Here is a 56,347-nt window from a genome sequence, read left to right on the forward strand (position 1 = left end):
ACTCTCTTTTATAAGTTTTCTTTAAGGATACTTTAATATGCTAGAGTAGAAAAGGAGGAACGTCTCATGCGAAAGAAATTCTTTCTGACTAGTGCTGCAGTTCTTTTAGCTGTTGCAACTTTGCAAAGCGCTCAGGCAGCTACTGATGTTCAAAAAGTCATTGATGAAACCTATGTTCAACCTGAGTATGTCTTGGGTTCATCATTAACGGAAGATCAAAAGAATCAAACACTTAAAAAACTTGGCTACGATGCCTCTAAAGATACAAAACAGTTGAAAACTATGACACCGGATGTCTACTCAAAAATTATGAATGTGGCAAATGATTCAAGTCTTCAACTTTATTCATCAGCAAAAATTCAAAAATTAGGAGAAAAATCACCACTTGAGGTCAAGATTGAGACACCTGAAAATATCACTAAAGTGACGCAAGATATGTACCGTAATGCGGCTGTTACCTTGGGTGTGGAGCACGCGCGTATCACCGTTGCAGCACCAATTCCAGTTACTGGTGAAAGTGCCCTAGCAGGTATTTACTATTCCCTTGAGTCTAATGGTGTTCAGTTACCTCAGGAAAATAAAAACTTGGCTCAGGAAGAGCTCAAGGCCTTGTCAGATATCAATGATGAAAACAAGGACAAATCTGGCTATGATGCCAATAAACTTAATGTAGCCCTTGCTGATATTAAGGCTGCTATTGCTAAAGCAAAAGAGTCTAAGGGTGAACTTACAGAAGATGATGTTCGTAAGATTGTCGAAGATACCTTGAAAAACTACAAACTGGATCAAGTAGTTACTGGCAACCAAGTCAATGTCATCATCAACTTTGCCTTTAATCTATCAAAGAGCGATATTCTTAACAACGAAGACTTTACTAAGACTCTAAAAGACTTGAAGCAAAGTATCGTTGCACAAGCAGGTGATAGTTTCAGCAATATCGACCTAAACTTTGATGCCAATAAAGCTATTCAAGACGGTGGAAACATCCTTAGCTCAATTTGGCAAGCTATCCTTGATTTCTTCAAGAGTTTTGGTGCTTAGGTCAATTCATGGTATAATAGATGGTAACAGGATTGTTGCCGTCTTTTTTTGTCGGATTATAGAAAGTGAAAATTATGTTCAAGAAAAATGATATTGTAGAAGTTGAGATTGTCGATTTGACTCATGAAGGAGCAGGTGTTGCCAAGATAGATGGCTTGGTCTTTTTTGTAGAGAATGCTCTACCGACTGAAAAAATCCTTATGCGAGTCCTTAAAGTCAACAAGAAGATTGGCTTTGGTAAAGTCGAGGAATACCTTACGCAATCTCCACATCGTAATCAAGACTTAGATTTGGCTTACTTGCGTTCAGGCATTGCCGACTTGGGACATCTAGCTTATCCAGAGCAACTCAAGTTTAAAACCAAGCAAGTAAAAGACAGCCTTTATAAGATTGCTGGAATCACGGATATAGAGGTCGCAGATACTCTTGGCATGGAAAATCCTTTCAAGTATCGAAACAAGGCTCAGGTTCCTGTTCGTCGCGTTAATGGTGTCCTAGAGACTGGTTTCTTCCGTAAGAATTCTCATGATCTGATGCCGCTTGAAGATTTTTATATTCAGAATCCAGTCATTGACCAAGTTATCCTTGCATTACGTGATTTACTTCGTCGTTATGACTTGAAGCCTTATGATGAAAAGGAACAGTCTGGCTTGATTCGTAACCTCGTTGTTCGTCGTGGTCATCATTCAGGTCAGATTATGGTTATTTTGGTGACAACTCGTCCTAAAATTTTCCGAGTTGAACAGTTGATTGAACAAGTCATCAAGCAGTTCCCAGAGATTGTGTCTGTCATGCAAAATATCAATGACCAGAATACAAATGCTATTTTTGGGAAAGAATGGCGAGTTCTCTATGGTCAAGATTACATTACGGACCAAATGTTGGGGAATGATTTCCAAATCTCTGGACCAGCATTTTACCAGGTCAATACAGAAATGGCTGAGAAGCTCTACCAGACAGCCATTGATTTTGCGGAGTTAAGTGAAGATGATGTGGTGATCGATGCCTACTCAGGAATCGGAACTATTGGATTATCTGTCGCTAAGCATGTTAAGGAAGTTTATGGTGTCGAGGTCACCCCAGAAGCAGTAGAAAATAGCCAGAAGAACGCAGAATTGAACGGTATTACCAATGCCCACTATGTCTGTGACACAGCTGAAAATGCCATGAAAAATTGGCTCAAGGAAGGGATCCAACCAACCGCCATCCTAGTCGACCCACCACGCAAGGGCTTGACCGAAAGCTTCATCAAAGCAAGTGCCCAAACAGGAGCTGATCGCATCGCCTATATCTCCTGTAATGTCGCAACAATGGCGCGTGATATCAAACTCTATCAAAAATTGGGATACGAATTGAAGAAAGTCCAGCCAGTGGACTTGTTTCCTCAAACGCACCATGTCGAGTGTGTGAGTTTATTGGTAAAACGCAGTTAAACATCTCGCTTTTACATTTCAAGGCGAGATGCTTCAAAGCTCCACTGGAGCTTTGAACTCCCACAGACGCATCATGTTGAGGCAGTACCACTGCTTGTAAAATATTAGAAACCTTTGAACGAAAGGGAGAATGAAAAGAGTGAAGGTAGCTTCTCTAATCGAATAGAGGGTAAGAATCAGAGTAATAGTTCAAGTTGGGCTTCTGGATACTATAGTATGACATGCTATCAATCTATTTCAGAAGCTGGACAAATTGTAGTAACTTTCCTTGAAGGAATTGAGGTAGATTTATAAGAGACTGTGACTGGGAAGTTGCAGTCTTTTTAGAGGTTTAATGGTATAATGAGATTATAAACGTGTATAATATTTAAATTCTCTGGAGGACGCATAATGTTGAATTTAGTAAAAGGTCACCAAGTTAGCTTGGTAGAAAACCTATTTGAATCATTTACAAAGTTAACTGAACATCATTTGACGGCAAATGTACACGCAGAAAAAATATTAGAGGTTTTTCAACACTTTATTGCGATTCATGACGAGCCCTTGTTTTTTATTTTGGAATTGCCTGTCAGTATTGATAGAGAAAAAGTGATAGCAAAGAATATTATCAAGGAATCCCATAAGGATGTTTATTATATTGATGGCTGTTCAAGAGAGGAATGCCTAGTACTGTTGATTAGATACGGTGATTTGCTTATTAATGATGGACTAAGTCAGTTTGGATTTGGTGGGCATAAAAGTCAGGATGAGATCATGCTTGATAGCTATAATGTTGTGACAATTTATAGTAAAGAACTATCGAAATTTAATGACTTTTTTGAACCTCATAATATTCAATTTGTAGAAGAACTAGTGACAGCTTGGAAAACTTTTTCTAAGACCTCACCAGGAATCTCTGAACTCTATGAGAGTAATGGAAAAACTGTTTATGATTTGCCTGAAGAATTAGCTGAATGGGGAATATATTTAGCTGAAACTCGAACAGAATAGGCATATCTATAGGATTAGGAAGAGAATATTTCAATTCTCTAATACCGTTGGGATATTTTGTTACCAAATATAAAAAATTCCCATTTTTTAAATAATATATTATAAAAACACAGTTGACACAAGTGTAACACCTGTGATAGAATTGACTTGAGGTGAAGAAAATGGCAACTGATAAAAATAGAATAATGATTAGCTTGGATGATAAAAATTTAGAGAAACTTGAAAATTTAGTCGAAGATGCAAGAGATAGAAGAGGAATGCGACTAACAAAGTCCCAGGTTATAGAATTGCTCCTAAATACTGTTGATTATTTCGATGATATTATGGGAGCTATTTACTCAAAAAAATAACAGCAAAAATGCTATTATTTTTTTACTAACAGGTGCAACACTAGTGATGTAGGAGTGATAAAATGGTTGTTTATATTAGACAAAGCAAACTACCAAGTGAAGTTTCAATTAATAAATACAATGCTCAAGTAGGTGCCTACTTACAAGGAGAAGAAGTTATTTTATATCAATCTTTTTCTGAAATAAAACAGTTAACAAGTGAAGATATAGTTGTAGATTATATAACGGAGACTAGAGCATTACTAAAAATGATGGGGTTAAACGTTCCGGTTTATGACTATCCTATTGAGCTTAAAGAGTTTTATGGTCGAAAGATTTATGAAGGTGTTTTGGGAGAGATTGTAAATATACCTGATAATTGGGGAAAATTTATTAAGCCTAAAGCTGGTTCAAAAGTCTTTACTGGAAGAGTTGTTAACGGAACCCGTGATTTGATAGGTATTGGTTTACCTTTTGACTATCCTATATGGATTAGTGAGGTCGTAGAATTCATAGCAGAATGGCGTTGTTTTGTTTTAGATGGTAGCGTATTAGATGTTCGACCCTATACAGGTGATTATCATGCACAATTTGATCCTAGTGTAATTGATGAAGCCATATCATGTTGGAAAGATGCTCCAATAGCTTATGGACTAGATATCGGTGTTACTCGAGATGGCAGAACACTTGTTGTTGAAGTAAATGATGGTTATGCATTGGGAAATTATGGCCTATCTCCTTTAAACTCAATCAATTTTCATAAAGCTAGATGGAAAGAAATGGTAAAGCCTTATTTTGAAAAAAACGATATTTTTACTATGCCTGAAAATGAAAATATAAGTTTCTAAAAGGAACAGAAGTAAATCTGTGTTTGACTGCAACTAGTAAGTTGCAGTTTTTTATTTTGAATAATGATATAATAGGATAAGAAAACAATGAAAACGCTATATATTTGAAAGTTGATTAGGAAAGTAGGAAGCATGAAAACAATTGATATGATTATTAAATCATCAACTGAGTTTTATAACGATTTGAAAGCTGATGAACATGATAGATATCGTTCATGGGAGCATTGTTATTCACATTTTATGACAGCTCGAAAAGAGAATGATGTGAATCTTGATTACCTGAGTTTACAACTTGCATTTTATTTAGCAAGTTGGGGGATGTATCGAGGTTCTTCATTCTTATTACAAAAGGATTATAGAGTACATATACCTGTAGTAAGAGAAATCTTAAGCAATAAATATGATTCTCTAACAGGAATAGAGTGTAAAGATTTTAAAAATGAAACTAACCAAAAATTGCTAAAGGAAATAAATGCATTTATTGCTAATTATTATGATGTAATCAGGCATGAAGTGAGAGGTTCAGCCCTAAAAAATAACTTATCAGAAACATTAATCACAAAGATACTGATGGGCACACTTGGTTGTGTTCCGGCATATGATAGATATTTTGTTACTGGAATAAGATCACAAAAGATTGCAAGTGGAACCTATAACATTAAATCTATTTTACAACTAGTAGATTTTTATGAAAAAAACATGGAACAGTTAGATTCAGTTCAAAAAAATTTTAATGTTGCTGATATGCTATATCCTCAAATGAAAATACTTGATATGGGATTTTGGCAGATTGGTTTTGACTTAGATAATAAATAACTATTTACATCTTAATCTGGAGCTAATTAATAGACTTACTTTTAAAAGGTGTGTTTTACCTTAAGAAACAGAAAAAAATAATAGTGAAATAGAGTTTAATATGTAAGCTGGAACTTGTGGTCAACCTTTCTTAGAATTATGGTGATTACCTTCAGATACAGTGTATTACATTATATAAAGAATTGACAGATTTAAATCTCTGAAGTATACTAAAGTAGTCCAGTGGAAACATTGGATAGGGCAACAATATACCCACCTATATATATTCTTGGCTTTTAAGCCTGAAAGGAGGTGTGTGCTATGAACTTAACTGTCTTAATTGACTGGAAGTTCGTTGTTGCCCTTGGCACAGCTGCGGTTGCAACCATTTTCGCATTGAATATGGATTCTTCAGCAGCTGAGCGTGTTTCAATCCATGCGATTGAAGCTACTAAGGAGTTTGCAGTTGCTACTAAAAGCAACTGTTAACTCCTATATACTTGGAGAAGCACATAATCTTAGGATTTGATGCTTTTTTTATTTTATAAAAATATTCAAGGTTAGAAAAATAATGAAAAAAATTGACTGCTCATATATCTATAAAGAAGAAATTGATAAAAATATAAATATGCTAAAGCATTTTATAGAATCGTGGGTGAAATTCCACTCTATTCGTAATGAAGAACTTTTTCAATTTGCTGATGATGATTTCTATTTTTATCGTTTCGCAGTAGAAAGACAGGAAAAAGCTGCTAAAATATTACTAACTAACATCCTTTGGCGGGTACTGAAGGAGTATAATATACCTGTAGAATATTCACATGATGCTCCATTTATTTTTATAATTAAAGAAAATCATGAACGAATAGGATATAGGTTAGCAGATTTCCTTGAAGATGAAGATATCAATAGTATTCTTAAATCTAATCATGTCGATAAAGCGTTTATCATTAGAACTTCAAAAGGTAAGCAAACAAATAAATTAATTGAGCTAGAGAATCAACAATATAAAGATACAAATGTAAATATAAGAGCATTATCTATTCAAGAATTTTATTTAAAACAATTTGGTGAAGAAGAATATAAAGCGTTTAGTGATTCTATTGATGATTATTTAAATGTTACAAAGGAAATCACAGGTTATAAGTCTGTTAAATTTCTTTCTAATATGAATCTTGCTTCAATAAAAATTTTTGAACAGAAAAAACTTAAAGATTGGGATTATTTGAACTACAGATATCAGATTATTAACACAAGCGACAAGAAAGTCCAGAACTATTTATATCTCACTCAAAAAGATATTATTTTTGAAAATCTGGATAATATGCATAAATCGTATATTTTCGATAAATTACATGAAACAATGTTAAGTTCGAACGAATATGCTACAAGTTTTATCACGTCGGAATGGCTTTATTATTCCTTTAAGGGTAAGAAGAACTTTGATTATACCTCTGTCGTTAGTGGATACTTAAAATCTATTGAACAGTTATTGTATAAGATTGTTATGCTCAATATTGATAACGATTGTAAAATAGCAATGAAACGAGATATGTTGAAAAAAGCTTTCAGACAGAATATCCCAGTTTTTGAGCTGATAGATAACAAATTTAATAAAGTTCCCGGAAATAAGCAGAGAAACAATTATAGGTTCACAAACTATCCATATATCGAATTTACGGAACATCATAAAGAATTCATGGATAGTTCTATTGGAACTTTTGAATATTTTTTAAGATGTAATAAGCATATTTTTTCAAATCCGGATAATGCAAAAACAGTTACTGACATGATTAGTTGTTTTAGAATTGAATGTCGAAACGGTTTCTTTCATACTCATAATTTAAATGATTGGGATTTGGTTGAAAAAATACGTAGAAATGCAATCTACCTTTATTTCGTTTTATTGGGATCATGTATTATTACAGAAGAGAGGAAACATGAGTTAAATCTTATTCACCATGACCAATTTGATGAACTTTGTAAAAAGATCCGAGAATTCAATAGGTATAATCTATATTTTGTATTTGAATATGACGATGGCATAAAACAAAATCTAGTATATGATATTCATAATAACACTATTGAATTTAATGATGATGGTGTAGAACATTATGATGGTCTTTTATTCTATAAAGTAGACGAATTCCAAGATTCCCTTAAAAAGATTGATAAAGGTGAGTTAGAAGATAAAAAACTTTATTTAACTAGAGATAATTTACCGAAAAAGATTTTGGGAATTCATAGAAAACATCGTAACTTTGAATTTGAAGAGATTGTTTTTGATTAACAATAAATTTTAATTGAATAGATAATTAGCTTTCAGAGTATTGTGTGCCACATATTAATTTTATTATTAGGGAAAGCGACTAGATAGCAGCCCATCAAGATATTTTAGATTAGATGATATTGCATTTGGAATTATAACAAAGGAGTACTAACATGCCGAAATATACCGACGAAGATATTAGAAAATTAAATAAAATCACATTAAAAATTGCTGGTGATTATTTAGGTATAAGTTCACAGGCAGTTGCTATAGGTCTAAGAAATAATCTTCTTCCAATTGGTTTTGCTATTCATAACGAAGAAAGAGATAGACGTTTCACTGAGAGTTGGTCATATCATATTATCGCTGAAAGAATGATTTCATACAATCACGGTAAGCTATCAGAGATTCGTGTTGAAAATATTGAAACTAGTTTAGATAAAATCATAGAGGAATTTAACGGTTTAAAACAAGATTTACTTTTTATATTAAGCGAAAATGCAGAAGTGAAGAATTAGAAGTTTTTGAATTTGCATTTTCGCTTGGTAAATATAAAAACGGTGATGTAAAGTATAAAGGTAAAGGTGTTTCAAATGAGGATGATAAAGACCTTCTCTAGAGAAGAACTCTATGAAGAAATCTGGGAGATAAGTGCAAAACAAGTTTCATTGAAATATGATTTAAGCTATTCAGACTTACTCAAGAAATGCAAAGAATTTGAAATCCCAATTCCAAAGGGTAGTTATTGGTATCGTAAGAATACTGGACAAGATTTAAGTGAACTTATTGTTCCATTACCACAAAATGACGTAAATGAAGTTAATATTGATAGAAAAAGCCTAAAGAACAGTAGAATAAAACCTAGTATACATAAAGAGGAGAGTTCGGAAGATAAAGACAAAGATACTGTTAAACTTGATACAACTAGTATAAGAAGTTCATTATCTTTTTTAGAGGACGATAAAATAGAGCTTATTATAGAAGCCGTTTCAAACCTAAATCAGTCTCCAAATAAGAGACTACATAAATCTGTAGCTAATCTAAGAGATAAAATCGCAGATTGGAATAAGAGGGAAAAAGCCGCTTCCTATCCTTACTTTGATTCTAGACACAGATATAATGATTTAAAAGAACCTAAATTTGTAAAAAATGTTTCACTAAATTCTCTTCCACGCTTATATCGCTTTTTAGATACACTGGTTACTGTTATTGAAAAAATCGGTGATAATGTAACTCCAAATTGGGATATTCAAATTGAAAAGGATATTGTTCGTTTTGAAGTTATAGAATCAACAGACAAAGTAATTCATGAATTAACAAAAGAAGAAGCTAAAGAACTAGCAGAGTACAATGATAGCGTTAAGTTTAATAGATATGCTTTTAAACCAAGAATAAAGAAGTATGACTATATTCCAAATGGAAAGTTTCGATTTAAGATAATAGATGGTAAATATATTAAAGATACTAAAGAATTCACACTTGAACAATCAATCCCAGAAATAATCGTTTTAATTTACCAAGAGTATTATAAAGTTAAGAACTTACGACTTGAACGTGAAGAGAGAGCAAGACAATACGAAGAGGAGCAGGAGCGAAAAAGAAAATTACAAAATAGAATCGAAGAAGAGAAGAAGCGGACGATGTCTCTTCTGAATATGCTAGAAGATTTTCAAACAGCAAATGATTTAAGACTGATGGCTGATAAACTGGAGATAGTAGGGAAACTTAGTAAAGAGGAAATTGATTGGATTAGATCCAAAGCTGACTGGATTGACCCAATAGTTTCTTCAACAGACGAATTACTAGGAATTAGAAATCATGAAAATTCTAGAGAACAAAAAGAAAAATATCTGAGTGAGAAAAGGTACTACTGGTAAATTTATTTTTCATATATTTATTAAAGAAAGTTGTAAATAATGGAGTTATAATTATGACAAATAGTTCAACAATTAATGAGTTTATAAAGGAAACAAAAAAAGCTTTAGCTATATCTGAGCATGATTCAAGACTAGGAGTTAGAGGCTTTGAATTTGATAACTCAACATCTGAAAAAGATTGTGTTTTGGTTATTGGTCTAAATCCTGCAGGAAATAAAGATGATGCAAACAATGAGACAACGAACAGGACATATCTATATAGTTTAAAAAAGTCTATTAAAAGTAAATATGTTTATAATAAATACTATAAACCTATATATGAACTAATGAATGATATCTTTGATAATGATGCTAAATGGCATTGGTGTAATAAATCATGGGATATTTTAAGTAAAGAAATAGAACATTCTGAGAACAAAGATTTTTTAGATGAGATACATGAAGAGTATTTAAATCACCAAAATAGTAAAGTAACAATCTATATTGGAGATATGTTCTACTATCATCAAACAAGTTCTAAAAAACTTCCACTAATAAAATCAAAATCTTACCCTTTACACTGCAAAAGAATGTTGGAACTTCACATTGAGTCTCTTATAGAAGCTGGTAAAAGTATAAAATTTGTATACATAAATAATTCACAAGTTTCTCAATGGTTGTGTGATGGTGATATAAAGACATTTACAGTTTTCGGAGATAGGAAAATTCCTGTTTTCTTTGGTGGAATGCTTTCAGGTGGTAGAATGGATTTATTTTCAAAGAAAAGATTAGTTCATGAGATAAAAGATTATTTAAATAAACTTGAATCAAAAATAGAAAAATAATTAAAATTCAGTGACAGGGTCAAGTTACATGAAAGAATATATTTTAAATTTAGAAAGAGAATTCTCTTTAATAGAAAATGGATTTAAAGAAGAAGAGAAAAGAGCTCTTGCTGACTACCAATCAAACGATAATGCGTATACTAAAGAATTAGCATTTTTAGCCTTTAAATCCAATGTATATCAAGTTAGAATGTACAGTGTATTTCTCTTTGGATATTTGTCATCGTATGAAGAAATTTTGGTCTTCATGAGGGATGAGGTTTCAAAGGATGACAATTGGAGAGTTCAAGAAGTATTAGCAAAAGCATTTGATGAATTTTGTAAGCAAACAGGTTATGAAAAATCTCTTCCGGTTATTGACGAATGGTTACAAAACAGTAATCCAAATGTTAGAAGAGCTGTTACAGAAGGTTTGAGAATATGGACGAGTAGACCATATTTCAAAGATAATCCAGATGAAGCTATTAAACGAATCGCAACATTAAAAGAAGATTCTAGTGAATATGTTAGAAAATCAGTTGGTAATGCTTTGAGGGATATTAGCAAAAAATTTCCAGAGTTGATTAAAGAAGAACTTGGTAGTTGGGACGTTAAAAGTAAAGAGATTCAACAAGCTTACAAGCTAGCAAGTAAATTTATTAAATGATAATTCTAAACTATAAAGTTAAAAAATGGTAACTATAAAATAGTTTCATTCTAAAATTTAATTTTAATCTCTTTCGTTCTATAATATAGAAGTTTGCTAACACCACATATTGAGGCAGTATCACTGCTTGTACGAGCTGAGGCATCAGCGAAGTAGAAGCAGATGTTCTGCCCATGGGATAGCTGTCGTAGAGTAAGGAGTTTACGACGAAACGATACGGTTACAGCGAACCGCCGAGTGTGTAGCTTTGCTCGTTAAAGCCTAGAAATCTTGTAACGAAAGGGATAATCAAAAGCCTTGATTGTAAGGCTTTTTTTGCATTTTTGTGATAAAATATAGGTAGTTTTAATCGAGAGCAACTAAGAAGCAGTAGCAAATATTACATATAAAATAATCAAAATAAGGAAGATAAAATGACAGAAATTGACAAAAATAATTTAAAAAATTATCTTTATTGTACATTTGGAATTACTTATATAGCTTGGGGGATTCTTGCCATCTTTACTCAATCTCATATTTTGGGATTAGAAACATTTATAGGGAGAATGTTACATATAGTAGGTGCACTTGGTCCAGCTATTGCAAGTGGCTTTTATTTGAAAAGGAATAATATAAAATTTAAACATTTTTTATTTAGTAAGAAAGAAAATAGTAGTATTTATTTCATTATTCATTTGTTAGCAATTTTGATACTATTTTCTGTATCTTCCTTAGAATTAAATGAAGTATCAATTTATCTGATGCCATTATTCTTTATACAACTAATTTTTTTTGGTGGTGGACATGAAGAATTAGGATGGAGAGGAATATTACAGCCGTTACTTGATAGAAAATATACTTATTGGCAATCTAATTTGATTGTAGGATCAATTTGGGGAATATGGCATCTGCCTTTATGGTTTATAGTTGGAGAAAGTCATCAAGGATTTCCTTTTATTTTATTTTTTATATATACATTGTTTTTAAGCTTTGTTTTAGGGCTTCTTTATCGTCAAACGAAATCTGTGGGATACTGTCTATTATTCCATACGTTCGCAAATTTGTTAAATCTCTATTTTGTGTTGAAGATTAATCTTATTTTTATTATCATTTTTATTGGTTATTTGATTTATACGATATTGGCGAGTAATAGAATTAGTAAGGAAAAGAATTTATATCCAAAATAACAGGATATACTCTAGAAAATGAAGATGATTTTGTTCAAGGTAATAAAGAAGAAATAACGAAGATTTATATGAAAGGTTTAAAGTAAACATGAGTCTCTTATTTGAAGAATTTAAAACCATTTGTTTCCATTTAAATCGAGTCGGAATTACACCGACACTGATGGGGTCTTTGGGATTGGAGTTTAGAACAAAAGAAAATTGGGGGGCGTCTGACATTGACATTCATGTACCTGGTGACCCTAGAGGTTGGGAAGCACCTGACCATCTCAGAATTTATGACTGGGACAAGATAATGAAAGTGATGAAAGACTTAGGCTACGTCTTAATAGATATTCATGAGCATGAACTCAAAAACGATCGAGTGAGTGTTGAATTTGGAAGTATCGATTCCTTACCTGATTTTGCAGGAGTTTCGGAATCGGATATAGAGCTTATTCACATTGAAGGCATCACTTTTCGTCTTCCAAGTCTGGAGCAGTATCTAAGTATTTACAAAGCTTCTTCTCAAGACTCCTATCGAAATGAACAAAATAACAATAAGGATTTTAAAAAGATCGAGTGGCTGGAAAAACATTTGTAAATTATCATATGAAAAGTAGTAAGTTGTAAGACTGGCTGCTATGTTATTTTTATTATCATTTTTATTGGTTATTTGATTTATACTATATTGGGGAGTAATAGAATTAGTAAGGAAACAACATTTTAAAATTTAGAAAAGGAAGTATTATCATGGGAATATTCGATGATTTTGAGTACAAAGAAAAATGCCAAAATGAAGAAAAAGTAATTGAAGTACTTAAAAAGATTTTAAGAGCAATTCATCTAAATAATTATAGAGATATTATGGATTGTGTTGATGGTTTAGAAGTTGATGATGTAAGAGAGTTACTAGAATATATTTACGATTCATTACAATTAAATGATTTTGATAAAATTGATGAATATGGTGTAGAATGTAATTTCCATCCGAATTATGAGTATTCTCAACTACAAGTTTATGAATTTAATGATCAAACTGGCTTTGCTGTTGAATATCAGATGACCTCCGATTCTGAATTAGTAGATTTAACCCTACAATTAGAATTTTTATATAATGAGGATGGTTACAAAATAACTTCTATAGATGTAGATCCTGGATAAACTATAGTTATTTATCTTTCTTATTTAATACATGTGAATACTTAGGATAGATAATTAGGTTGTAAGTTGCTTAAATCTCGGTTGGTTTTTCAAATATTGGAAGGATTAATGATGTATATATTGGAATTGTATCAAGGCGATTATCAAAAGGATTTAGTCGTATTTGAGTCTTTAGAAGAAGGACGAGAATTTGTAGCTCAAATCCCTGGATATACTTTAGAAAAAGAAGATGGGTTTGTAGTTGAGTATTTTAATCCAAAAAATCTACCGGATTATATTGAGATTGTCTTCAATGGAAATATTGTCCCTTTATCTAGATTCTCGTTTGAACCTGAAAAAAATGTGGACATTATTTGGAAAGAAATTTCGAATTTATCCCTTAAAAACGATAAAGTAATCGAAGGTGCTACAAAAGTAGATGCTTATGTCGTGAATAACGATGAAGTGAAAGCCTATGTCGAAGCCAGAGAATCAAACTTCCGTAAGGCAAAAGTATTCATAGAAAGCCGTGGCTATGAAGTCGACAGAAGCTTTTTTGGAAGTGAAGATGGCGAAGCAATTCTCTACAGAAAACGCGAAACCGAAGAATGGCACTTCTTATGTCACCTAGATCCTTCTTTTATAGAGATTGAAGATGTAGAGGAATATGTGAAAGAGGCGCTTTAAGAGGCCTTTTAAGGAGAACGAGATGGTTGAATGTAAAGTAAGTATCATAGAAGTGTTTGATCTTGATCAGTTTCCAGGTTGGTGCAAGGTGATTCTGACAGATGCGAACGGAGTAGATCATGCTTTCGATGACAAACTTTCAGTGTTTGGATTGGAAGAGGTGGAAGTTAGAAAACTTCCTTTAGAAAAATGTATCACTGTTGAAGTAGTCCGTGATTTAGGGAATTCCGTTGAAATTGATACGTCAGTACCGCATGGGCTTGAAGCAGAGGACGGAAACAGTCGCTTTGTGGTCAGGAAAAAGTCAGTTAGGGGACTATAAAAGAAATAGAAATCAGAAGCGGGCGAAGTAAAATTTGCCTGTTTTTCTTCTAGCAAAAAGGCTAAACAAGCCACCGAAAATGGTGGCTTATATGGTATAATTTTAACTGTAGAAAAGTGAAGACGGTGGCTCCTTATACCGAAAGAGAGGTGATGCCTATGGGTAAATCATCGAAATCTGGCGGAAAGGAGGAGCGTGTTTGAGTTCATTTGAAGTTGTGCAGACAATCTTTGGCTTTGGAACCTTTACCATTGCTTTGATTGGTTTGTGCTATAAAATCTTCAAAAATGACGACAAAAAGAAATAACCCGTCCCCACTTTTGACCGAGTTGTTGGACGAGTTATAGTCTAATAATAGCGAGTCACCGTCTTTTTAACGGTTCTACATGGAGCTGAGTTGGCGCTCAGCTCTTTTTCTGTATTCATTATAACATAAATTGCCATTAAATTTCAAATTATATCCCTAAAGAGATTGTCAAACATAAAACTATTTGAATCGTTCTAGCATTAATGATATGATGGAATTATGATTAAAAAAATAGAAAGGTTTTTGAAATGATAAAAGAATCAGAGAAAAAAGCTTTGAGCCTAAAGCTCTTATCTCTTCCAAAAGATGATTACCAAGCTAGTACAGAATTTAGCGAGAATACAAGTTATGAACTTTCTACAATTGCTCTACATGGTCTAAAATATCAAGTTGTTCTTAAATTTCCATTCTGTCATTTTTATCAAATTATAGCTAGAGATTTATTTAATGCTTTTCATCAGATCCCTCAATTTCAAGACCTTGAATCCCCTATTTGTAAGCTAGAGACTAGTAGCCTGATTACAGAAGTGATTCATAGGGCAGGTGGAGTTTTTGCTGAAGAAGACTTGGTTCATTTTCGAATTTGTGCCAAGAATCTAGTTATTGACTTAGTTTTCTATAAAAATGAAGAGAGTGATATAAGGATAGAAGAGGTTGGTCAAGCATGAAGTGGGTTAATATTGGTGAGGAAATCAAGTATGATTGGTATGAATTAAGATGTCAACTTTCTCAAGAAAATCACCTACAAATTTTTCTTCAAGGCTTAAAGAATCAAAAGCTAAAATACTGTATAGATTTTGGTAAGATTCTTTTCTGCAGATCTATCGATGAGGGGTGGGACCTGAATTTGCTCGAAGAAGATTTACTTAGTGGACCAGAATTTCCTCATTTATCAGATGGGATTTTACTTGAAATGATAGATAGTCACCTCAAAAAAAGAGTTCAAAAAATTTACTCTGTTCCAATCTATCACTACCAAGTACAGGGAATTAATTTTGGGATAGACGTCCTTACAGAGCTTTATCCGATTATCAAAAAGATCTAGACTGAAACTAGGGTTAAAGCCATCTGGTTCGGTCTTTTTTTCTGTTTATGTAGTATAATATAAGATGTAGGTATTTTATTTTTAAAAATTTTTTCCAAGAACGAAAAATCATCTAGAAAGAGAAAAAACATGAAACAATCACTTGAATTTTTAAGAGAAAGAATCACCGATAAGATGCCCTTAGAGGAAATGGTAGCCATCTTTGAAGACTTGTGCAGTGATCCTATTGAGGATGAGATGATTTTATTTGAAACAGGGACATTTACAGCTATATCTGATAAGCCCTTGTTTCAATTATCATTGGTAAGGCAAGCCCCAAATGAAGATGAAGAGTTTTATCAAGTTCACCTCGATATTTTCTATGAAGCCAGTCAAAACAATCAAATATTTCATGAATCGACCTGGGATGAAGATTTAGAGGAAAATATCTTTGATTACATTAGAGCTTCAGAGGTGTTGGCCTATGCTAGAGAGCAGGAATACCAAGCGATCAAAATTTATATGGACCAAACTTGAGATGGTTAGTTAAAGTAAGAAAATCTAATGACAGGAGAACAATAAATGAAAAAAATTATGGTAATCATCAATCCAACATCTGGAGGCGAAAAAGCCTTGGATTATAAGGTGAAACTAGAAAATAAAGCTAGAGACCACTTCGAACATGTGGAGATTAAAATTACGGAGAAAGCGCAAGACGCCACAAACTTTGCAGAAGAAGCTTCTCGTGAGCGATATGATGCTGTTCTTGTTTTTGGTGGAGATGGGACTGTCAATGAAGTAATCTCTGGTATCGCTGAAAAAGACTACATTCCTAAACTTGCGATTATCCCAGGAGGAACTGGAAATCTCATTACGAAACTATTAGAAATCAATCAAGATATTGATGATGCTATTGACGAACTCGATTTTAATTCTACGAATAAGATTGATATCGGAAAATCAAATGGGCACTATTTCGGATACATTTTTAGTATTGGTTCACTACCAGAAGCGATTCACAATGTTGGGATAGAAGATAAAACGAAGTTTGGCATGCTCGCCTATGCGATTAATACCATGAAGTCAGTGGTTACAGATCAAGCATTTAACATTAGAGTAGAGACAGAAAATGGAAATTATATTGGCCCAGCCAGCCATGTTTTAGTTCTTCTTACCAATTATTTTGCTGACAAGAAAATCTTTGATGAAGATAAGGATGGTTATGCCAATATTTTGATACTAAAAGATGCCTCTATTCTTACTAAATTATCTGTAATCCCTGACTTATTAAAAGGTGATGTCGTCGTAAATGATAATATCGAGTATATGAAAGCTCGTCACATCAAAATCTCTTCAGATAGTGAATTGGAAACGGATGTTGACGGCGACAAATCTGATAACCTACCAGTAGAAATCAAGGTCCTAGGTCAGCATATCGAAGTCTATTCACAACCGAAAGAATGATAAACTTTTGAAAAGAATAGTAGATAATAAAGGAGGCGACGATGACGAAGATTTTAGCAATTAATTCTATTTCGTTTAAAAAAAGAATGATTGAATTACTATTTGATTATCTTTTCATACTAGCTTATTTAGCACTTCTGTTTTTAGGTTCTATGCTTTTTTACATTATTTTTTTTAATGGGATCCCAGAGTTTACAGAAATTCAGTCACAGTGGCTTGTATTTTTTACCTCTGTTTTGCCAATTACTCTACTTTTTACATTCTTAGATTATACAAAAAATGGAAGTTTTGGGAAGGCGAAAGCAGGACTTCAATTGGTTTACAAGAAAAAAACAGTGCAAGCTAGCTTGCTTAGAAACACCATTAAATTTTTACCTTGGCAAATAGGTCATATGGGCACGATACATGGTTTCTATAGTGAGTTTGATTTCTTATCTATTATCCTCTCGTTTTTAGCTACTCTCCTCGCAGTTGCCTTACCAGCAATGATGGTTTTCAGGAAAGATAAGCGACATCTAGGTGATCTTATAGCTCATACACAGGTACAGCTAAAAGGTGACTAAAATTAAATATTTCATAGATATTTCACTTATTAGGGAGCGTGCTGTGTGCCAGCTTCCTTTTTAATGATTTAAAATCTACTTTACTTAGCAAAATGCTTGGACTTAAAATAAATTTGAACTATAATATAAGAGAAGCTAATCGACCTGAAAAGTCTTAGTTAAAAAGGAAACATTTTATGAAAGTATCTAAAATAATCAGATTAATGAGCTGCTGTGGTCTAGCTATCTTTACTTTAGCTGCCTGTGGTACAAACCAAAACCAATCTACGGAAAAACAGAATAGTTCAACTACTAAGGTGGCTAGCTCAGGTAAAGAAAGCTACAAAGGAACCTATAGCAATCTTAATAACAAGGAAAGCGAAGAAGAAGTTCGAAAAGCCTTGGCTGCACATTTGGATATAGATAGTGTCGATGCATTTTTCAACCTTGTCAATGATTATAACGGAACTGTCGGTTCAGTAGGCTTAACTGGAGATTTTTCTACATTTACCAAAACAGACTATGATGTTGAAAAGATAAGCAATCTTTGGACGCCTAAAAAGGGTGATTTTGTCGGTACTAACTGTCGTATTAACAGTTATTGTTTATTAAAAAATTCTATCGAAATTCCTAAATTAGAGAAAGATGATTCTCTCTTGTTTGTCGATAATGATGCCATTGACAAAGGAAAGGTCTTTGGTGCAGAAGACAAGGATGCTTTTGATATTTTATTCTCAAGAGTCAAGACCGAAGCAACGACAGATGTTAAGGTGCATGCTGCTAAGATGGAACAGTTCCTTTCTCAATTCAAGTTTAATGAAAATGCAAGAATGCTCTCCGTAGTCGTCCATGATGACTTGGATGGTCAATCCCTCTTTATAGGTCATGTCGGGATACTTGTACCAAGCGAGGATGGCTATCTCTTTGTTGAAAAGTTAACCTTTGAGGAGCCTTATCAAGCAATCAAATTTGCGACCAAGGAAGATTGTTACAAATATCTAGATACAAAATACGAAAACTATACAGGAGAAGGTCTAGCTAAGCCATTTATTATGGATAATGATAAGTGGGTTCAATTTTAAGGGAGTAGACATTATGGATGCATTGTTTGGACTGATAGTCTTATTCCTAATCGGAGTATGGGCTGTTTGGGTTATCAAAGGTAACCAGCAGAGACCAAGAAAAAATGAAAGGTTTATTGGTTATATCAATCGATACGATGAAGATGGAGAACCCTACCAAGCAGAGATTTGGGAAGTCAATGAAGATGAGGAGTAGACATATGGAATTACAAGATTTTACAGAACAAGAACAAGAAATGATTAAAAAGGGATTAACTTTCTCTAAACTGAGCGATAAGGAAACAGCCGATAAGATTATCGCTCTAATCCCTCAAGAATACATTAAGCGTATTCCGTTTTTTGTTAGAAAACATGCTATTACGCGTACGATTAAGAGAATCTCTCTTGAGTATCCGGAATTGTATGCTGTAGCTGAACAAGAAGGCCAACTTCCAGAAAAAGAAGCTCAAGAATTACGCCAAATTCTTACAAATATTTTCCAAGAGAAAATGAATAAGCATAAGATTAAATATGCTTTGAGATTTAATAAGATATAGGAGTTGAGTATGGCTATTGATGGCGTTAAAATTATTGACAGTGATCAAGGTTATGACATTTACAATGAAGTAGTTGGTCGCTATAGTGACGGTGAACAGGTAGCGAACATTATAAAGGATATCCTCGATGAGGAGAAAGATTACTGTCAAACAGACTTTTTTACAGAAATTTATTGGACTGCTCTTGCCTATTCACTTTGGAAGATTGGTCATCTGACAGGCGACATCAGAGATAAAACCTTAGAGCTTATCAAAAAAGGTCCTGATCCATTTTGGTTGGAAATAGACTCAAAGGCTTTGAAGCAAAGGCAAAAGGTTTTTGAAAAACTTGCAGTTCAGTTGCAAACTGAAAATCCTAGACCTCTAAAGGTTCCTAAAGCAAAAGCTAAACGCAAACCTTACTTTGAAGAAGGAGATATCCTTGCTGTTAAGTTCGAAGATGAGTATGGTCTTGTCTTTGTATCTATGGTTGAGCAGAGTCCTAGAAAGCTTGAGTACCATCTAGCTTGCACGCGCCTCTTACAAACAAAAAAGCCCACCATCGATGATTTTTTGACCAGTCAAATCTCCTGTAAGATGGACAATACGAAGTTTGCTCTGGATACAGATTGCTGGTTCAATCACAAAGATTTAGGGCAATTATTAGAAAATATTGAAAAAATTGGACAGGTGAAACTCAGCCCATTTAGTCTTTGGATGCTGGCACCTGCCCATAATTTAGAAGATATTTATGAAGAAATCACTAGAGATAAAGACTCTTCTCGCCTACGGTTCATCGAAACCTATAAACTTGTCGATGATATTTTTTCAGTCTAATGTCTGTCTGATTAGAGGAAAATAAGGGTGAATCATTCCCACATGCTATGCTGGGTTCTGACTCCATAGCTATCAATCGAACCATCTGAATTGAACTTGGATTCAATACGGTATCTTTTCCAGAGGTCGTAATCTGCTGTTTGGATGGTTAGGATAAAGTTTGTATCCTTATCAGAGACATTATAATCAGCAGGATTGACTTCAAAGATATCGATTAATTTTCGTGTTTGAAAGTCTTGGAGCTTGAGATTTGCTAGCTTGACATGATTGATGGAAATTTCTTCTAGTTTATTGTTATCCTTAGGTGTTCTGTAATAGGTGATGATGCAGTTTTTGAGCTGATCAGTATCTTTACCTGTGGGAGTAAGGCTCATAAAGCCAAAGGACTGGTTATCCCGCTTGACTTCGAGAAGCTGACCGTAGTAGAAGTGGTCGTTTTTGGGATTGGTGATGGAGCTCTCTGCACCTTTATCTTCAAAGGTATAGCCTTGGTCTAAAAGCTCGGAAGCCTTGGTCTCCCCGATAATGACAGTGGTATCTTGAATGGTTACTGGAACAGGTTGAGCTGGAAGGCCACTCATCATCAAGCAAAACATAAAAACATAACTCGTTAAAAAAGCTGTCCCGACAAAAGCGTTAGTTGATGCATAGACATAACTGTTATGAAAGTTTTTTCTTATAGCTAGTACAACAAATTTGCCGATACTTTTTAAAACCATACTAACAGGTACGATAAAAAATTGTTTTTTCAAACATTCATAAATGGCTTGAGGAAAGCTATTACCATGATAGTAGAAGACAGCTAATACGAGTAGATTTACGATTAAATAGATTAGCAAGAACCAATGAATCTCTTTAAGGGCATTGGCATCAGTGATTTCTTCATAGTCAACGTGAATTCTTCCTTGAACAGCATGACCAAGTTTATAAATCCATTTGGGAATGTCTTTGCCTTTTTTAACCGCAACTACAAGTCTGATATAGAGATAGATAGTAAAGGACAAGGATAGAAAGAAAAGAGCATAAAAACCCAAAACAATACTAGTGAACATGACTGTTCCCCCTATTTAACATTCAATAAAACAATTTCTTAGCTCCATTATAGCATTTTTTAGGGAAATAGAACTAGAAATATCAGCAGTTTCCTTAAAGATAAAAAGATGAGAATCATTGCCATTTAAGCTTTACCGATTGTGCTGATAGAAGGTGGCCCCTTCTTCTTGCTAGTTTTATTAGTTGGGAATTGGGAATTAAAGAGAAAGATAAGATTTGAGAGAGAACATAAAGGAGTAGAGAACCATGGGTAGAACGGTGATTATAGGTACTTTAGTTGCTTTTGCAATTTTTAATCTGCTACTCGGTCTGGGCTTTTATCTTTTTCTAAAAAAGAGGAAAGAGAATAGGCAGTCATTGTACGAAACTCCTGTAAATCAACAAACTCGAACAGAAAAACTGGATCTAGGTGAGATTTTGGTCTACCTGACACTGATTGCCATCGCAGGGATCTTTGCTTTTCAGACCTTAAATAGAGGTGGTGTTGGGAATTCTATTTTAGCTAAAATGATCCTCCTCCCAGCTATAATGGCTCTTTTCAATGCAAGAAAAAGGACTGGAAAGTCATTACTTGCCCTCCTTATAACCTTGATGGTCTTTCTAGTAGGAGTCATGTTTCATCTCACGATTGGTTTTCCACCTCAAACACCGATTTTGAAAATTAATGAAAGTAAAATCACTTTAGCAGAAACAAAAGCAAGTAATCTGATGGAAGCTGGATTTGATATCTATGTAAGACAAGGTGATGGTGGTAGCGACTACGAAGACCTCCTTACAGATGGCAATTTCCAAAAGTATCCAGGCGATAAAACAGTTACCATCGAAAAAGGCTTCAGACTTGATAGCAATGCTGTTCCTTACGCTCCCTATCTCCTGGCAAAAGATGGCATAGTACTGGGCAGTATATCCTTTTACGGGGCAGAAGATAAGGACGTGGTTCTAGAAGATTCTAAGGTTATTCAGATTCGATTTAATAAGGATAGCATTGAAGCAGCCAAGCAACATTCTATCACTTTCAAGTTAGATGAACTCGACTTGACTACTAGACTTGATATCCCGCTTGTTCAAGCAACTTTTAAAAAGCATCTATGGTCAATCCCCCCATCAAATACAAGTGATGTCACTCAATTGTGGTATGGATTACAGTGGTCAAGTAACAGTGACTCTCTATTTTGGAATGAGTATTATAGTCTTATCCATCTAGATGAAAATTATTTGATGACTGATTTTGAACTAGCTGCCAAAGTAGCGCGTGATGAGTAAATACGATTTTGAATAGTTGACTTTGCTTATGCCTATCTGTAGGAATTAATTTATTTAGTTCCTTTTTTTGTTTTTGATTTATATTTAAAACGATTTCTATTTCTTGGTTGAATAAATTACACGAACTTAAATATTAAATTATTTAAAAAAAGTTCTAAAAATACTTTACAAGATTGTGAAATCATGGTATAGTAATGAAGCTTAGAAAATGAGATGATGTTTTCTAGCAAATATAAACCCGAGTAAAAAATGCCTACGGACAGGCAGGGTTGAATGCCGAAGCGTGGTTGAAAAGCCACATTATTGATAGGGTTAAAAGCCTACTTTTATAAGTTGATGTTAGGGCACTTGTCCTAATTCGTATAGATTTGTTAGTGTGGTGAAAGCACACGTCATCTTGTGAAACGATCAATAAAGTACGTAATATTTGCTACTAGAGAGTTAGGAAACATCAGGAACAGACATACTCAAAAGAAACAAACATAAACACGTCAGTAGATTGTAGAGCAGGTGCCAACCTGCTCTTTTTTCATAAGTATCCTTTAGAACCTTGCATTGTTAAGGTGTAAAACTATGGTAAAGGAGTATGTCTCTATAATGTTAAATCAAAACCAAGCTCCTATTTATGAGGGACTGGTCAAGTTACGAAAAAAAAGAATTGTACCTTTCGATGTACCTGGTCACAAACGTGGCCGTGGGAACCCAGAATTAGTGGAACTTTTAGGGGAAAAATGCGTTGGTATTGATGTCAATTCTATGAAGCCCTTGGACAATCTAGGACATCCTATTTCGATTATTAGAGAAGCGGAAGAGCTAGCAGCAGAGGCTTTTGGCGCTGCTCATGCCTTTTTAATGATTGGCGGGACAACCTCATCCGTGCAAACCATGATTCTTTCCACCTGTAAATCCGGTGATAAAATCATCCTTCCACGAAATGTCCATAAATCAGCTATTAATGCACTCGTTTTATGCGGAGCTATTCCTATCTATATCGAGATGAGTGTGGATCCAAAAATCGGTATTGCTTTGGGGCTTGAAAATGAGCGTGTAGCACAAGCGATTGAGGATCATCCGGATGCCAAGGCTATCCTAATTAACAATCCAACTTACTATGGGATTTGTTCAGACCTTAAGGGGTTAACAGAGATGGCACACGCCGCAGGAATGAAAGTCTTAGTAGATGAGGCGCACGGTGCTCATCTGCACTTTACAGATAAGCTTCCTTTATCTGCTATGGATGCAGGAGCAGATATGTCAGCTGTATCCATGCATAAATCCGGTGGCAGCTTGACTCAAAGTTCCCTTCTTTTAGTTGGAAATCAGATGAATCCTGAATATGTCCGTCAGATCATTAATCTGACACAGTCAACATCAGCATCCTACTTGCTAATGGCTAGTCTAGATGTTTCTCGTAGAAACCTAGCCCTTCGTGGTAAGGAGTCCTTTGAAAAGGTCATTGAGCTATCTGAGTACGCACGTCGTGAAATCAATGCCATCGGTGGCTACTATGCCTACTCAAAAGAACTAGTAGATGGTGTATCAGTTTGTGATTTTGATGTAACCAAGCTGTCAGTTTACACACAAGGTATTGGTCTAACAGGGATTGAAGTTTATGATCTCTTACGGGATGAATATGACATTCAAATTGAGTTTGGTGATATCGGCAATATCTTAGCTTATATTTCGATTGGTGACCGTATCCAAGACATTGAACGCTTGGTAGGTGCTTTGGCTGATATCAAGAGACTATACTCGCGAGATGGGAAGGACTTGATTGCTGGAGAATACATCCAGCCTGAGTTGGTGCTATCTCCTCAGGAAGCATTCTATGCAGAGAGAAGAAGCTTAACATTAGACGAGGCCGTTGGCCAGGTCTGTGGGGAATTTGTCATGTGCTATCCTCCAGGTATTCCAATCCTAGCGCCAGGTGAACGGATTACACGAGAAATTGTTGATTATATTCAATTCGCCAAAGAACGTGGTTGTTCCCTCCAAGGAACGGAAGATCCAGAGGTCAATCACATCAATGTTATTGAGAGAAAGGAGAACTAGATGGATTTATGGTTTTCTGAAGTTCATACTCCAGACGTGAAACTATCCCTGAGAACTGCCAAGCAACTCTACGCAGGAAAAAGCGAATGGCAGGATATTGAAGTATTAGATACACCAGCTTTTGGGAAGATTTTGATTTTAAATGGGCATGTCTTGTTTTCAGATGCAGATGACTTTGTCTACAACGAAATGACCGTCCACGTTCCTATGGCTGTCCATCCAAATCCAAAGAAAGTCTTGGTTATTGGGGGTGGTGACGGTGGTGTTGCCCAAGTATTAACCCTCTATCCTGAATTGGAACAAATCGATATTGTAGAACCAGATGAGATGCTGGTTGAAGTTTGTCGAGAATACTTCCCAGATTTTGCTGCAGGACTTGATGACTCTCGCGTCACTATTTACTACCAAAATGGACTGAGATTTTTGAGAAACTGTGAAGATGATTACGACATTATCATTAACGATGCGACAGATCCATTTGGCCATACGGAAGGGCTCTTTACCAAGGAATTTTACGGCAATAGTTACCGTGCTCTCAAAGAGGACGGAATCATGATTTATCAGCATGGTAGTCCCTTCTTTGACGAAGATGAGTCAGCTTGCCGAAGTATGCACCGCAAGGTTAATCAAGCCTTTCCAATCAGCAGGGTTTACCAAGCACATATCCCAACTAGTCCTGCTGGCTATTGGTTGTTTGGATTTGCATCTAAAAAATATCACCCTGTCAAAGATTTTGACAAGGAAGGCTGGAAAAAACGCCAGTTATTTACGGAATATTACACTGCAAACTTGCATATTGGTGCCTTTATGTTGCCTAAGTATGTAGAAGACATTTTAGAAGAAGAGGAAGGAAAAAAATGAGTCGTTTATTAGTTATTGGATGTGGGGGCGTTGCCCAAGTTGCTATTTCAAAGATTTGCCAAGATAGCGAAACGTTTAAAGAAATTATGATTGCTAGCCGTACAAAGTCAAAATGTGATGACTTGAAGGCTAAATTAGAAGGTAAAACAAATACTAAGATTGAGACAGCTGCTCTTGATGCTGACAAGGTAGAAGAAGTCATTGCCTTGATTGAAAGCTACAAACCAGAAGCTGTTTTGAACGTAGCTCTACCTTATCAAGACTTGACCATCATGGATGCTTGTTTGGCAACAGGTGTCCACTATATCGATACTGCCAACTATGAGGCTGAGGACACAGAAGACCCTGAATGGCGTGCTATTTATGAGAAACGTTGTAAGGAACTTGGTTTTACAGCCTACTTTGACTACTCATGGCAATGGGCTTACCAAGATAAATTCAAAGAAGCAGGTCTGACAGCTCTTCTTGGTTCTGGTTTTGACCCAGGTGTAACCAGCGTCTTTTCAGCTTATGCACTCAAACATTACTTTGACGAAATCCACTATATCGATATTTTAGACTGTAATGGTGGTGACCACGGTTATCCATTTGCGACAAACTTCAACCCAGAAATCAACTTGCGTGAAGTTTCTGCACCAGGTTCTTACTGGGAAGATGGAAAATGGGTAGAAGTCGAAGCTATGTCTATCAAACGTGAGTATGATTTCCCTCAAGTTGGTCAAAAAGACATGTATCTCCTCCACCATGAAGAAATCGAATCATTAGCAAAAAATATTCCAGGAGTTAAACGCATTCGCTTCTTTATGACTTTTGGCCAATCTTATCTAACACATATGAAATGCTTGGAAAACGTTGGGCTCCTTCGTACAGATGCTATTAATTTTAACGGACAAGAAATCGTACCAATCCAATTCTTGAAAGCCTTGCTTCCAGATCCTGCAAGCCTTGGACCACGTACTGTTGGTAAAACTAATATTGGATGTATCTTTACAGGTGTCAAAGATGGCGTTGAAAAGACAATCTACATTTACAATGTTTGCGACCATCAGGAGTGCTATGCAGAGGTTGGTTCACAAGCCATTTCTTACACAACAGGTGTTCCAGCCATGATTGGAACAAAATTAGTGATGGATGGCACTTGGAAACAACCAGGAGTTTATAACCTTGAAGAGTTGGATCCAGACCCATTCATGGAAGCTTTAAATAAATACGGTTTGCCATGGGTTGTGGTTGAAAATCCACAAATGGTGGACTAATGAAATTAGAACAAGTACCAACGCCTTCTTATATCATTGACTTAGGAAAATTAGAAGAGAATTGCCGCATTCTACAAGAGGTTCAGGAAAAGGCAGGTTGTAAGGTTTTGCTAGCTCAAAAGGCTTATTCTCTCTATAAAACCTATCCTTTGATTAGCCAGTATCTATCAGGTACGACAGCTAGTGGACTCTATGAAGCGAAGTTAGCTAGAGAAGAGTTTCCGGGGGAAGTCCATGTATTTGCGCCTGCTTTCAAGGAATCAGATATGGAAGAGCTACTGCAAATATCTGATCATATTGATTTTAACTCAGAGAGACAACTTCGAAAGTATGGTCATCGTTGTCGTGAGGCTGGTATCAGTGTGGGTCTTCGCATCAATCCTCAATGTTCAACGCAGGGTGACCACGCGCTTTATGACCCTTGTGCTCCTGGCTCTCGTTTTGGAGTAACTTTGGATAAGATACCAAGTGATTTATTGGATTTGGTTGACGGACTTCATTTTCATACCCTCTGTGAGCAAGGGGCAGATGATTTACAAACGACTTTGAAAGCAGTAGAAGACCAGTTTGGTGCCTATTTGCACCAAGTTAAATGGCTCAATATGGGTGGTGGTCATCATATTACGAGAGATGACTATGATGTGTACTTACTGATTTCTGAGATTAAACGAATTCGAGAAACTTATAACGTAGACGTCTACATTGAACCTGGAGAAGCTATTGCCCTTAATGCGGGCTATCTAGCGACAGAAGTCTTGGATATTGTTGAAAACGGAATTGAGACCTTGGTGTTAGATGCTTCAGCAAGTTGCCATATGCCAGATGTGCTTGAGATGCCTTATCGCCCCCCATTAAGAGATGGTTTTGAAGCGCAAGAAAAACCTTATACTTATAGACTCTCTTCAAATACTTGTCTTACAGGGGATATCATTGGGGATTACAGCTTTGAAAAACCGATTGAAATCGGTGATCGCCTCTATTTTGAAGACATGGCTATTTACTCCTTTGTCAAAAATAATACCTTTAATGGTATTGGACTTCCAAGTTTGTATCTCATGGATAAAGAGGGTGAGTGCAGTCTAGTCAAAGCATTTGGCTACCAAGACTTTAAGGAGAGATTATCATGATGGACAGCCCAAAGAAATTAGGTTATTGTATGCCTGCAGAGTATGAACCCCATCATGGGACTCTTATGATATGGCCTACTCGACCAGGGTCTTGGCCATTTGAAGGCAAGGCCGCTAAAGCTGCTTTTAGCCGGATTATCAAAACGATTGCTCAGGGGGAAACAGTCTACCTTTTGGTTGAGGAGGACTATCTATCTGAAGCACAATCTTATCTTGGAGACAAGGTTGTTTATCTAGATATTCAGACAAATGATGCCTGGGCACGTGATACTGGTCCAACTATTCTCCTCAATGATAAAAGAGAAAAGTTGGCGGTAGATTGGTCTTTCAATGCCTGGGGTGGTGCTGTTGACGGTCTTTACCAAGATTATGAAGCAGATGACCAAGTAGCCAGCAGCTTTGCAGAAGTCTTAGATATACCTGTTTATGATGCCAAACCTTTTGTAATGGAAGGCGGAGCTATTCATAGTGACGGTCAAGGTACCATTCTTGTCACAGAAAGCTGCTTGCTCAGTCCGGGTCGTAATCCTCACCTGACTAAAGAACAGATTGAAAAGATATTATTAGAAAGCCTTGGTGCCGAAAAAGTCATTTGGTTGCCTTACGGTATTTATCAAGACGAGACAAATGAACACGTCGATAATGTTGCAGCCTTTGTTGGTCCTGCTGAGGTTGTTTTAGCATGGACGGATGACCAAGATGATCCTCAGTATGCCATGTCTGCAGCAGATCTAGCTCTTTTAGAGAAGGAAACCGATGCAAAAGGCCGGAGTTTCACTATTCATAAACTTCCAATCCCAGCTATTCATCAAGTAGTTACAGAAGAAGATTTGCCGGGATATACATATGAAGAAGGCGAAGAGGAGCGTTATGCAGGTGAAAGACTAGCAGCTTCCTATGTGAATTTTTATATCGCCAATAAATCTGTCTTGGTACCACAATTTCAGGATGTAAACGATCAAGTGGCCTTGGATATTCTGAGTCAGTGTTTCCCAGACCATGATGTTGTCGGAATTCCTGCAAGAGATATTCTATTAGGTGGTGGAAATATCCACTGTATTACCCAACAAATTCCAGAATAGGAGAAAAAGATGAGAAATGTAACGGTTGCAGCTATTCAGATGCAATGCGCTAAGGATGTGGAAACCAATATCCAAACAGCTGAACGCTTAGTTCGACAAGCTGCAGACAAAGGAGCCCAGATCATTCTTTTACCAGAATTATTTGAACGTCCCTATTTCTGTCAGGAGCGTCAGTATGACTACTACCAGTATGCCCAGTCGGTATCAGAAAATACGGCTATTCAGCATTTCAAAGTGATTGCCAAGGAGCTAAAGGTCGTTTTACCGATCAGTTTCTATGAAAAAGATGGTAATGTCTTGTACAATTCTATTGCTGTCATTGATGCAGATGGAGAAGTACTAGGAGTTTATCGTAAAACTCATATACCAGATGACCATTATTATCAGGAGAAATTCTTCTTTACTCCTGGAAATACTGGTTTCAAGGTCTGGGACACTCGCTATGCTAAGATTGGTATTGGCATCTGTTGGGACCAATGGTTCCCAGAAACAGCCCGTTGCCTTGCACTAAATGGTGCAGAATTACTCTTTTATCCAACAGCCATTGGTTCGGAGCCGATTTTGGATACAGATAGTTGTGGTCATTGGCAACGTACCATGCAAGGACACTCAGCAGCTAATATTGTGCCAGTTATTGCTGCTAATCGTTATGGTTTGGAAAAAGTCACTCCTTGCGAGGAAAATGGAGGACAAAGTTCCAGTCTTAACTTCTATGGTTCATCCTTTATGACCGATGAAACAGGAGCTATTTTAAGTCAAGCCGAACGACAAGATGAAGCCATCCTCTTAACCACTTATGACCTTGATAAGGGAGCTAATGAACGCCTGAATTGGGGTCTCTTTAGAGATAGAAGACCGGACATGTATAAAGATATCGTGAAATGACAAAAAGCCTCTTGGAGGCTTTTTTCTGTAGATACTATAATAATTTTTTATAATGTCCTAGGATTCTGATAAAATGAACATAGCATTACTGAGGAGAAGAAAGACTGGAAAGCTCTCAATCAATTTTTCCTTGAAGAATTAAGTCGTGACTGAGGTTAGATATGGGAAAATGGACATGTAGATGTGGTCAAGCAATGAACGACCACCAAGCGAATGATCCAAATGCTTATTCGGTTTATTCGGATGAGTTCTTAGCAGAAATTTCTCAAGCTGAATTATTTTAACTGATATTCTGTCATTGTAATTACGGTAATTATTTGTTATAATACTTCAAAGGAGGAAATCAGATGGTAGTAAAAACAAGAAAACAAGGAAATTCAATCACCATCACCATTCCAAGCGAATTCAATATTCCAAGTGGTGTAAAATACGAAGCGAAATTGTTACCAAGTGGTGAAATTATCTTTACTCCTGAAGAGTCTGGACATCAGATTTCTTATGTAACTGATGATGCCTTTGACTTAAATTTGGACAAAATTTTTGACGAATACGATGATGTTTTCAAAGCTTTGGTGGAAAAATGACAGTCTATCTGACAGAAAAGCAAATTGAAAAAATCAATGCTTTAGCAATTCAACGGTATTCACCTAATGAAAAAATTCAGACAGTTAGTCCTTCTGCCTTAAATATGATTGTCAATTTACCAGAGCAATTTGTCTTCGGTAAACCTCTTTATCCAACAATTTTTGATAAGGCAACAATACTATTTGTCCAATTGATCAAAAAGCATGTTTTTGCCAATGCTAATAAACGAACTGCTTTCTTTGTTTTGGTGAAATTTTTACAGTTGAATGGATATCGTTTTTCTGTAACAGTTGAAGAAGCGGTCGCTATGTGCGTGACTATCGCAGTAGAAGCCTTGACAGATGAAAAGTTAGCTTCCTACGCCAAATGGATCTCTGAAAATTCATTTAGAGTTAATGGCAAGAATTAAGTTTGGATGTTTAAATCCTATAAGTAAAAAATAGACAAACAGATAGTAGTATTCTGTAATGCAGAAAACTAATCTTTTGAATACGTCAAACATTCAATCTTACTAAACAAAAAAAGTAGCCCCTTCAGGCTACTTTTTAAAATTCTTTGTAAACATAAGTATTTTCGGGTTTGTCTACTTTGATGAAGGACTGGACTTCAAGGGTTGGGAGGACTTGGTTGAGTTCCTTGTGATAGCGATTGCTAATCTTACCTTTGACTCTCACCCAAGTGTTATTTTCGTACCGATTAGTGTTTCCAGTGGTCAAAAGGCCAAAAACTCCTGAATCAGCGATACAGTGCATAATACCAAAGCGAAAAACAAATTGACTATTGGTATGATTTGGATCGTTGTAGACAAAGCCAATAAACACGATTTCCTTGCCTTCAAATTCATTTGGATAATCATAGATAGCTTCCATGACCTCCAGGTAATTTTCATCATTGATAACTATACTAGATTGAGCTAAGTATTTATCAGCACTCTTCCGAATAATATTTTCATGAGCTGTTTGTGAATAAAAGCGACTGGTATCCGGCTTAAGATACTGACTGCTCGTTCCTTCACTTGCTTGGATTGCCTTGTCAGTTCCTTCCGACAAAGGGAAATAATATCCTTTTGCCGATACTGTTTGTGAATCCAGAGTGACAGTTGGAAAGGTAAATCCAACTAACAAGGGTAAACTTAAGAGGACAAAACTAGCAAGCTTGGCTGAAAAACTATGTAAGTGACTATGTTCTTTCAAACGCTTGATGAAAATATAGGCTTGAACGATGGCTAGTAACAATGACAAAACCATGCTGATATAAGCCAGATAAGAGTAGTGGAGGTTTATATACTGATTGAGCTTACCTGATAGGTGCAGATAAAGGGTTAAGATAAAATAGCCAAATAAGATAAAAAATCGAATCATAGCATCACCCCGACTAGATAAGAATAGACAAGAACAACAAGAGTTACAATTGTCATGAATTGCCAAATAAATCGCGTTTTGAGATAATTCTTCATCATGAGTAAGTTCTTGACATCAAGCATGGGACCTATAACCAGAAAGGCAAGCACTGGAGCAAAGCCAAAACTTGATAGAAGAGAAGAGCCAATAAAGGCATCCGCTTCACTACAGAGGGATAGTAGGAAAGATAAGACCATCAGAAGAACAATCGCAAGTAGTGGTGATGCGCTGATAGATGTCAGGATACGAGTTGGAACATATACTTGGACTATGCTGGCAAAAAGACAGCCAAAGACCAAATATCGTCCCATATCAAAGAATTCATCAATAGCTTGGATAAAGACCTGAAGCAGTTTTTGACTTTTAGTCAAGTGAGAAAAATCATGCTCATGGCAAGCCAATCTGTTTTCCTTTTGGATAGGTCCCTCCCAGAAAAATCCAAGAAAGATACCCAATATAGTAGCAACTAGAATCGCGCCCAAAGCTCTTAGAAGAACCATTTGAATTGAATTGCCAAAGGCTGAATAAGTCGCAAAAAGTACGATGGGATTGATGATAGGAGCCGTTACTAGAAAAGGTACCGCTGTATAGCTAGGAACCTTCTTTTCTAAAAAACGATTGATGATAGGAACGATTCCACATTCGCAAGAAGGGAAGAGGAAACCAATGAAGCTACCAAAAAAGATTCTCCCCAAACGATTTTTAGGGAGAAATTTATAAACCTTCTCAGGTGTGACATAGACTTCAATGGCACCAGAGATGATACTACCAATTAAGACAAAGGGTAAAGCTTCAATAATAATTGAAAGAAAAATAGCGCCAGCTTGTAGCACACTAGAAGGTAAACTTTGAAAGAGTGTCATCTATTTTTTCTTTTCTGCCTTATCTTTCTTTTCTTTGTCATCTGGAAATGTTACTTGCTTCAAGTCAGGTAGTTTAGCGAATTCTTCGAACATCTTATCTAAGTCATCAGTTTTTGTAAATTTAACAGCCATAAGGCATACCTCGATTCTTTTAGTTAACACTATTATACTATTATTTCTAAGAAATAGTTGGATTTTAAAATAAACATGGCTTTTATCTTTATAAAGTTGAATGAAAGCAACAAATTAATGAAAACAAGCTTTCGCGCTTATGGTATAATAGTTTCATGGATAAAAAATATGAAAAAATTTCCCAAGATTTGGGTGTAACTTTAAATCAGATTGATACTGTCTTGTCTTTGACAGCAGAAGGAGCAACTATCCCCTTTATCGCCCGTTATCGGAAAGATATGACCGGAAGTCTAGATGAGGTAGCCATTAAAGCTATTATCGACCTCGATAAGAGTTTAACTGCTCTAAATGATCGTAAGGAAGCCGTCTTAGCAAAAATCAAAGAGCAAGGCAAGCTAACTAAGGAGTTAGAAGAAGCAATTCTATCAGCTGAAAAACTCGCAGATGTAGAAGAACTCTATCTTCCCTATAAGGAGAAACGTCGCACCAAGGCAACGATTGCGCGTGAGGCTGGACTTTTTCCACTTGCTCGGTTAATTTTACAAAATGTTTCTAATCTAGAAAAAGAAGCAGAAGCATTTATCTGTGAAGGTTTCGAAACTCCTCAAGAAGCTTTGGCTGGAGCTGTAGACATCTTGGTTGAAGCACTATCCGAGGATGTTCATTTACGTTCAATGACATATCAAGAGGTACTTAGACGCTCTAAGATTACTTCTCAAGTCAAAGATGAGAGTCTTGATGAAAAACAAGTCTTTCAGATTTATTACGATTTTTCAGAAACAGTTGCAAACATGCAAGGTTACCGTACGCTTGCCCTTAATCGTGGTGAGAAGCTAGGCATTTTGAAAATTGGCTTTGAGCATGCGACTGATCGTATCCAATCTTTCTTTGCTGCTCGTTTCAAAGTTAAGAACGCCTATATTGACGAAGTTATTCAGCAATCTGTTAAGAAAAAAGTACTACCAGCCATTGAGCGTCGTATTCGTACCGAACTAACAGAAAAGGCAGAAGAAGGAGCTATCCAACTCTTCTCAGAAAACCTTCGAAATCTTCTCCTTGTTGCACCTCTTAAAGGGCGCGTGGTCCTTGGATTTGACCCTGCCTTTCGTACAGGTGCCAAGCTTGCGGTCGTTGATGCGACTGGGAAGATGCTAACGACGCAAGTCATTTATCCAGTCAAACCAGCTTCAGCTCGTCAGATTGAAGAAGCAAAAAGAGATTTAGCAGATTTGATTGGCCAATATGGTGTGGAAATCATTGCCATCGGTAATGGTACTGCTAGTCGTGAGAGTGAATCCTTCGTCGCTGAAGTACTTAAAGATTTTCCTGAGGTCAGCTATGTCATTGTCAATGAGAGTGGGGCATCTGTCTACTCAGCTAGTGAACTTGCTCGTCAAGAGTTTCCTGATTTAACTGTTGAGAAACGCTCTGCTATTTCGATTGCTCGTCGCTTGCAAGACCCACTTGCTGAATTGGTTAAAATTGATCCCAAATCGATCGGTGTCGGTCAATATCAGCACGATGTTAGTCAAAAGAAACTGTCTGAAAGTCTGGACTTTGTTGTTGATACAGTCGTTAACCAAGTCGGTGTAAATGTCAATACAGCTAGTCCAGCCTTACTTTCGCACGTAGCTGGGCTTAACAAAACAATCTCTGAAAATATCGTAAAGTACCGTGAAGAAGAAGGTAAAATCACTTCACGCGCCCAAATAAAGAAAGTCCCTCGTTTAGGAGCAAAAGCCTTTGAACAGGCTGCAGGTTTCCTCCGTATCCCTGAAAGTAACAATATCCTTGATAACACAGGTGTTCACCCAGAAAACTATGCTGCTGTTAAGGAACTCTTCAAACGTTTGGACATTAAAGACCTAAATGAAGAAGCGCAAGCCAAACTAAAATCTATTTCTATCAAGGAAATGGCCCAAGAATTAGACCTCGGTCAAGAAACTCTTAAAGATATTATTGCAGATCTTTTAAAACCCGGTCGTGATTTCCGTGATTCTTTTGATGCTCCAGTCCTACGTCAGGATGTCTTGGATATCAAAGACTTAAAAGTTGGCCAGAAGCTTGAGGGCGTTGTTCGTAACGTCGTTGACTTCGGTGCCTTTGTTGACATTGGTATTCACGAGGATGGCCTGATTCATATCTCTCACATGAGCAAGAAATTCATCAAACATCCGAGTCAAGTCGTTTCAGTTGGTGATTTGGTAACCGTTTGGGTAAAGAAAATCGATGTCCAACGAGAAAAAGTAAATCTGTCGCTCCTTGCACCAGATGAATCTAACTAATTACGTTCGACAAGTTTCTTTAGAAGACTTTGGGAAACCATTCAATCATCAAGCTCAATGGAATACTCGTCTGCGGTCGACAGGTGGGCGATTCTTTCCAAAGGATGGGCATTTGGATTTTAACCCCAAAGTTTATCAAGAACTTGGTTTAGAGGTTTTTCGGAAAATTGTCCGACACGAACTCTGTCATTATCATCTATACTATGAGGGCAAGGGGTATAAACATAAAGATGTAGCCTTTAAGAATTTGTTAAAAGAAGTGGATGGACTCCGCTTTGTTCCTCCCTTATCAAATGTCAATCAAAAACCAGATTTGGTTTATAAATGTCACTCTTGTGGTCAAACTTATCAAAGGAAGCGACGAATTGATACCAAACGCTATCGTTGTGGTCTCTGTCGTGGTAAACTCATTTTGCAAAATCCGCCTAAGGACTGATGCAGGGTGTTCTAGTTCATGTTATACTTATTTCAAGAATACCGAAAGAGGTACAAACTATGAATAAAAATTTTTACAAAATGAGACGAAATCGTATGATATCAGGAGTACTTGCTGGACTCTCTGATAAATGGGACCTTGATGTTACTCTTGTGCGCTTCATTTTTGCTATCTTTACAATCGCAAACTTCGGACTTGGAATCATCATCTACATCATCTTAGCCTCTATCTTGCCAACAAAGGAAGATATCGAAGCAGAAATGTACGGAACAGGACCACGTAAGATAAAAGAGGCTGAACCAATCGATGATGATAAAGGTTGGTTTTGGTAGTTTTACTTAATTATATATGTTTGGATAATAAAAAAGATACCTCGAGGTATCTTTTTTAAATACTAAACAACTGACCCAATAGATAGGTCACTCCCATGGTCAAAAGACCGATACAAAGGTTACGAATCATAGCTGTTTTAGTTGGGGCTTTCCCGAGTTTGGCACTGGTGTAACCTGTAATCAATAGAGAAATCGCAACGATAAAAACAGTAGCAGGGATTCGATAGTCACTTGGAAAGATGGTAATGGAAAGCATTGGTGGTAGACTACCAAGAACAAAAGCAATGAAGCTAGATGCTGCAGCATGCCAAGGATTGGTAAACTCTTCATACTCGATTCCGTATTTTTCTTCAACTAAAGCTTTAAGTGGATTTTTAAGAAAAGCTTTATTGACTAAAAGTTGAGCTGAAGTTTCACACTCACCATTTTGAAGATAAGCAGCATATAGAGATTTCTTTGCAGCCTCGATATCCTTATCCAAAAGTAATTGCTCACGAGCTACTGCGGCTTCTTCGGTGTCTTTTTGAGTAGATACTGAAACATATTCACCTCCAGCCATAGAGAAGGCACCCGCTAAGATGGCAGCCAAACCTGAAAGAAAGATTATCCAGATATTACTGGTTGCACTGGCAACGCCGATAACAACTCCAGCGATGGAAATGATCCCGTCATTGGCTCCGAGCACACCAGCACGTAAAATGTTTAAACGACCAGCGAAGTTTGTATCAATTTCATGTGTAATTTTTGACATATTCTTCTCCTTTTTATCCATTATAAAGTATAGGAGAAGTAAAAACAAACTTTTTAAACTTTCTGAAAAAAGTTTTTCAATTCTAATATATGTCATAGCTATTGCTTATGCCAATATATAACAAAGTTGTATTTGTAACTGACTGTCATAGATGATACAATTAATGTAATGAAATCTTTGGAGGTCTGATGATGACTCGTGAATTTAAATTTGAAACCCTACAATTGCATGCAGGACAAGTGGTAGATGCTACTACCAAGTCTCGTGCTGTACCAATTTATCAAACAACATCTTTTGTATTTGAAGATACACAGGAGGGTGCAGACCTTTTTGCCCTTCAAAAAGCTGGAAATATCTATACTCGTATTACCAATCCAACAACTTCAGCCTTTGAAGAGCGTATTGCAGCACTAGAAGGCGGAGTAGGTGCACTTGCCACAGCTTCTGGGATGGCAGCTCTTACTTATACTATCCTTGGACTTGCTCATGCTGGTGATCATGTGGTTGCAGCTTCAACTATCTATGGTGGGACCTTTAACCTTTTGAAAGAAACCCTTCCTCGTTACGGAATCACCACTACTTTTGTTGATATTGATAATCTAGAAGAAGTAGAGGCAGCGATTAAAGATAATACAAAACTTGTTTTGATTGAAACTTTGGGTAATCCAGTTATCAACATTCCTGATATTGAAAAAATAGCTGAAATTGCTCATAAACATCAGATTCCTTTGGTTTCAGACAATACCTTTGCAACGCCTTATCTTATCAATGTCTTTTCACACGGTGTAGATATCTCGGTTCACTCGGCGACTAAATTTATCGGTGGACACGGTACAACTATTGGCGGTGTTATCGTCGATAGCGGTAAGTTTGACTGGGCTGCTTCAGGAAAATTCCCTCAATTAGTCGATGAAGATCCAAGCTACCACAATATCAGCTATACTCGTGATGTTGGTGCTGCAGCCTTTATCGTTGCTGCTCGCGTGCAATTGCTTCGCGATATGGGAGCTGCCCTTTCACCATTTAACTCATTCTTGCTCCTACAAGGTCTTGAGACACTATCTCTCCGTGTTGAACGTCATGTTCAAAATGCTGAGAAAATCGTTGATTTCCTTGTGAACCATCCAAAAGTTGAAAAAGTCAATTATCCAAAATTAGCTGATAGCCCTTACCATGCCTTGGCGGAGAAATATTTACCAAAAGGTGTTGGTTCAATCTTTACCTTCCACGTTAAAGGCGGAGAAGCAGAAGCTCGTAAGGTGATTGATAGCTTAGAAATCTTTTCAAACCTTGCAAACGTAGCAGATGCCAAATCATTGGTCGTTCATCCAGCAACTACAACTCATTCTCAATTGTCTGACTCTGATCTAGAAGCAGCAGGAGTAACTAAAAATCAAATCCGTCTATCAATTGGACTAGAAAATGTCGATGATTTGATTGAAGATTTACGACTAGCTCTTGAAAAAATCTAAAAATAACTTATATTTATCAAATTAAGCATCCTTCTCACGAATAATAAAGTGAGGAGGATTTTTATGTATAGTATTTCATTTCAAGAAGATTCGCTTTTACCAAGAGAGAGACTAGTCAAAGAAGGAGTAGAAGCACTCAGCAACCAAGAATTACTGGCAATATTACTAAGGACAGGCACAAAACAGGCTAATGTTTTTGAAATAGCGCAGAAGGTCTTAAATCAGCTGACATGTTTAACTGACCTCAAAAGAATGAGTCTACAGGAATTGCAGACTCTATCGGGTATTGGACGTGTTAAGGCTATCGAATTGCAAGCCGTTATTGAATTAGGCTACCGTATCCATAAAAAGGAAACAGTGGAAATGGAGAGTATTCTTAGCAGTCGTAAATTAGCTAAAAAGATGCAGTCTGAGATTGGAGATAAAAAACAAGAGCACCTAGTGGCGCTCTATCTGAATACTCAAAATCAAATCATTCATCAGCAGACTATTTTTATCGGGTCTGCCACGAGAAGTATTGCAGAACCGAGAGAAATTCTCCACTACGCTTTGAAGCATATGGCAACATCTGTGATTCTGGTTCACAATCATCCATCAGGAGCAGTGGTTCCTAGCCCCAATGATGACCATGTTACGAAGCTTGTTAAAGAAGCCTGTGAATTAATGGGATTGGTCTTATTGGACCATTTAATTGTCTCTCATTCTGATTATTTTAGTTACCGGGAGAAGACGGATATGATATAAAAAACCTGTATATGATACAGGTTTTACATTTCATTGACGACATAGTCGAAAAGTGTTTTATCTTTGGGGCGATTTTCAAAGAGAAATTCAGGATGCCATTGAACCCCAAGATAAGGGAAGCCATCCGTAGTTGTAACAGCTTCGATAATACCATCTTTAGGATCATGTGCTACAACCTTAAGATTAGGAGCTAAATCTTTGATGCTCTGATGGTGGAAAGAATTGATATGAGAGATTTCTCCATAGATTTCTCTTAGAATAGTATCTGGTTCGGTGACAAGTCGCTGAGTGGTGTATTCAGCGGAAGTATCTTGCCAATGATCTTCGATATCTTGATAAAGTGTTCCACCCATGGCAACGTTAAAGAGCTGAGTACCACGACAAACAGAAAAAATTGGTTTATTTTGCTTGATTGCTTCTTTAATGAGCGCTAACTCAAAAATATCACGTTGAAGGTGGTAATCGTCGCTATCAATAGCTTTTGGCTCACCATAGTATTTAGGGTCAACATTTTGTCCACCGGTTAAAATAAGTTTATCAATTAAACTAATGTAGTAACCGGCCATTTCTTCATCACCAATTGGTAGGATAATGGGGATACCTCCAGCTTCCTTAACTCCTTCAACAAAGCCTTTGGCAGCATAACTCATCATAAGCTCATCATCTGGATGCGGGGTTTCATTTCCTGTAATCCCAATAACTGGTTTTTTCATAAATCAATTCGCTTTCTAATCCTCTTTTCGCATGAAATAGAGGAGGGTTTGAAGTTCGCTAGTAAGATCGACATACTGAACAACTACGTCTTTAGGAAGATGTAGGTGAACAGGAGAAAAACTGAGTATACCTTTGATACCAGCATCAACCAAAAGTTCTGCAACTTCTTGAGATTTAACACTAGGAACAGTAAGAATAGCAGTTTTAACATCACTATCCTTAATTTTATCCTTTATTTGAGAGATTCCATAGATTGGAACACCGTCGGGTGTCTTGGTACCAACCTCAGGATGATCATCTAGGTCAAAAGCCATGATGATTTTCATCTTGTTACGCTCATGAAAGCGGTAGTGGAGGAGGGCATGTCCCATATTTCCAATACCTACAAGCATAACATTGGTAATAGAATTATCATTTAAAAGATCAGCGAAAAAGTTCATGAGCTTTTTGACATCATAGCCAAATCCACGACGACCAAGTTCGCCAAAGTAAGAGAAGTCACGACGAACAGTGGCAGAATCAATTCCAATCGCTTCTGCAATTTGTTTGGAATTAGCTCTTTCAATTTTCTCGGCATTAAATCTTTTAAAAATACGGTAATAGAGAGAAAGTCTCTTTGCTGTTGCCTTTGGAATAGCAGACTGTTTTTCTTTCACAAAATCACAACCTTTCTATCTACTATTTTATAGAAAGCTTGTGAAAATTGCAACAATAACGAAAAAAAACTAAGAAAAAATCTTAGTTTATCTTCGTTTCGTGGTAAGTCCTTAAAAAGCGGTAGAGGTCACCTAGAAGTCCTTGATAGATTTCAACTCCATCATGTGTTAATGAAGTAATATGAGTAGTATCAGGGAGAGTAACACAACCCGATAGAGAGAGCATAAGAGCTTCATAGTCTTCATATTCTTGCACACGCTCTACTTGATAGGAGTCCTTGTAAGTTAATCGAAACATAATGACCTTCTATCTTTCGTTTTTTGTAAATACGCCACGTTCAACCAGGCTATCCATCAAAAAGTAAAATTTCTCTTGGTGGATATGAGTTTCTTCTGATTTGAAGATATCAACTAAACGTAGACCAAATTTATCAGTGATATTGATTTTTACACCAGTTAAGTCTTTGTTGATGATAATCTTAAGTTGGAATCCTTCTCCGCTATTTGGAACCTTTTCAAGTAGACGCGTTAATTCATAGTTCCCAACTTTAGTTTCAAAAAAAGTATTATCTTTAAGCGTAAATTTTTTAACAATTGGACTAAGTGTGTATTCGTAACGACAATTTTTAAGTTTAATCGTTTGCTCAAATGCCATTAAGTTATCCTCCGATGATATTTTTAAGAGTTTTAGCAAGAGTTATCATTTCTTGTTCCGTATTTTGAGGTGAAATGCTGACGCGTACAGACTCGTGTAAGCGAGGAGATTCTTCTCCGTAGAAGGCTTGAAGAACATGACTGACCTGAACAACACCAGCTGTACAAGCAGAACCTGTTGAAATAGAAATACCTTCAAGGTCTAAACGAAGTAGTAGTAGATCGTTGCGTTGTCCCGGAAATCCGATATTTAGGACATAAGGGAGTTGCTCTTTACCTTGATTGAGATAATAGGTTGATCCAGTCATCTCAGTTAGAAAAACTTTCTGTAGTTTTTGAACTTTATTAAAGTTAGCCTCTAGATGATCTATATCGTCCTTAAGTGCTGCAACCATACCAATAATTGCGGGAAGGTTTTCTGTCCCTGCTCTTTTTTTCTGTTCTTGATCTCCACCATGTAGGTAAGGATCAAAATCTGTAGAAGCAGCGTATAGGAAACCGATACCCTTTGGACCGTGAAATTTATGAGCAGAAGCACTGAGGAAATCTATCCCTAGTTCTTCAGGAAGAATCTCTAGCTTCCCGACAGCTTGAACAGCATCTACATGATAAGCTGCTGAATGTCCTTTTAAAATCTGACCAATTTCAGCGATTGGTAAAAGAGTACCTGTTTCATTGTTAACATACATAGTTGAAACGAGAATAGTATCTTCACGCAGTGCATTTTTGACTTGATCTGCAGTGATTTCTTGATTGTCGGGTTTTAAAATAGTCACTTCAAATCCAAAATTTTCCACCAGATATTCAATTGGTTCAAGCACAGCGTGATGCTCGATAGCAGTAGTAATAATGTGTTTTCCGCGATTTTGATGACGGAGACAGTAGCCGATAATAGCTGTATTATTACTTTCTGTACCACCAGAAGTGAAGAAAATGTGTTGGGGCTTTGTACCTAGTATACCTGCTAACTCTTGACGGGCTTCACGTAATAATTTTCCTGCTTGACGCCCATGACCATGAATGCTAGAAGGATTGCCATAAGTCTCCTGCATGACTTGAGTCATTGCTGAGATAGCTGCAGATGACATGGGTGTCGTAGCAGCATTATCTAAATAAATCAAAAACTCACCTAATTTCTATTTAAATTTAAATAGTGGACTAACTGGTTTTCTTTCATGAATACGAACCATGGCATCACCAATTAGTTCGCTTGCGGTAATATATTGTACATTCTTAGGTTTTTTACTTTCTGTCAATACAGAATCTGTAACCAAGACTTCCTTGATATTAGCTGCATCCAACAACTCTGCAGCACCGTTGACGAACAAACCATGGCTGGATACCGCGTAGATTTCAGTAGCACCATCGCGTTCCAAAATTTTAGCAGCTTCAGAGAAAGTACGGCCTGTATTAAGAATGTCATCGATTAAGATTGCTTTCTTACCTTCAACCTCTCCGATAATGTAACCTTGGCTACGTTCAGAATCATCTTGAGCATAGTCAATGATAGCAATCGGAGCATCAAGGTATTCAGCAAGGCTACGAGCACGTTTTACACCTGAGTTTTTAGGGCTGACAACAACCACATCTGGACCAGTTAAACCTTTATCAATGTAGTGTTTTGCAAATAGCGGAATTGTATAGAGGTTATCTACAGGAATATCAAAGAAACCTTGTACCTGAACAGCATGAAGGTCCAGTGTCAATACACGGCTAACCCCAGCTTTTACTAACATATTTGCAACAAGTTTAGCTGTAAGAGGTTCTCGAGAAGAAGCAATACGGTCTTGACGAGCATAACCAAAGTATGGAAGCACAACGTTAATGGTATTTGCACTAGCACGAACACAGGCGTCAACCATGATTAATAGTTCCATCAAGTGGTTATTAACAGGGTAGCTGGTTGATTGGATGATATAAACATCATATCCACGAACACTTTCTTCGATATTAACTTGGATTTCACCATCGGAGAATTGACGTGATGATAATTTTCCTAGTGGAACACCTGCTGCATCCGCAATTTTTTGAGCTATTTCATGATTGGATGAAAGTGAAAAAAGCTTCATATTTTTTGTATCTGACATTGATAAACCGTCCTCTATAAACTAAGTGAATCAGCAAAAGGAAACATTTTCTTAGCGAGAGTGTTCCATTACAGATTCTATTATTTTTTATCTCTTATATTTTATCAAAAAAAGTTGATTATTTCAGTTATTTTTCATATTTTCTATAAATCGTACTAATTTTGAAGGTGCTTTCTTGTATTGGATCTCATTTACCTGTAAAAACTCCTGAAAATCAAGACTTCCTTGGTCACCATTCTCAACTTCTAGCTCTAGTTCATAATCTACAATATCGAAGTAGCGGCTTTGGTCAAGCGCCATGAGTCCAATAGCTGTTTCCTTTTCGTAACGAACAGTAGTTAGGCAACCTAAAACCACCCAACCATTTGTTGAAAGTCCACGGCTAGTTAGTTCTTCTAGAATCATCCCCTGTGGGAGTTTACATTCGACCAGACAACTTTTAGCTGCCTCAATAGTGAGGTCTTGGTTGTATTCCATATTTCCGACTTCTTGAGGAATCTTAATAGTCAGTTCGGCGCTTGTATCGAAAGTACGAATGCGCATAGCAATTTTATGATGTCGAAGGTAAAAATCAGGCGTATCTAGGTAGTAATTTTTTTGTGTAACAGGAGTGACTTCTGAAAATTGAGCTAGCAATCGATTATATTCTTCTTCACTTAGAAGTGTTTTCATTTCTATTTCTAAATGTTTCATTTTTACAACCTTTTCTTTATATTTGAAAGCGATTTATGGTATAATAAGCATTGTATTTATTGTATATGATTTTCATGAGAAAATCAAAAACTAGATAAATTAAACTGCATAGAGAATTGGACGTAAGAGTAATATGATTACAGAATGGGAAGAATTTTTAGATCCTTACATTCAAGCTGTCGGAGAATTAAAAATAAAACTCCGAGGAATCCGAAAACAATACAGAAAACAAAACCGACATTCTCCAATCGAGTTTGTCACGGGTCGGGTTAAACCGATTGAAAGTATCAAAGAGAAAATGGCACGCCGGGGTATTGGCTATGACACACTTGAACAGGATTTGCAAGATATTGCAGGTTTACGTGTCATGGTTCAATTCGTAGACGACGTAAATGAGGTTGTTTCTATCCTTCGTAAAAGACAGGATATGAGAGTTGTTCAAGAGCGTGATTACATTACTCATCGAAAGGCTTCGGGTTATCGTTCTTATCATGTGATTATTGAGTATATGGTTGATACGATTTACGGTGCAAAAACCATTCTAGTTGAGATTCAAATTCGTACCTTGGCTATGAACTTTTGGGCTACAATCGAGCATTCTCTCAACTATAAATATCAAGGAGATTTCCCAGAGGAAATCAAGGAAAGACTTGAGATTACAGCCAGAATTTCACATCAGCTAGACGAAGAAATGAGTAAAATACGTGCTGATATCCAGGAAGCACAAGCGCTCTTTGATCCTTTGCACAGAAAATTAAATGACGGGGTAGGAAACAGTGACGATACCGATGAAGAATACAGGTAAACGAATTGACCTAATTGCCAACCGTAAGCCTCAGAGTCAGAAAGTTCTATTTGAGTTAAAAGAACGATTAAAAAAGAATAATTTTATTCTAAATGATAAAAATCCAGATATCGTCGTCTCTATTGGTGGAGATGGGATGTTGCTGTCTGCTTTTCATAAGTATGAAAACCAACTGGATAAGGTCCGTTTTGTTGGGGTTCATACAGGACATTTAGGTTTTTATACGGATTATCGTGATTTTGAGTTGGACCAATTGGTTACAAATTTACAATTGGATAATGGAGCTCAGGTTTCTTATCCACTCTTAAGTGTCAAAATATTTCTCGAAAATGGTGAAGTCAAGTCTTTCCGAGCACTAAATGAAGCTAGCATTCGTCGAGCGGATCGTACAATGGTTGCAGATGTCATTATTAACCATGTTCCCTTCGAACGCTTTCGTGGTGACGGCCTAACAGTTTCAACGCCGACTGGAAGTACTGCTTATAATAAATCACTTGGTGGAGCAGTACTGCACCCGACCATAGAGGCCCTACAATTGGCTGAAATTGCTAGCTTGAACAACCGAATCTATCGCACACTTGGTTCATCAATTATTGTTCCTAAAAAAGACAAGATTGAATTGATACCGACTCGAAATGACTATCACACAATCTCAATCGATAATAGTATTTATTCTTTCCGAAATATTGAGAAAATAGAATACCAGATTGATCATCATAAGATTCATTTTGTAGCCACGCCAAGCCACACCAGTTTTTGGAATCGTGTCAAAGATGCCTTTATTGGTGAGGTGGACGAATGAAGTTTCAGTTTATTGCCGACGAACATGTCAAGGTCAAAACCTTTTTGAAAAAACATGAAGTTTCAAAAGGGTTACTTGCCAAGATTAAGTTTCGAGGTGGTGATATTCGAGTAAACGGGCATCCGCAGAATGCAACCTATCTCTTAGATATCGGAGATGAAGTTGTCATTGATATTCCGCCAGAGGAAGGATTCGAGACACTTGAAGCAATTGATTATCCTCTAGATATTCTATTTGAAGATGATCATTTCTTGATTATCAACAAACCCTTTGGAGTCGCTTCAATCCCTAGTGTCAATCATTCCAATACCATTGCTAACTTTATCAAAGGTTACTATGTAAAACAAAACTATGAGAATCAGCAGGTTCATATTGTGACTCGGCTTGATAGAGATACCTCTGGATTGATGCTTTTTGCTAAACACGGCTATGCGCATGCCAGATTAGACAAGCAATTGCAAAAAAAGGCTATTGAAAAGCGTTATTACGCCCTAGTTAAGGGAGATGGTCATCTGGAACCTCAGGGAGAAATAATCGCTCCGATAGCCCGAGATGAAGATTCTATCATCACTCGACGAGTAGCAAAGGGTGGAAAATATGCCCATACGTCCTATCAAATCGTGGCATCTTATGGGAATATTCACTTAGTTGATATTCGTCTCCACACCGGGAGAACCCACCAGATTCGGGTTCATTTCTCGCATATTGGATTTCCATTACTAGGAGATGATCTTTATGGGGGAAGCTTAGAACATGGCATCCAACGCCAGGCTCTACATTGCCATTACTTATCGTTTTATCATCCTTTCTTAGAAGAGCAGTTAGAGCTAGAATGCCCACTGCCGGATGATTTCGACACACTTATTACACAGTTATCAAATAATAATTTATCTTAAAAGGAGTCAAAACTCATGGAAGTTTTTGAAAGTTTGAAAGCCAACCTAGTTGGTAAAAATGCACGCATCGTTCTACCTGAAGGTGAAGAACCACGTATCCTACAAGCAACGAAGCGCTTGGTTAAAGAAACAGAAGTTATCCCTGTACTCCTAGGAAACCCTGACAAAATTAAAATCTATCTCGAAATCGAAGGAATTACAGAGGGTTACGAAGTCATCGATCCAGAACATTACCCACAATTTGAAGATATGGTAGCTTCACTTGTTGAACGTCGTAAAGGAAAAATGACAGAAGAAGAAGCGAGACAAGTACTCATCAACGATGTTAACTACTTTGGTGTTATGTTAGTTTATATGGGCTTAGTTGATGGTATGGTTTCAGGAGCTATTCACTCTACAGCTTCAACAGTTCGTCCAGCTCTTCAAATCATTAAGACTCGTCCGAATGTGAGCCGTACATCAGGTGCCTTTCTTATGGTTCGTGGCACTGAACGTTACTTGTTTGGTGACTGTGCTATCAACATCAACCCAGATGCTGACGCCCTAGCTGAAATCGCGATTAACTCTGCTATCACTGCTAAAATGTTTGGAATCGAACCTAAGATTGCTATGCTTAGCTATTCAACTAAGGGGTCAGGTTTTGGCGAAAGTGTTGATAAGGTAGTGGAAGCTACTAAAATTGCTCACGACTTGCGTCCTGACCTAGAAATTGATGGTGAATTGCAATTTGATGCTGCCTTTGTTCCTGAAACTGCAGCTCTTAAAGCTCCTGGAAGCAACGTAGCTGGACAAGCTAATGTTTTCATCTTCCCTGGTATTGAAGCAGGTAACATTGGTTACAAGATGGCAGAACGTCTAGGTGGATTTGCTGCAGTTGGACCAGTTTTGCAAGGTCTTAACAAGCCAGTAAATGACCTTTCTCGCGGATGTAACTCTGACGATGTTTACAAACTAACTCTAATTACAGCAGCACAAGCTGTTCATCAATAAGAATAAAATCCCTCTTTCTCTCTTGGTAAAGGGGGATTTCCCTTTTTTAAAGACATAATTCATCTGCAAAAATAGCCAAAATATGGTAAAATAGTCAGTAATCATCTATGTTTTATAGAATAAGTTTGTATGAAGAAAAGGAAATAAAATGGCAACTATTCAATGGTTTCCTGGGCATATGTCCAAAGCAAGACGTCAGGTCCAGGAAAATTTAAAATTTGTTGATTTTGTGACAGTTTTAGTAGATGCACGTTTGCCCTTGTCTAGCCAAAATCCAATGCTGACTAAAATTATCGGGGACAAACCAAGGCTATTGATTCTAAACAAGGCAGACCTTGCAGACCCAGCATTAACAAAAGAGTGGCGTCAGCACTTTGAATCACAAGGTATTCAGACACTTGCTATCAACTCTAAGGAACAAATAACAGTAAAAGTCGTAACGGATGCTGCCAAGAAACTCATGGCAGATAAGATTGCTCGTCAAAAAGAACGTGGAATTCAAATTGAGACCTTGCGTACCATGATTATCGGGATTCCAAACGCTGGTAAATCGACTCTGATGAACCGTTTAGCTGGTAAGAAAATTGCTGTAGTTGGTAATAAACCAGGTGTGACAAAAGGTCAACAATGGCTTAAAACCAATAAGGATTTAGAAATTTTGGATACTCCAGGGATTCTTTGGCCAAAATTTGAAGATGAAACTGTTGCACTTAAACTTGCCCTTACGGGAGCAATCAAGGATCAGTTACTTCCAATGGATGAGGTAACGATTTTCGGTCTCAATTACTTTAAAACGCATTATCCTGAAAAGCTTCAAGAACGTTTCAAACAAATGAATCTGGACGATGAGGCTCCCGAGATTATCATGGATATGACGCGTATCCTTGGTTTCCGTGATGATTACGACCGTTTTTACAATCTCTTTGTTAAAGAAGTTCGTGATGGAAAACTGGGTAATTATACATTAGATACATTGGAAGACCTCAATGGCAACGATTAAAGAAATAAAAGAAGAATTAGCAAAGATAACTGAACTTGAAAGTCCCTTTTTTAAGGAATTTGAAAAAGATTCTCGTTCAGGTGTCAAAAAGGAAATTGAAAAGCGTAAAAAGGCCATCCAAGCAGAAATGGATGAAAATCTTCGCTTAGAAGCCATGCTTAGCTATGAAAAAGAGCTTTACATTCAAGGGATTAACCTAATTGCAGGTGTAGATGAGGTTGGACGTGGTCCGCTAGCTGGTCCAGTGGTGGCTGCTGCAGTGATTTTACCTCAAAATTGTAAAATTAAAGGTTTAAATGACAGCAAAAAAATTCCTAAGAAAAAACACGAGGAGATTTTTCAGGCTGTCAAAGAGAATGCCCTAGCAATCGGTATCGGGATTATGGACAATCATGTCATTGACCAAGTTAATATCTATGAAGCGACGAAACTAGCCATGAATGAAGCTATCTCTCAACTTGAACCTCAGCCAGAACATCTTTTGATTGATGCTATGAAGTTGGATTTGCCGATTTCTCAGACATCCATCATCAAAGGGGATGCCAACTCCTTATCTATTGCAGCAGCATCGATTATAGCTAAAGTTACCAGAGATAAGATCATGGCTAACTATGACGAAGAATTTCCAGGCTATGATTTTGCTCAAAATGCTGGCTATGGAACTGCTAAGCATATAGAAGGAATTGAAAAGCACGGTGTCACACCTATTCATCGCACCAGTTTTGAACCGATTAAAACGACCATCTCAGAAACTAGTAAAAGATAATTAAAGGAGAGAATTATGGAGGAACAATCGGAAATACTTAGTTCCAAGAAAGAATTTGCTTTCGCGTCCAGTACGATCTTAGCTCAAGTTGGGCGAGGTATTATTGTCGGATTAGTCGTAGGAATTATTGTAGGATCATTTCGATTTTTGATCGAAAAAGGCTTTCATATCGTTCAAGGATTTTATCATGACCAAGAGAATCTGATACGGAATCTATTGATTATTTTATTGTTTTATATCCTCATTTGCTTACTTAGTGCCAAATTAACACGTTCAGAAAAAGATATCAAAGGTTCTGGTATTCCTCAAGTTGAAGCGGAGTTAAAAGGTCTCATGTCTCTCAACTGGTGGAGTATCCTTTGGAAGAAATACATTCTAGGCATTTTAGCAATTGCTAGTGGACTCATGTTAGGGCGTGAAGGTCCCAGTATTCAGCTAGGTGCCGCTGGAGGAAAAGGAATTGCCAAATGGCTCAAGTCTAGCCCTGTTGAGGAGCGTTCTTTGATTGCTAGCGGAGCTGCGGCTGGTCTTGCTGCAGCCTTTAATGCACCGATTGCGGGGTTATTATTTGTAGTAGAAGAAGTGTATCACCATTTTTCACGATTCTTCTGGGTTTCTACCTTGGCTGCTAGTCTAGTAGCAAACTTTGTTTCCCTTCTCATCTTTGGCTTAACACCTGTGCTTGATATGCCTGATAATATTCCTCAAATGAGTTTGAGTCAATATTGGATTTATCTGGTGATGGGGATATTACTTGGAGTTTCTGGATATCTATATGAGAAAGCCGTTCTGAATATCGGAAAAGTATATGATTGGATTGGTCAAAAGATTCATCTGGATAAGGCCTATTATCCTATTCTAGCCTTTCTTCTTATCATTCCAGTAGGAATCTTCCTACCACAAATACTTGGTGGCGGAAATCAAGTTGTTTTATCCTTAACAGAACAAGATTTTAGCTTCCAAATTCTCTTAATTTACTTTATCATTCGCTTTATTTGGAGCATGATTAGTTACGGAAGTGGACTACCAGGTGGTATTTTCTTACCAATTTTAGCTTTAGGATCTTTACTTGGTGCTCTAGTAGGCGTTATTTGTGTCAATCTTGGCCTTGTTAGCCAGCAGCAATTTCCTATCTTTGTAATTCTTGGAATGAGTGGGTATTTTGGTGCTATCTCAAAAGCACCTTTGACAGCTATGATTCTTGTGACTGAGATGGTCGGTGATATCCGAAATCTCATGCCTTTAGGGATGGTTACTCTAGTTGCTTATATTGTTATGGATCTGCTCAAAGGGGCGCCCGTCTATGAAGCCATGCTAGAAAAAATGTTACCTGAATCAGCAACTGATGATGGAGAAATTACCCTAATTGAAATTCCAGTATCAGACAAAATAGCTGGTAAGCAAGTACATGAACTCAATTTACCACACAACGTACTCATCACAACCCAAGTACATAATGGTAAAAGTAAGACAGTTAATGGATCTACAAGGATGTATCTAGGTGATATGATTCATCTCGTGATTCCAAAAAGTGAAATTGGAAAAGTGAAAGATTTATTACTATAAAAACATAATTTAAGTTATGTATATTTAGAAACAAAAAGAATAGAGGATATATTTATTACATAATTTAATTTATGCTTAAAATGTAACTCTTAGACTGTTTTTTATAACCAAAGGGAGATGCTATGAGTAGAAATAAAGCTCTTTCAGTTTATTTACTTGGGACTTTTAGTCAATTATTATTAGTTTGTTTAGTTGTATTTTTCTGCAATCATTATGGGGTTCATTCTGTTCTAGTAAATATTTTCGGAGTAATGATCGGTGGAATCTCTACAGCCTTATGGGGTAGCATTGCTGCTATTTGCTATTATGAGATTGATTTAAAGAAAATAATAAAAGATTTTTTTAACATTCAGACCAGTTACAAACATTATTTATTAGCATTTTTTCTTATTATTCTTGATTTCTCTTTTCTATTTTTTTGGGGGAAAATCGTACAATTTATCTGGTATCTTCCTTTTCTGATGTTTTTCAAGTTTATTGTATTTGGCGGTTTGGAGGAAATTGGTTGGAGATATGTATTTCAGCCACTTTTACAAGAAAAGTTCCACTATTTTCAAGCGACAATTTTAACATTTATCATATGGTCAATTTGGCATTTATTGTTCTTTTATATAGATGGTTCTCTAGCCATCCTTCAAATAGTACCTTTCTTATTTGGGTTGCTGACAAATTCGTTTATTCTTTCAGCTCTTTATTTTAAAACAAAAAATCTCTGGATTTGTGTGATGACACATTCAATGATTAATGTATTTTCTCAATTGACTACGAGTGACGACCATTACGGAATGTATCTAATCAGAATTATTGTTATTGTTGCATCGTGTTATCTAGTAATGTCTAGCAAAGTTAAGTATAAAACATATTAAATAGTATTTAGAATAATTTTGAACATTTAATAGAGAGTTAAAAATCCAAATCACTTTATTGATTTGGATTTTATTGATTTTAGAGAAAATTATAAGGTTATGTAAAAGTTATTTAAACATTGGTAGAAAAACTAAGAGTTAATGTCATTTGAACAATTTTTAGTTTTCGCTTAAATAAAGTACATAATTGAGTATAATTGGCTTAAAAAAAATTTTTGGTTATATTCAATACAGAGAGTATGGGTTTCTTATTTGAACATTCCTAAATCTCCCCTATAACATCTTTCCGAAAAACTATAATTTTCTTGAAAAAAATATCTAGCTATGCTATACTACTAGTATAGAAAGATTTGGAGAAAAACATGAAACGCGAGATCTTATTAGAACGTATCGATAAACTCAAACAAGTCATGCCCTGGTATGTTCTAGAATACTATCAATCGAAACTGGCTGTTCCATACAGTTTTACGACCTTATACGAATACTTAAAGGAATATGATCGATTTTTCACCTGGGTCTTGGAATCTGGTATATCGGATGCTGACACCATGGCCAATATTCCCTTAGACGTTCTGGAGCACATGACCAAGAAAGACATGGAATCTTTTATTCTTTACTTACGTGAACGTCCACTGCTCAATGCCAATACGACGAAAAACGGGGTTTCTCAAACAACCATTAACCGTACTTTATCTGCACTGTCTAGTCTTTATAAGTATTTGACCGAGGAAGTTGAAAATGAGCAAGGGGAACCTTATTTCTACCGTAATGTCATGAAGAAGGTTGCTACCAAGAAAAAGAAAGAAACTTTAGCTGCTCGAGCTGAAAATATCAAGCAAAAACTCTTTTTAGGGGATGAAACAGAAGGTTTTCTTAACTATATTGACCGGGAATACCCTCAAACACTCTCAAATCGTGCTTTATCATCCTTTAACAAGAATAAAGAGCGAGATATAGCTATTATTGCACTGCTTCTTGCATCTGGTGTCCGTCTCTCTGAAGCCGTTAACCTTGATCTTCGAGATCTTAACCTTAAAATGATGGTGATTGACGTCACTCGAAAAGGTGGAAAACGAGACTCGGTCAATGTTGCTGCCTTTGCTAAGCCTTATCTGGAGCAATATCTTGCTATTCGAGACAAACGTTATAAGACAGAAAAAACCGATACAGCCCTCTTCTTAACCTTGTATCGAGGTGTTCCAAATCGTATCGATGCTTCTAGTGTTGAAAAAATGGTCGCCAAGTATTCGGAAGACTTCAAAGTTCGGGTAACTCCCCACAAACTGCGCCATACTCTTGCAACCCGTCTCTATGATGCAACTAAGTCGCAGGTTTTGGTAAGTCATCAACTAGGACATGCTAGCACACAAGTTACCGACTTGTATACGCATATCGTTAATGACGAACAGAAAAATGCCTTGGATAGTTTATAAGATACATAACATAAATTATGTAATGTTTTTAGTGTTAGAAAAAGAGCGTAGGATTTTTTATCGAATCTTACGCTCTTTTATTCTTTCTATAAAAATTCGATCCAATAATTACGATGTGGCTCAATAATAACTGGTTTTCCCCAAAATGATTTTAGATAGGCCAAGTTTGCAGGGGTGACCGGTCTTTTTTCATCATTGAATTTCTCTGCACTCTCTTCCGTTAGAAAGCATTTAACAGCTTCATATGGTGTACCATCGCTCGCTATTCAATCAATTCCTAAATAAGCAATTTCATCACCGGCTTTTGGAATATCTGTAAATAGTTTACCAATAAAATAAACTGTCTTATCTTTCATTAATTCATAAGCCTTACTATTTTCCAGTCTGTTATTCGCTGCAGCGTACATAATACAAAAACTGTCCACAATATCTTTCAAAGGCATTAATTCTTCTTTGCTGACTATAATTTCGTCAGAAGCAAGTCCACCAATGATTAAGCTTTTATAATGAAGTTGCTGGATGATATTATCTAAAGCCATTCCTAATGGTAGTTGGACACCCTGATAGCCTAATGGTTCTAGCTCTTGTTTTTTCTGGTCAAGGTGTTCTTGTGTAATACTGATATTCAAATCATATGGAGTTGAAGGTTGTTGCTTGCTAAAAAAAGCCACTACTATACGATCTAACTGTTCAAATAGACCAAGTTTTTCCATTGGAATTTTCATCATCGAATATGATCCCCTTTTTTGTTCAGATTTCCTCTTTATTCTACTCTCATTATTTTTGAATATCAAGTCTAAGATAAAAGATATCCATTTAACATGGATATCTTTTACTTTATTCAACAACAGCTTCAGCAATTTCTTCTGCAGTAATTCCTGCGAAGTAACGGCCTAAGTTAATAGTTTGAAGTGCTTTAAAAACATCTTCACGTTCGTATTTAATGCCACGAAGGACATCTTCTACTGCTGCTACGTCTTCGATACCAAAGAAGTCACCGTAAATCTTGATATCTTGAATTTTTGACTCAATAACATTAGCAAAGATTTCAACCTTACCGCTTGGGAATTTAGTTCCACGACGGACGTTATACTCTGGTGATTTACCATAGTTCCAGTCCCAAGTTCCAAACTTAGTTTCTTTAATACGATTGATTTCAGCCAATTCTTCATCTGAGAATACATACTCAGTCATCTCAGGGTATTCTTTTTTCATGTATTCCAAGAGTAAATCACGGAATTCTTCAACAGTGATCTTTTCTGGCAACTCATCGATAATATTCGTTACTCGAGCACGAACTGATTTAACACCTTTAGACTCAAATTTGTCCTTAGATACTTTAAGTGCGTTAGCTAGGACAGACAAATCCACGTCAAAGAGAAGACAACCATGGTGCATGATACGGCCATTGATATAGGCTTGTGCATTTCCACAGAATTTCTTACCGTCTATTTCTAAGTCGTTACGGCCTGTAAATTCAGCTTTAACACCAAGTTCAGCCAAAGTATTGATAACTGGAGTAGAGAAGCTCTTGAAGTCAAAGGCCTTGTTTTCATCTTCTTTTGAAATGATGGTATAGTTAAGGTTGTTCAAATCATGGTAAACAGCTCCACCACCACTGATTCGACGGACTACTTCAATACCGTTTTCGCGTACATAGTCACGGTTAATTTCTTCGATGGTATTTTGGTGACGTCCTACAATAATAGATGGTTTGTTAATCCAAAGAAGGAAGATTTGATCCTCGTCCAAAAGGTGTTTAAAAGCATATTCCTCTAAAGCGATATTAAAAGCAGTGTCGTTTGAATGATTGATAATGTATTTCATAAGATACCTTCTAATACGATAGAGACTGGAAGATAATTCCAGTCTAGTCTATCTATTTTTATTTTTTCTTAGGTGAATGGATAGCCATTCCAAGAACATCAGCAAATGCTTCGTACATAACTTCAGAGTATGTTGGATGTCCGTGGATTGTCTTAAGCATTTCTTCAACAGTGATTTCCATTTCGATGATGCTTGACGCTTCGTTGATCAACTCTGCAGCAGCAGGACCAATGATATGGACTCCAAGGATTTCGCCATATTTCTTGTCTGCAATGACTTTAACAAATCCTTGAGCTGCATCAGATGCAATTGCACGTCCGTTTGCAGCAAAGTTGAATTTACCGATTTGGACATCATATTTCTCACGAGCTTGTTCTTCAGTCAAACCAACTGCTGCTACTTCTGGAAGTGTGTAAATAGCTGCAGGAGTCAAGTTCAATTTAGCAACATGGTGATTTCCTTTAAGGGCATTTTCAGCAGCTACTTCACCCATACGGAAGGCAGCGTGAGCCAACATCTTAGTACCGTTGATATCACCTGGCGCATAGATACCTGGAACAGATGTTTCCATGTATTCATTGACCTTGATACGACCACGGTCTAACTCAAACTCAACTTTTCCGATTCCTTCAAGGTCTGGAACACGACCGATTGAAAGAAGTGCTTTATTTGCGATGATATCATCTTTTCCTTCAACCTTGATACGGAGTTTACCATCTTCTTCAATAATTTCTTGAAGTTTAGTACCTGTCAAGATAGTCATACCTTTACGCTCAAGAATCAAACGGAGGTTCTTAGATACTTCTGCGTCCATTGCTGGGACAATGCGATCCATCATTTCGATAACAGTAACTTTTGAACCAAATGTCATGAAGGCTTGTCCGAGTTCGATACCGACAACTCCACCACCAATGATCACAAGGCTTTCTGGTACTTCATTCATTTCAAGGATATCGTCACTAGTCATCACAAGTGATGATTCCATTCCAGGAACGTTAATCTTGCTTACTTTTGAACCACCAGCAAGGATGATTTTCTTAGTTTCAAGCAATTCAGAACCATTTACCAAGACATTCTTATCTTTAGTAATAGTACCGATACCCTTATGAACATCAACTCCATAGCTACGAAGAAGTCCTGCAACACCACATACAAGGGTATTGACAACTTTAGATTTAGTTTCTAAAAGTTTTTCCATATCAACAGTGAAGTTAGGATTTTCAATCACGATACCACGATTTGCTGCATGACCGATATTCTCGATAATTTCGGCGTTGTGAAGGTAAGTCTTAGTTGGGATACATCCACGGTTCAAGCAAGTTCCACCAAGTTCAGATTTCTCAACAAGAGCAACCTTACCACCTAATTGAGCTGCTTTAATAGCAGAAACATAACCAGCAGGTCCACCACCAATAACAACGATATCATAAGCATCATCGCTCTTACCATCATCGTTCGAAGCACTTGCTGCAGGTGCTGGGCTAGCTTCTGGTGCAGCTGCTCCAGCTGTTGGGATATTTTCCCCTTCTTCACCAAGATAACCGATAACTTCAGTAACAGGAACAGTCTCGCCGTCACCTTTCAGGATAGCGATCAAGTAACCGTCTTCTTCTGCTTCCAATTCCATGCTGACTTTGTCAGTCATGATTTCCAAAAGGATTTCTCCTTCTTTTACAAATTCTCCGACTTTTTTATTCCATTGGACGATTTGTCCTTCTGTCATATCCACGCCGGCTTTTGGCATAATTACTTCTAAGGCCATATCTTACTTCCTTTATCTATATTTCTAAAAATAAATTCTCTAAACCAACATTGAGATTGGGTTTTCAATTAAAGCTTTCAAGTCTTTCATAAACTTAGCACCAGCCATACCATCTACGACACGGTGGTCAATTG

General features: G+C 36.6%; 66 protein-coding genes and 1 pseudogene (1 of these 67 only partly in view). 51 read left to right on the top strand and 16 right to left on the bottom strand.

The window, feature by feature from the left end; genetic code table 11:
- Positions 1–66: 66 nt before the first annotated feature.
- The 27 genes from HMPREF9423_RS06165 (at position 67) to HMPREF9423_RS06290 (ending at position 20,117) form a co-directional block, all read left to right on the top strand.
- Complete coding sequence (locus tag HMPREF9423_RS06165; protein ID WP_006148473.1) at positions 67–1,041, top strand: DUF1002 domain-containing protein; 975 nt, start codon at positions 67–69, stop codon at positions 1,039–1,041.
- Positions 1,042–1,115: 74 nt separating this feature from the next.
- Entirely contained in the window at positions 1,116–2,474 is a 1,359-nt protein-coding gene (gene rlmD, locus HMPREF9423_RS06170) for a 23S rRNA (uracil(1939)-C(5))-methyltransferase RlmD (RefSeq protein WP_006148474.1), read from the top strand.
- Positions 2,475–2,864: 390 nt separating this feature from the next.
- The gene (locus tag HMPREF9423_RS06175) at positions 2,865–3,464 is read left to right on the top strand and encodes a hypothetical protein (protein ID WP_006148476.1); all 600 of its coding nucleotides are present in this window, start codon (positions 2,865–2,867) and stop codon (positions 3,462–3,464) included.
- A 161-nt stretch (positions 3,465–3,625) separates the two neighbouring features.
- A complete protein-coding gene (locus tag HMPREF9423_RS06180) occupies positions 3,626–3,814 on the top strand; it encodes a hypothetical protein (RefSeq protein ID WP_000179769.1) in 189 nt (62 codons plus the stop codon).
- A gap of 62 nt (positions 3,815–3,876) precedes the next feature.
- On the top strand, positions 3,877–4,641 hold the full coding sequence (locus HMPREF9423_RS06185) for an ATP-grasp domain-containing protein (protein ID WP_006148477.1): 765 nt from the start codon (positions 3,877–3,879) through the stop codon (positions 4,639–4,641).
- A gap of 132 nt (positions 4,642–4,773) precedes the next feature.
- Entirely contained in the window at positions 4,774–5,457 is a 684-nt protein-coding gene (locus tag HMPREF9423_RS06190) for a hypothetical protein (protein ID WP_006148478.1), read from the top strand.
- Between the two features lie 300 nt (positions 5,458–5,757).
- Complete coding sequence (locus HMPREF9423_RS06195) at positions 5,758–5,925, top strand: hypothetical protein (protein WP_006148479.1); 168 nt, start codon at positions 5,758–5,760, stop codon at positions 5,923–5,925.
- 82 nt (positions 5,926–6,007) lie between these two features.
- A complete protein-coding gene (locus tag HMPREF9423_RS06200) occupies positions 6,008–7,726 on the top strand; it encodes a hypothetical protein (protein WP_006148480.1) in 1,719 nt (572 codons plus the stop codon).
- Positions 7,727–7,878: 152 nt separating this feature from the next.
- The gene (locus tag HMPREF9423_RS06205) at positions 7,879–8,223 is read left to right on the top strand and encodes a hypothetical protein (RefSeq protein ID WP_001127479.1); all 345 of its coding nucleotides are present in this window, start codon (positions 7,879–7,881) and stop codon (positions 8,221–8,223) included.
- Positions 8,224–8,298: 75 nt separating this feature from the next.
- The gene (locus HMPREF9423_RS06210) at positions 8,299–9,582 is read left to right on the top strand and encodes a hypothetical protein (RefSeq protein ID WP_006155818.1); all 1,284 of its coding nucleotides are present in this window, start codon (positions 8,299–8,301) and stop codon (positions 9,580–9,582) included.
- Positions 9,583–9,635: 53 nt separating this feature from the next.
- On the top strand, positions 9,636–10,406 hold the full coding sequence (locus HMPREF9423_RS06215; RefSeq protein WP_006148482.1) for a hypothetical protein: 771 nt from the start codon (positions 9,636–9,638) through the stop codon (positions 10,404–10,406).
- Positions 10,407–10,434: 28 nt separating this feature from the next.
- Positions 10,435–11,052, top strand: coding sequence for a DNA alkylation repair protein (locus tag HMPREF9423_RS06220; protein WP_006148483.1), 618 nt, complete (start codon positions 10,435–10,437; stop codon positions 11,050–11,052).
- Positions 11,053–11,465: 413 nt separating this feature from the next.
- Positions 11,466–12,218 carry a CPBP family intramembrane glutamic endopeptidase gene (locus tag HMPREF9423_RS06225; RefSeq protein ID WP_006148484.1) on the top strand — a complete coding sequence of 251 codons (753 nt, stop codon included), beginning with the start codon at positions 11,466–11,468 and terminating at the stop codon, positions 12,216–12,218.
- A gap of 88 nt (positions 12,219–12,306) precedes the next feature.
- Positions 12,307–12,798: a nucleotidyltransferase gene (locus tag HMPREF9423_RS06230; RefSeq protein ID WP_006148485.1), complete on the top strand. Its 492-nt coding sequence runs from the start codon at positions 12,307–12,309 to the stop codon at positions 12,796–12,798.
- A gap of 149 nt (positions 12,799–12,947) precedes the next feature.
- Positions 12,948–13,358 (top strand): DUF7668 domain-containing protein, encoded by a 411-nt coding sequence (locus tag HMPREF9423_RS06235; RefSeq protein ID WP_006148486.1) that lies wholly within the window; start codon positions 12,948–12,950, stop codon positions 13,356–13,358.
- A 111-nt stretch (positions 13,359–13,469) separates the two neighbouring features.
- Entirely contained in the window at positions 13,470–14,024 is a 555-nt protein-coding gene (locus HMPREF9423_RS06240; protein WP_006155819.1) for a hypothetical protein, read from the top strand.
- Between the two features lie 22 nt (positions 14,025–14,046).
- The gene (locus HMPREF9423_RS06245) at positions 14,047–14,346 is read left to right on the top strand and encodes a hypothetical protein (protein ID WP_006148488.1); all 300 of its coding nucleotides are present in this window, start codon (positions 14,047–14,049) and stop codon (positions 14,344–14,346) included.
- A 199-nt stretch (positions 14,347–14,545) separates the two neighbouring features.
- A complete protein-coding gene (locus HMPREF9423_RS12005) occupies positions 14,546–14,653 on the top strand; it encodes a putative holin-like toxin (protein WP_080555145.1) in 108 nt (35 codons plus the stop codon).
- Positions 14,654–14,901: 248 nt separating this feature from the next.
- Positions 14,902–15,321, top strand: coding sequence for a hypothetical protein (locus tag HMPREF9423_RS06250; RefSeq protein ID WP_006148489.1), 420 nt, complete (start codon positions 14,902–14,904; stop codon positions 15,319–15,321).
- Positions 15,318–15,698, top strand: coding sequence for a hypothetical protein (locus tag HMPREF9423_RS06255; RefSeq protein WP_006148490.1), 381 nt, complete (start codon positions 15,318–15,320; stop codon positions 15,696–15,698). The genes HMPREF9423_RS06250 and HMPREF9423_RS06255 overlap by 4 nt, the downstream gene beginning before the upstream one ends.
- Before the next feature lie 129 nt (positions 15,699–15,827).
- Positions 15,828–16,214 carry a hypothetical protein gene (locus HMPREF9423_RS06260; protein ID WP_006148492.1) on the top strand — a complete coding sequence of 129 codons (387 nt, stop codon included), beginning with the start codon at positions 15,828–15,830 and terminating at the stop codon, positions 16,212–16,214.
- Between the two features lie 45 nt (positions 16,215–16,259).
- Complete coding sequence (locus HMPREF9423_RS06265) at positions 16,260–17,141, top strand: diacylglycerol/lipid kinase family protein (RefSeq protein WP_006148493.1); 882 nt, start codon at positions 16,260–16,262, stop codon at positions 17,139–17,141.
- A 41-nt stretch (positions 17,142–17,182) separates the two neighbouring features.
- Positions 17,183–17,704 (top strand): RDD family protein, encoded by a 522-nt coding sequence (locus HMPREF9423_RS06270; protein WP_006148494.1) that lies wholly within the window; start codon positions 17,183–17,185, stop codon positions 17,702–17,704.
- Between the two features lie 176 nt (positions 17,705–17,880).
- Positions 17,881–18,765: a DUF4300 family protein gene (locus HMPREF9423_RS06275; RefSeq protein WP_006148495.1), complete on the top strand. Its 885-nt coding sequence runs from the start codon at positions 17,881–17,883 to the stop codon at positions 18,763–18,765.
- A gap of 13 nt (positions 18,766–18,778) precedes the next feature.
- Positions 18,779–18,961 (top strand): hypothetical protein, encoded by a 183-nt coding sequence (locus HMPREF9423_RS06280; RefSeq protein ID WP_006155840.1) that lies wholly within the window; start codon positions 18,779–18,781, stop codon positions 18,959–18,961.
- 4 nt (positions 18,962–18,965) lie between these two features.
- Positions 18,966–19,301 carry a hypothetical protein gene (locus HMPREF9423_RS06285; RefSeq protein ID WP_006155823.1) on the top strand — a complete coding sequence of 112 codons (336 nt, stop codon included), beginning with the start codon at positions 18,966–18,968 and terminating at the stop codon, positions 19,299–19,301.
- Positions 19,302–19,310: 9 nt separating this feature from the next.
- Positions 19,311–20,117: a hypothetical protein gene (locus tag HMPREF9423_RS06290; RefSeq protein ID WP_006148498.1), complete on the top strand. Its 807-nt coding sequence runs from the start codon at positions 19,311–19,313 to the stop codon at positions 20,115–20,117.
- Positions 20,118–20,149: 32 nt separating this feature from the next.
- Here HMPREF9423_RS06290 and HMPREF9423_RS06295 read toward each other — a convergent pair whose 3' ends face one another.
- Positions 20,150–21,169, bottom strand: coding sequence for a hypothetical protein (locus HMPREF9423_RS06295; RefSeq protein WP_006148499.1), 1,020 nt, complete (start codon positions 21,167–21,169; stop codon positions 20,150–20,152).
- Positions 21,170–21,416: 247 nt separating this feature from the next.
- Here HMPREF9423_RS06295 and HMPREF9423_RS06300 point away from each other — a divergent pair, with 247 nt between their 5' ends.
- The 10 genes from HMPREF9423_RS06300 (at position 21,417) to HMPREF9423_RS06340 (ending at position 30,690) form a co-directional block, all read left to right on the top strand.
- Positions 21,417–22,433, top strand: coding sequence for a hypothetical protein (locus tag HMPREF9423_RS06300; protein ID WP_006148500.1), 1,017 nt, complete (start codon positions 21,417–21,419; stop codon positions 22,431–22,433).
- Between the two features lie 597 nt (positions 22,434–23,030).
- Positions 23,031–24,485, top strand: coding sequence for an aminotransferase class I/II-fold pyridoxal phosphate-dependent enzyme (locus HMPREF9423_RS06305; RefSeq protein WP_006155813.1), 1,455 nt, complete (start codon positions 23,031–23,033; stop codon positions 24,483–24,485).
- The gene (gene speE, locus HMPREF9423_RS06310) at positions 24,486–25,346 is read left to right on the top strand and encodes a polyamine aminopropyltransferase (protein WP_006148502.1); all 861 of its coding nucleotides are present in this window, start codon (positions 24,486–24,488) and stop codon (positions 25,344–25,346) included.
- On the top strand, positions 25,343–26,602 hold the full coding sequence (locus HMPREF9423_RS06315) for a saccharopine dehydrogenase family protein (protein ID WP_006148503.1): 1,260 nt from the start codon (positions 25,343–25,345) through the stop codon (positions 26,600–26,602). The genes speE and HMPREF9423_RS06315 overlap by 4 nt, the downstream gene beginning before the upstream one ends.
- Positions 26,602–27,729, top strand: coding sequence for a carboxynorspermidine decarboxylase (nspC, locus tag HMPREF9423_RS06320; protein WP_006148504.1), 1,128 nt, complete (start codon positions 26,602–26,604; stop codon positions 27,727–27,729). Before HMPREF9423_RS06315 ends, nspC begins: the two co-directional genes overlap by 1 nt.
- The gene (gene aguA, locus HMPREF9423_RS06325) at positions 27,726–28,811 is read left to right on the top strand and encodes an agmatine deiminase (protein WP_006148505.1); all 1,086 of its coding nucleotides are present in this window, start codon (positions 27,726–27,728) and stop codon (positions 28,809–28,811) included. Before nspC ends, aguA begins: the two co-directional genes overlap by 4 nt.
- Positions 28,812–28,820: 9 nt before the next feature.
- Positions 28,821–29,696 carry an N-carbamoylputrescine amidase gene (aguB, locus tag HMPREF9423_RS06330; RefSeq protein ID WP_006148506.1) on the top strand — a complete coding sequence of 292 codons (876 nt, stop codon included), beginning with the start codon at positions 28,821–28,823 and terminating at the stop codon, positions 29,694–29,696.
- Between the two features lie 161 nt (positions 29,697–29,857).
- Complete coding sequence (locus HMPREF9423_RS12745; RefSeq protein ID WP_006148507.1) at positions 29,858–29,980, top strand: hypothetical protein; 123 nt, start codon at positions 29,858–29,860, stop codon at positions 29,978–29,980.
- A gap of 63 nt (positions 29,981–30,043) precedes the next feature.
- A complete protein-coding gene (locus HMPREF9423_RS06335) occupies positions 30,044–30,280 on the top strand; it encodes an AbrB/MazE/SpoVT family DNA-binding domain-containing protein (RefSeq protein WP_006148508.1) in 237 nt (78 codons plus the stop codon).
- Entirely contained in the window at positions 30,277–30,690 is a 414-nt protein-coding gene (locus HMPREF9423_RS06340; protein WP_006148509.1) for a type II toxin-antitoxin system death-on-curing family toxin, read from the top strand. The genes HMPREF9423_RS06335 and HMPREF9423_RS06340 overlap by 4 nt, the downstream gene beginning before the upstream one ends.
- 136 nt (positions 30,691–30,826) lie before the next feature.
- Here HMPREF9423_RS06340 and HMPREF9423_RS06345 read toward each other — a convergent pair whose 3' ends face one another.
- The 3 genes from HMPREF9423_RS06345 to HMPREF9423_RS12750 are packed head-to-tail and all read right to left on the bottom strand — an operon-like array spanning position 30,827 to position 32,676.
- On the bottom strand, positions 30,827–31,642 hold the full coding sequence (locus HMPREF9423_RS06345; protein WP_006148510.1) for a TIGR03943 family putative permease subunit: 816 nt from the start codon (positions 31,640–31,642) through the stop codon (positions 30,827–30,829).
- The gene (locus tag HMPREF9423_RS06350; protein ID WP_006148511.1) at positions 31,639–32,544 is read right to left on the bottom strand and encodes a permease; all 906 of its coding nucleotides are present in this window, start codon (positions 32,542–32,544) and stop codon (positions 31,639–31,641) included. Before HMPREF9423_RS06350 ends, HMPREF9423_RS06345 begins: the two co-directional genes overlap by 4 nt.
- Positions 32,545–32,676, bottom strand: a complete 132-nt coding sequence (locus HMPREF9423_RS12750; protein ID WP_000268695.1) for an SPJ_0845 family protein — start codon at positions 32,674–32,676, stop codon at positions 32,545–32,547.
- Between the two features lie 155 nt (positions 32,677–32,831).
- On the opposite strand from HMPREF9423_RS12750, the gene HMPREF9423_RS06355 reads away from it, so the two are divergent.
- Genes HMPREF9423_RS06355 through HMPREF9423_RS06365 form a run of 3 tightly spaced genes read left to right on the top strand, consistent with a single transcriptional unit; the run spans position 32,832 to position 35,729 of the window.
- Entirely contained in the window at positions 32,832–34,961 is a 2,130-nt protein-coding gene (locus tag HMPREF9423_RS06355; protein ID WP_006148512.1) for a Tex family protein, read from the top strand.
- Positions 34,948–35,397 carry a SprT family protein gene (locus tag HMPREF9423_RS06360; protein ID WP_006148513.1) on the top strand — a complete coding sequence of 150 codons (450 nt, stop codon included), beginning with the start codon at positions 34,948–34,950 and terminating at the stop codon, positions 35,395–35,397. Before HMPREF9423_RS06355 ends, HMPREF9423_RS06360 begins: the two co-directional genes overlap by 14 nt.
- A 59-nt stretch (positions 35,398–35,456) precedes the next feature.
- A complete protein-coding gene (locus HMPREF9423_RS06365) occupies positions 35,457–35,729 on the top strand; it encodes a PspC domain-containing protein (RefSeq protein ID WP_025170181.1) in 273 nt (90 codons plus the stop codon).
- 55 nt (positions 35,730–35,784) lie between these two features.
- On the opposite strand, the gene HMPREF9423_RS06370 is transcribed toward HMPREF9423_RS06365, so the two are convergent.
- A complete protein-coding gene (locus HMPREF9423_RS06370; protein ID WP_006155827.1) occupies positions 35,785–36,480 on the bottom strand; it encodes a VIT1/CCC1 transporter family protein in 696 nt (231 codons plus the stop codon).
- 191 nt (positions 36,481–36,671) lie between these two features.
- Between HMPREF9423_RS06370 and HMPREF9423_RS06375 the strand changes: the two genes are divergently transcribed.
- Together HMPREF9423_RS06375 and radC are read left to right on the top strand one after the other, a co-directional pair.
- A complete protein-coding gene (locus HMPREF9423_RS06375) occupies positions 36,672–37,952 on the top strand; it encodes an O-acetylhomoserine aminocarboxypropyltransferase/cysteine synthase family protein (RefSeq protein ID WP_025170182.1) in 1,281 nt (426 codons plus the stop codon).
- 63 nt (positions 37,953–38,015) lie between these two features.
- On the top strand, positions 38,016–38,696 hold the full coding sequence (gene radC, locus HMPREF9423_RS06380; protein ID WP_006148517.1) for a RadC family protein: 681 nt from the start codon (positions 38,016–38,018) through the stop codon (positions 38,694–38,696).
- A gap of 23 nt (positions 38,697–38,719) precedes the next feature.
- On the opposite strand, the gene HMPREF9423_RS06385 is transcribed toward radC, so the two are convergent.
- From HMPREF9423_RS06385 to HMPREF9423_RS06415, 7 genes are all read right to left on the bottom strand, one after another.
- Complete coding sequence (locus HMPREF9423_RS06385) at positions 38,720–39,409, bottom strand: gamma-glutamyl-gamma-aminobutyrate hydrolase family protein (protein ID WP_006148518.1); 690 nt, start codon at positions 39,407–39,409, stop codon at positions 38,720–38,722.
- Between the two features lie 15 nt (positions 39,410–39,424).
- The gene (locus HMPREF9423_RS06390; RefSeq protein ID WP_004252929.1) at positions 39,425–40,066 is read right to left on the bottom strand and encodes a redox-sensing transcriptional repressor Rex; all 642 of its coding nucleotides are present in this window, start codon (positions 40,064–40,066) and stop codon (positions 39,425–39,427) included.
- A gap of 82 nt (positions 40,067–40,148) precedes the next feature.
- Positions 40,149–40,364 (bottom strand): DUF4649 family protein, encoded by a 216-nt coding sequence (locus HMPREF9423_RS06395; RefSeq protein ID WP_006148519.1) that lies wholly within the window; start codon positions 40,362–40,364, stop codon positions 40,149–40,151.
- Positions 40,365–40,373: 9 nt separating this feature from the next.
- Entirely contained in the window at positions 40,374–40,721 is a 348-nt protein-coding gene (locus HMPREF9423_RS06400; protein WP_006148520.1) for a DUF1831 domain-containing protein, read from the bottom strand.
- Between the two features lie 4 nt (positions 40,722–40,725).
- Positions 40,726–41,841, bottom strand: a complete 1,116-nt coding sequence (locus HMPREF9423_RS06405; RefSeq protein ID WP_006148521.1) for a cysteine desulfurase family protein — start codon at positions 41,839–41,841, stop codon at positions 40,726–40,728.
- Positions 41,842–41,856: 15 nt separating this feature from the next.
- A complete protein-coding gene (locus HMPREF9423_RS06410; RefSeq protein ID WP_006148522.1) occupies positions 41,857–42,807 on the bottom strand; it encodes a ribose-phosphate diphosphokinase in 951 nt (316 codons plus the stop codon).
- Between the two features lie 123 nt (positions 42,808–42,930).
- On the bottom strand, positions 42,931–43,500 hold the full coding sequence (locus HMPREF9423_RS06415; RefSeq protein ID WP_006148523.1) for a CYTH domain-containing protein: 570 nt from the start codon (positions 43,498–43,500) through the stop codon (positions 42,931–42,933).
- A gap of 133 nt (positions 43,501–43,633) precedes the next feature.
- Here HMPREF9423_RS06415 and yjbM point away from each other — a divergent pair, with 133 nt between their 5' ends.
- From yjbM to xerS, 9 genes are all read left to right on the top strand, one after another.
- Positions 43,634–44,305: a GTP diphosphokinase gene (yjbM, locus tag HMPREF9423_RS06420; RefSeq protein ID WP_004252944.1), complete on the top strand. Its 672-nt coding sequence runs from the start codon at positions 43,634–43,636 to the stop codon at positions 44,303–44,305.
- Positions 44,289–45,107 (top strand): NAD kinase, encoded by an 819-nt coding sequence (locus HMPREF9423_RS06425; protein ID WP_004252947.1) that lies wholly within the window; start codon positions 44,289–44,291, stop codon positions 45,105–45,107. Before yjbM ends, HMPREF9423_RS06425 begins: the two co-directional genes overlap by 17 nt.
- Complete coding sequence (locus tag HMPREF9423_RS06430) at positions 45,104–46,003, top strand: RluA family pseudouridine synthase (RefSeq protein WP_006148524.1); 900 nt, start codon at positions 45,104–45,106, stop codon at positions 46,001–46,003. Before HMPREF9423_RS06425 ends, HMPREF9423_RS06430 begins: the two co-directional genes overlap by 4 nt.
- Positions 46,004–46,018: 15 nt before the next feature.
- A complete protein-coding gene (pta, locus tag HMPREF9423_RS06435) occupies positions 46,019–46,993 on the top strand; it encodes a phosphate acetyltransferase (RefSeq protein ID WP_006148525.1) in 975 nt (324 codons plus the stop codon).
- A gap of 148 nt (positions 46,994–47,141) precedes the next feature.
- The gene (gene ylqF, locus HMPREF9423_RS06440; protein ID WP_006148526.1) at positions 47,142–47,993 is read left to right on the top strand and encodes a ribosome biogenesis GTPase YlqF; all 852 of its coding nucleotides are present in this window, start codon (positions 47,142–47,144) and stop codon (positions 47,991–47,993) included.
- Positions 47,980–48,759, top strand: a complete 780-nt coding sequence (locus tag HMPREF9423_RS06445; protein ID WP_006148527.1) for a ribonuclease HII — start codon at positions 47,980–47,982, stop codon at positions 48,757–48,759. The genes ylqF and HMPREF9423_RS06445 overlap by 14 nt, the downstream gene beginning before the upstream one ends.
- A gap of 15 nt (positions 48,760–48,774) precedes the next feature.
- Entirely contained in the window at positions 48,775–50,325 is a 1,551-nt protein-coding gene (locus tag HMPREF9423_RS06450) for a ClC family H(+)/Cl(-) exchange transporter (RefSeq protein ID WP_006148528.1), read from the top strand.
- A gap of 122 nt (positions 50,326–50,447) precedes the next feature.
- A complete protein-coding gene (locus HMPREF9423_RS06455; protein WP_006148529.1) occupies positions 50,448–51,191 on the top strand; it encodes a CPBP family intramembrane glutamic endopeptidase in 744 nt (247 codons plus the stop codon).
- A 362-nt stretch (positions 51,192–51,553) separates the two neighbouring features.
- Entirely contained in the window at positions 51,554–52,624 is a 1,071-nt protein-coding gene (xerS, locus tag HMPREF9423_RS06460; RefSeq protein WP_006148530.1) for a tyrosine recombinase XerS, read from the top strand.
- 86 nt (positions 52,625–52,710) lie between these two features.
- Here xerS and HMPREF9423_RS06465 read toward each other — a convergent pair.
- The 4 genes and pseudogenes from HMPREF9423_RS06465 to HMPREF9423_RS06480 form a co-directional block, all read right to left on the bottom strand.
- Positions 52,711–53,352, bottom strand: a pseudogene (locus HMPREF9423_RS06465) (hypothetical protein).
- 109 nt (positions 53,353–53,461) lie between these two features.
- Positions 53,462–54,451 carry a lipoate--protein ligase gene (locus HMPREF9423_RS06470; RefSeq protein ID WP_006148532.1) on the bottom strand — a complete coding sequence of 330 codons (990 nt, stop codon included), beginning with the start codon at positions 54,449–54,451 and terminating at the stop codon, positions 53,462–53,464.
- Between the two features lie 58 nt (positions 54,452–54,509).
- On the bottom strand, positions 54,510–56,213 hold the full coding sequence (gene lpdA / locus HMPREF9423_RS06475) for a dihydrolipoyl dehydrogenase (protein WP_006148533.1): 1,704 nt from the start codon (positions 56,211–56,213) through the stop codon (positions 54,510–54,512).
- A 39-nt stretch (positions 56,214–56,252) separates the two neighbouring features.
- Positions 56,253–56,347, bottom strand: the end of a protein-coding gene (locus tag HMPREF9423_RS06480; protein WP_006148534.1) for a dihydrolipoamide acetyltransferase. The gene runs 949 nt beyond the window's last position; only the last 95 of its 1,044 coding nucleotides appear in the window; the start codon falls outside the window, past its right edge — the gene reads right to left on this strand; its stop codon occupies positions 56,253–56,255.

Origin of the sequence: Streptococcus infantis ATCC 700779 (assembly GCF_000187465.1) — a bacterium.
GTDB lineage: Bacteria > Bacillota > Bacilli > Lactobacillales > Streptococcaceae > Streptococcus > Streptococcus infantis.

Coding starts and splice junctions, on each gene's coding strand:
- HMPREF9423_RS06165 (WP_006148473.1), top strand. CDS start 67: ATGCGAAAGAAATTCTTTCTGACTAGTGCTGCAGTTCTTTTAGCTGTT.
- rlmD (WP_006148474.1), top strand. CDS start 1,116: ATGTTCAAGAAAAATGATATTGTAGAAGTTGAGATTGTCGATTTGACT.
- HMPREF9423_RS06175 (WP_006148476.1), top strand. CDS start 2,865: ATGTTGAATTTAGTAAAAGGTCACCAAGTTAGCTTGGTAGAAAACCTA.
- HMPREF9423_RS06180 (WP_000179769.1), top strand. CDS start 3,626: ATGGCAACTGATAAAAATAGAATAATGATTAGCTTGGATGATAAAAAT.
- HMPREF9423_RS06185 (WP_006148477.1), top strand. CDS start 3,877: ATGGTTGTTTATATTAGACAAAGCAAACTACCAAGTGAAGTTTCAATT.
- HMPREF9423_RS06190 (WP_006148478.1), top strand. CDS start 4,774: ATGAAAACAATTGATATGATTATTAAATCATCAACTGAGTTTTATAAC.
- HMPREF9423_RS06195 (WP_006148479.1), top strand. CDS start 5,758: ATGAACTTAACTGTCTTAATTGACTGGAAGTTCGTTGTTGCCCTTGGC.
- HMPREF9423_RS06200 (WP_006148480.1), top strand. CDS start 6,008: ATGAAAAAAATTGACTGCTCATATATCTATAAAGAAGAAATTGATAAA.
- HMPREF9423_RS06205 (WP_001127479.1), top strand. CDS start 7,879: ATGCCGAAATATACCGACGAAGATATTAGAAAATTAAATAAAATCACA.
- HMPREF9423_RS06210 (WP_006155818.1), top strand. CDS start 8,299: ATGAGGATGATAAAGACCTTCTCTAGAGAAGAACTCTATGAAGAAATC.
- HMPREF9423_RS06215 (WP_006148482.1), top strand. CDS start 9,636: ATGACAAATAGTTCAACAATTAATGAGTTTATAAAGGAAACAAAAAAA.
- HMPREF9423_RS06220 (WP_006148483.1), top strand. CDS start 10,435: ATGAAAGAATATATTTTAAATTTAGAAAGAGAATTCTCTTTAATAGAA.
- HMPREF9423_RS06225 (WP_006148484.1), top strand. CDS start 11,466: ATGACAGAAATTGACAAAAATAATTTAAAAAATTATCTTTATTGTACA.
- HMPREF9423_RS06230 (WP_006148485.1), top strand. CDS start 12,307: ATGAGTCTCTTATTTGAAGAATTTAAAACCATTTGTTTCCATTTAAAT.
- HMPREF9423_RS06235 (WP_006148486.1), top strand. CDS start 12,948: ATGGGAATATTCGATGATTTTGAGTACAAAGAAAAATGCCAAAATGAA.
- HMPREF9423_RS06240 (WP_006155819.1), top strand. CDS start 13,470: ATGTATATATTGGAATTGTATCAAGGCGATTATCAAAAGGATTTAGTC.
- HMPREF9423_RS06245 (WP_006148488.1), top strand. CDS start 14,047: ATGGTTGAATGTAAAGTAAGTATCATAGAAGTGTTTGATCTTGATCAG.
- HMPREF9423_RS06250 (WP_006148489.1), top strand. CDS start 14,902: ATGATAAAAGAATCAGAGAAAAAAGCTTTGAGCCTAAAGCTCTTATCT.
- HMPREF9423_RS06255 (WP_006148490.1), top strand. CDS start 15,318: ATGAAGTGGGTTAATATTGGTGAGGAAATCAAGTATGATTGGTATGAA.
- HMPREF9423_RS06260 (WP_006148492.1), top strand. CDS start 15,828: ATGAAACAATCACTTGAATTTTTAAGAGAAAGAATCACCGATAAGATG.
- HMPREF9423_RS06265 (WP_006148493.1), top strand. CDS start 16,260: ATGAAAAAAATTATGGTAATCATCAATCCAACATCTGGAGGCGAAAAA.
- HMPREF9423_RS06270 (WP_006148494.1), top strand. CDS start 17,183: ATGACGAAGATTTTAGCAATTAATTCTATTTCGTTTAAAAAAAGAATG.
- HMPREF9423_RS06275 (WP_006148495.1), top strand. CDS start 17,881: ATGAAAGTATCTAAAATAATCAGATTAATGAGCTGCTGTGGTCTAGCT.
- HMPREF9423_RS06280 (WP_006155840.1), top strand. CDS start 18,779: ATGGATGCATTGTTTGGACTGATAGTCTTATTCCTAATCGGAGTATGG.
- HMPREF9423_RS06285 (WP_006155823.1), top strand. CDS start 18,966: ATGGAATTACAAGATTTTACAGAACAAGAACAAGAAATGATTAAAAAG.
- HMPREF9423_RS06290 (WP_006148498.1), top strand. CDS start 19,311: ATGGCTATTGATGGCGTTAAAATTATTGACAGTGATCAAGGTTATGAC.
- HMPREF9423_RS06295 (WP_006148499.1), bottom strand. CDS start 21,169: ATGTTCACTAGTATTGTTTTGGGTTTTTATGCTCTTTTCTTTCTATCC.
- HMPREF9423_RS06300 (WP_006148500.1), top strand. CDS start 21,417: ATGGGTAGAACGGTGATTATAGGTACTTTAGTTGCTTTTGCAATTTTT.
- HMPREF9423_RS06305 (WP_006155813.1), top strand. CDS start 23,031: ATGTTAAATCAAAACCAAGCTCCTATTTATGAGGGACTGGTCAAGTTA.
- speE (WP_006148502.1), top strand. CDS start 24,486: ATGGATTTATGGTTTTCTGAAGTTCATACTCCAGACGTGAAACTATCC.
- HMPREF9423_RS06315 (WP_006148503.1), top strand. CDS start 25,343: ATGAGTCGTTTATTAGTTATTGGATGTGGGGGCGTTGCCCAAGTTGCT.
- nspC (WP_006148504.1), top strand. CDS start 26,602: ATGAAATTAGAACAAGTACCAACGCCTTCTTATATCATTGACTTAGGA.
- aguA (WP_006148505.1), top strand. CDS start 27,726: ATGATGGACAGCCCAAAGAAATTAGGTTATTGTATGCCTGCAGAGTAT.
- aguB (WP_006148506.1), top strand. CDS start 28,821: ATGAGAAATGTAACGGTTGCAGCTATTCAGATGCAATGCGCTAAGGAT.
- HMPREF9423_RS12745 (WP_006148507.1), top strand. CDS start 29,858: ATGGGAAAATGGACATGTAGATGTGGTCAAGCAATGAACGACCACCAA.
- HMPREF9423_RS06335 (WP_006148508.1), top strand. CDS start 30,044: ATGGTAGTAAAAACAAGAAAACAAGGAAATTCAATCACCATCACCATT.
- HMPREF9423_RS06340 (WP_006148509.1), top strand. CDS start 30,277: ATGACAGTCTATCTGACAGAAAAGCAAATTGAAAAAATCAATGCTTTA.
- HMPREF9423_RS06345 (WP_006148510.1), bottom strand. CDS start 31,642: ATGATTCGATTTTTTATCTTATTTGGCTATTTTATCTTAACCCTTTAT.
- HMPREF9423_RS06350 (WP_006148511.1), bottom strand. CDS start 32,544: ATGACACTCTTTCAAAGTTTACCTTCTAGTGTGCTACAAGCTGGCGCT.
- HMPREF9423_RS12750 (WP_000268695.1), bottom strand. CDS start 32,676: ATGGCTGTTAAATTTACAAAAACTGATGACTTAGATAAGATGTTCGAA.
- HMPREF9423_RS06355 (WP_006148512.1), top strand. CDS start 32,832: ATGGATAAAAAATATGAAAAAATTTCCCAAGATTTGGGTGTAACTTTA.
- HMPREF9423_RS06360 (WP_006148513.1), top strand. CDS start 34,948: ATGAATCTAACTAATTACGTTCGACAAGTTTCTTTAGAAGACTTTGGG.
- HMPREF9423_RS06365 (WP_025170181.1), top strand. CDS start 35,457: ATGAATAAAAATTTTTACAAAATGAGACGAAATCGTATGATATCAGGA.
- HMPREF9423_RS06370 (WP_006155827.1), bottom strand. CDS start 36,480: ATGTCAAAAATTACACATGAAATTGATACAAACTTCGCTGGTCGTTTA.
- HMPREF9423_RS06375 (WP_025170182.1), top strand. CDS start 36,672: ATGACTCGTGAATTTAAATTTGAAACCCTACAATTGCATGCAGGACAA.
- radC (WP_006148517.1), top strand. CDS start 38,016: ATGTATAGTATTTCATTTCAAGAAGATTCGCTTTTACCAAGAGAGAGA.
- HMPREF9423_RS06385 (WP_006148518.1), bottom strand. CDS start 39,409: ATGAAAAAACCAGTTATTGGGATTACAGGAAATGAAACCCCGCATCCA.
- HMPREF9423_RS06395 (WP_006148519.1), bottom strand. CDS start 40,364: ATGTTTCGATTAACTTACAAGGACTCCTATCAAGTAGAGCGTGTGCAA.
- HMPREF9423_RS06400 (WP_006148520.1), bottom strand. CDS start 40,721: ATGGCATTTGAGCAAACGATTAAACTTAAAAATTGTCGTTACGAATAC.
- HMPREF9423_RS06410 (WP_006148522.1), bottom strand. CDS start 42,807: ATGTCAGATACAAAAAATATGAAGCTTTTTTCACTTTCATCCAATCAT.
- HMPREF9423_RS06415 (WP_006148523.1), bottom strand. CDS start 43,500: ATGAAACATTTAGAAATAGAAATGAAAACACTTCTAAGTGAAGAAGAA.
- yjbM (WP_004252944.1), top strand. CDS start 43,634: ATGATTACAGAATGGGAAGAATTTTTAGATCCTTACATTCAAGCTGTC.
- HMPREF9423_RS06425 (WP_004252947.1), top strand. CDS start 44,289: ATGAAGAATACAGGTAAACGAATTGACCTAATTGCCAACCGTAAGCCT.
- HMPREF9423_RS06430 (WP_006148524.1), top strand. CDS start 45,104: ATGAAGTTTCAGTTTATTGCCGACGAACATGTCAAGGTCAAAACCTTT.
- pta (WP_006148525.1), top strand. CDS start 46,019: ATGGAAGTTTTTGAAAGTTTGAAAGCCAACCTAGTTGGTAAAAATGCA.
- ylqF (WP_006148526.1), top strand. CDS start 47,142: ATGGCAACTATTCAATGGTTTCCTGGGCATATGTCCAAAGCAAGACGT.
- HMPREF9423_RS06445 (WP_006148527.1), top strand. CDS start 47,980: ATGGCAACGATTAAAGAAATAAAAGAAGAATTAGCAAAGATAACTGAA.
- HMPREF9423_RS06450 (WP_006148528.1), top strand. CDS start 48,775: ATGGAGGAACAATCGGAAATACTTAGTTCCAAGAAAGAATTTGCTTTC.
- HMPREF9423_RS06455 (WP_006148529.1), top strand. CDS start 50,448: ATGAGTAGAAATAAAGCTCTTTCAGTTTATTTACTTGGGACTTTTAGT.
- xerS (WP_006148530.1), top strand. CDS start 51,554: ATGAAACGCGAGATCTTATTAGAACGTATCGATAAACTCAAACAAGTC.
- HMPREF9423_RS06470 (WP_006148532.1), bottom strand. CDS start 54,451: ATGAAATACATTATCAATCATTCAAACGACACTGCTTTTAATATCGCT.
- lpdA (WP_006148533.1), bottom strand. CDS start 56,213: ATGGCCTTAGAAGTAATTATGCCAAAAGCCGGCGTGGATATGACAGAA.